This is a genomic window from Bacillus sp. (in: firmicutes), from assembly GCA_017656295.1.
Taxonomy (GTDB): domain Bacteria; phylum Bacillota; class Bacilli; order Bacillales; family JACDOC01; genus JACDOC01.
In genome coordinates, this window is the sequence record JACDOC010000021.1 from 1 (window position 1) to 50,838 (window position 50,838).

Here is a 50,838-nt window from a genome sequence, read left to right on the forward strand (position 1 = left end):
TAAAAGAATGACGGGGTTGCGTGTCTTTTTTTTTGACCAAAATTGTATGAAAACCCCAACATTTATTATAGAGCCATTATTCGAAACATCACAAAAAATATCGAACTACAACAAGAACTGGAGTACAAAAGCACTCATGATAGTTTAACGGGATTGTATAATCGACAATACTTCGATAAATTGATGGATACATATAATGAGAAGTTGGATCTTCCGATATCCTTAATAATTTGTGATTTAGATAACTTAAAACAAATGAATGATCAATTTGGCCATAAACGAGGAGACGATTTACTTTGCCAAGCAGCTCAATTACTCGGAAATTTTACTTCAGAACATACAACGTTGTTTCGAATTGGCGGAGACGAATTTGTATTCCTTGTAGCGATGCCAGACGAAAAAGAAGTCGAACATTTAGTCCAAAACATTGAACGTGAAATTGAGAAACATAATATGAATAATCCGCATTTACCAATTTACGTGTCCATAGGGTACGCCTATACAAACAGTTCGCGAGGTAAAATGGAACAACTGTATATCAAAGCAGATCACCATATGTATCAACAAAAATCGATGCGAAAATCACTTGTATAAAAATGAATACAATCAACGACAAGTTTTTCATTATTTCTCGGGAAATCGACATACCTTATCGGGAAATTTGTCTTATTCGTCCAACAGGCGCTCTTTCATCTCTGGTGTCATAAGCGAGCATTGGGGTGATGCCGAAAACCATTTGTGTCGGTTGTTTGCCACCCATCGATAAACAGCATCTCTTAATGGACGAGGAAAAAGAAATAACAAACCGCTTATTCTCCAACCCCCACCTAAATCAGTCAATAAACGAATCGCCCCGGACGAATGTGTGTAAGCATGCTCGTTTCGTATATATACGAACGTATCCATCTCATCGGTAGGAAGCCCATATGATTCTAAAAGTTGTACCCCCGTTGGTGATTGTAATGAAGCAAAATAAATGTCTTTTGTTCGATTGTGTCGAAAAACAAACTGTACAGTCCGATTACATAAGCCGCAATCTCCATCATACAGGACAATTTTTTTTACCAACAGGAACCTCTCCTTTTTCATTCATCATCGGGATTATTATAACATAGGTAGGAACATCCCTTTTAACAGAAACCCACCGTTCCTTTTGGATAAGAAACGGTGGGTTTGATTATTGAACAGCTACAGAAATATGTTGGAATGTCGTTACATCAAATAAGCCCATGTCGGTAATTTTTAATTCAGGAATCACAGGTAATGCTAAAAAGGACAGCGTTAATAATGGATTGAAATGAGTCGGTGCCCCAACAGCTTGAAGCGCTTGTTCCAATTGATAAAGCTCTTCAACGACTTGTTCTGCAGGATGTTTAGACATTAGTCCACCTATATGAAGTGGTAGCGTTCCGATGATTTTTCCGTTATCGGCGACCACGATGCCCCCTTGCATTCGTTCGATTTCTTGTATACACGTTAACATATCTTCATCGTTCGTTCCGACGGCAATTAAGTTATGGGAGTCGTGAGCAATCGTTGTGGCAATGGCCCCTCGTTGTAGCTTCATCCCTTTTACAATTCCAAGACCGATATTTCCTGTCCGGTGATGCCGTTCAATGACTGCTATTTTTAATTGATCTAGAGCAGTAGAAGGGACGAACAACCCATTTTTGACGGTGACGGATTCAATCCGCTTTTTCGTCATAATCGTATTCGGAATAATTTCCATGACATAAGCTTGATCGTTCACAGGAATTTGCAATTGTTCTTTTGTTATAGAAGGTAAATGAACAGATTGCGTAAGTTGCTCAGATAAAGTTCTGTCGTTCTGTTTCTCATGAAAACACGTTCCGTTTTGAGCGATGAGTTGTCCTTTGCGCCACACTTGGTAGATGGAAATGGTTTCTAAGTCATTAAGAAGTAAAAGGTCCGCTTCATAGCCTGGTGCAACGGCCCCTTTTGTATAAAGACCAAAGCATTCGGCGGCGTTTAACGTAGCCATTTGAATAGCTACTAAAGGATCGATTCCATGTTGGATGGCGAGTCTAATGCTATGGTCAATCGTCCCTTCTTCAATTAATTCGTCTAAATGTTTATCGTCAGTGCAAAATAGAAGACGGCGTGCCGTTTGTTCGTTGATGATAGAAATTAATGCAGGTAAATCTTTGGCTCCTGACCCTTGGCGAATCATAACGTAAAAACCCAAGCGTAACCGGTCTAATGCCTCCTCTGCAGTTACAGCCTCATGGTCATTTCGAATGCCTGCTGTGCGATATACATTCAGTGCTTCTATATTCAAACCTGCGGCATGTCCATCGATTTGATTCGTAACGTTTTGCGTCATCGTTAATTTGTCGAGCATCTGTTTCTCGCCTGTTAAAACCGCTGGATAATCCATGACTTCCGCTAATCCTAAAACGGAAGGGTGTGAGAAAAATGGGGCTAAATCGTCTGCTAATAGAGTGGCTCCTGCATGTTCAAACGACGTCGCCGGGACACAAGAAGGAAGCATAAACCGTAAATCAATCGGTGCTTCTTTGGCATCATCCAGCATAAATTGAATGCCTTCTTTTCCAGCCACATTTGCAATTTCGTGTGGGTCACAAATAGCCGTTGTGACGCCATGAGGTGCTAACATTCTAGCAAACTCTTGCGGTGTCACTAATGAAGATTCGATATGAATATGTCCATCAATAAAACCAGGGCAGATGTAGCGTCCTTCAGCATCGACCATCTTTTTCCCTTCGTAAGAACCAATGCCGACAATTTTTCCTTTATAAATGGCCACATCACCTGACATTATTTCACGAGTGAAAACATTCACAATCTTTCCGTTTTTAATCACGACGTCAGCTAATTTCCGTTTTGCACTAACATCGATCATTTCTTTAAGCAATTGTTGATTCATGAACATTCCTCCTCCTTATAAAAAAAGACCCTAGGACCTTCCTAGAGTTTGACAATAAGGAGTGGTATGCAAAAAAGGCACAATGTCCCTATATTACAAACCACCCCCGTAGTCAAACGATTTACGGTCGTTTGGTAGAGACTTTTGGGCCATATTCCCAAAATTATACGAGGGAAAAAGATATATTGTGTTTTAGTTTAATCAAAAGTACAAACTTTGACAAGAGAAAAATAAACGTAAAGTGCAAGCCAATTGGCCGAAAGTGCAAGCCAATTGGCCGAAAGTGCAAGCTCATCGGCGGAAAGTGCAAGCCCATCGGTGGAAAGTGCAAGCCCATCGGTGGAAAGTGCAAGCCCATCGGCGGAAAGTGCAAGCCCTCCGACTGAAACTGCAAGCCACCAGTCAAAACAGCAATCGAACCAGCCGAAACCGCCTACCACAGTCATTTCACAACATACCGTATAGCGAAAAACGTAACCTAAATACGAAATTATAAACCCTTATCCATTCAATCTGAATTCAGGCATACCACCTGTTCATCTATTTTCCCCATATGACGTCCGGGCAGAACATTTTAAGCATTCTTATTCCGATTTCGTTCGTAATGTGCCAACGTTAAGAGAGGCCATACGTAACGATAGCTATGATAATGAATATAAAAGCCTCCAGGGAGAGCAGCGCCTGTTGGATACTTCGTGCGCCAATCGTTAACGTGATTTAAATTGATTAATGCTTTTATCCCGTGTTGAATCGCACGGTCGTTTATATCGAGGCATGTTAATAAGGCATCAAGTGCCCAAGCGGTTTGAGATGGGGTGCTTACACCGAGAGGGCAGAACTGCTTTTTATGATCGCTTCGGCACGATTCGCCCCAGCCACCGTCTTCGTTTTGAATCGATAATAGCCACCGAACACCCCGTTGAATGGCAGTATGACTGCCGGGAACTCCAGCAGCCCGCAATCCTTTTAAAGCAGCCCACGTTCCGTAAATGTAACAAATACCCCAGCGCCCGTACCACGAGCCGTTCCGTTCTTGATGTTGCAGCAACCAACGCACAGCCGATTTCACCGAACGATGTTGAAGCGTCTTTTTCCGATATGTGCAAAGAAAACTAAGGACACGACCGGTTAAATCGGCCGTTGATGGATCTGAAAACCCATATTTGGCTCCATCATACGGAAGTAACGTTACCCATTCGGAGTCGGTATTTTTATTAAACGCACTAAATCCACCATCATCGTTTTGCATCGACTCTAACCAATGAGCACCTCGTAACCAGGCATCTCGATAATTCGCATCCGTTTGATATGGATACAACGCAGTTAAGGCAGCCACCGAATCATCGTTATCTGGATTGATGGTATTACTATCAGAAAATCCCCAACCACCAGGACGAACGTCTGGATTTCGATCCACCCAATCCCCATATTTTGTCTGTTGATGCAGTAAAAGATATCGGGCGGCACGTCGTAACGAATCGTGCCAAGGGGAGACACCGGCTTGTTGATAGGCTGTGCTCATTAAAGCTGTATCCCATACCGTTGAGGTCGAGTTTTGAACGTGGATTGTTTCGTCGGGGTTACATATAAATTCAATCAGTCCGTCAACAGCTTTTACAATCACCGGATTGTCTTTGGAATATCCAAGAGCAAGCAGGGCGTACACCATAAAAAACGTTGCACTGAAATAACTATACAGCGTTCCGTCGGGCTCAATACGTTGTAGCAAATATTGTTCCGCCGTTTTTAATGCTTTTTGGTGTAGTTCAGAAGGTAGGAGTAAAAGATGAGATACTGCTTGTTCGAAGAAATCTATTACTTCATCAAAGGACCGAAAAGTGGTAGAACCAAGAATGGGACGAATGTTAGGTGTTTCGTTTGTTGTTATCGAAAAATGTTGATTCGCGCAAACGAGAATGGGTGCTATATGAACACGGGCAGAACTGACTAAATCCTGAAATTGAAACGGAGACCAGTCTGGTAAAAGCAACACTTCTATCGGAACGGTCCACTCTTTGGACCAATCGTACTGTCCATTCATGGCAAGCATCACTTTTGTTAACGAGTGGGCTTGATTAATTCCTCCTTCTTTACGAATAAATTGCTCGGCTAAGCGAAGCTTCGGGTGAGAAGGAGATATCCCCGCATAGCGGAGCGCAAAATAAGCCTCAATTGTTGCGGACACATTTCCTTCTCCTTCATCGTCATACCACTTCCAAGTTCCATCTTCCGTTTGTTTTTTCCATAACCGGTCTACGAGCTGCTCAATCAGTCCATCATACGGGTATTCTAGCATCCGTAATAATATTATCGTATACGCGTCTGTTAAAATACCATTTTCAAAGCAGAAGCGAAACGAACCGTCGTCTGCCTGATAAGGTAATGTTTGTTGGATAATTCTCTGTATTTCTTCCGTACTCAAATTGAAGCCCTCCATCCTTTGAGGTAGTATCTGTTAACACCATATTCCAAAGGAAGGGGCATTATATCCAACTCTGGTACTTCCATAGAAGAAATTCGTTATTGAGAAAAGGGCATAAACTAAAAAGACCGTCATTGCTATTATTTGGAGCTATCGAGGAATGAAAAGGCAATTGAACATAGTTCGCTGGAAAAAAATGATATAATGAATAAAAGAATACTTCCAACAAAAGGAATTGAAACAAAATAGGGTTGTAATGGATACGATGCACATGTTTTTTATGGCGATACTGAGTAGTTTTATCGGTGAACACGTAATCAATCGTGTTATAGCCGCCATAAATCGTATGTACAAATTAATCTTTAACTTCAAAGGAAGCTGTTAACTACCATATACCAATACCTCTTCTTTGTTTACCCCAACAAAATTTTTATGAACCTCAATTGCGTTATTTATATGCATTAATCTGATTTATATTGGTAGAAAGGATGAAATTGATGAAAGTAGATGCGCTTGTTTTTGATCTGTACGGAACGCTTTTTGATGTATTTTCGGTAACGGAAACGTGTCGGTCTTTGTTTGGGGAGAAAGGTCCAAAAGTGAGTGAACGTTGGAGACAGAAGCAGCTTGAATATGCTTTTTTACGACAGGTAATGAAAAACTATGTGCCATTTGATGTCATTACAAAACAAGCGTTACGCTATGCGTGTCGGTTCGAGCAGGTGGAGTTAACACCAGAAGCAGAAAAGGAGCTCCTCAATCAATACGAACGATTAACACCGTTTCCAGAAGTCAAGGAAACGTTAACCGCCCTTTCCAACAAAACTCGGGCCATTTTTTCAAATGGACCTGCATCGATGCTAACTCCATTATTAGCTCATGCTGGGTTTGAAGTATATTTTGATGAAGTTATTAGCGTAGATGAAATTAAGCAGTACAAACCGTCACCAATGGTGTATCAGCATGTTGTCCATCGGTTAGGGGTTGGAAGAGAACACATCTTGTTTATGTCCGCAAATGCGTGGGATATTGCCGGAGCGAAAAACTTCGGCTTTCAAACGGTGTGGGTAAATCGCGCAGGACTGCCTTTTGATGAACTTGATGTGGAACCAGATTACGTGGTTGATGACCTTTCTAGCTTACCGACATTGTTAAGAAAGTGAGAGAAAGATCAATGTTACGAAGATTTCAATTGTTCTTTGTGGGAAGTATGCTTTTTTTTGTCGCAAGTTGTTCCGAACAGGATGTATCTTCTTTACAACTGAAGCCTTATACGTTTGAAGAGAATGAATTTCGAATTTTAAGTGTAACCCACTTAAATGCAACCGGCTATATCTTACAAGGAAACCTTCATTCCAATGTCGGAATTTTATACGAAATTGAAGAATATATCGACGGTGAACTCGTTGATACGATGAAATTTATGGACTATGGAGCAGAAGATAATTTGAAGTTCCTTCTGCTTTTTGGAGATCGAGACCTAGACAACGAGGATGCTCTTGAAATTTCTGTTGGGGGGATAGGTAGATCTTCTTCATATAAAGTCGAACTCATTCCGAATTATCTTGAAATGGGACGGGTAACTAGTACTCTAATTGGTGAAACTATCATTCTTGAAAGAGAGGTTCCCGTGTATCAAGTCCATTGTACTAACCGAAATGGGAAAGAGCTACGAGTTTGGGTTTACCAATGATAACATTGTCGAATTAATAAAGAAGAATAAATTCCCACAGGCGTTTCTTTATAAACTCACGTTAATGGATAAAGAAATACTACATGAAAGATTTTAAGTAGATGCAGACAATGAACATGGGATTTCGCACATATCTTTTTCCTTTGAATAAGGTAAAGGGAAGGAAAAAAGAAGAGAGGGAATGCCCATGTATCATCGTCAGTTTAATCCATTAGATTATTTTCTTGGTCAATTGGGACAGCCAAGTTATCCACCATATGATCAAACAGGATACGGTGGTTATCCGACGACTCCACCATCTGGAGCGGGGCAACAACCAGGATTTGGCCCACCACCTAGTTTAGTTCCTTTTCCTGGAGGGGGACAACAGCAAGGATTTGGAGGCCCACCAAGTTCACCACCGCCGTCGTTTACCCCTCAAGTGCAAGAAGGACCAAGTTTACAAGCCGTTGACCCAGGTGCCTTTTACGGATGTTTAAACAAATACACCTATGTCACCTTAACTAATTTAAGGTCGTTTTGGTTTTACCCAACGTATATCGGCCGAACCTCAGTGGCCGGTTGGAGATGGTATGGATCTTACTGGGGTTACTACGGAATGGATACGAGACGAATTCGGTCGTTTCAATGTTTTTAAAAATGTATTAACGGGACGAATAGAGGCTTCCGGTTGGTTGAGTAAGGAAGCTTCTATTTGTGCTAGTTCAGGTTAACTTTTTACGTTAGTGAATATTTTTATGAAACTTTTGACGTTCGTTTTCGTATACATAGATACATCCTTGTAGAGGGGAATGTAGGAGAGTGGTAGTAATTGGATTCGTATCAGCAAAAATTAATGCAGTTAGTTCAGAAGTTCTCCCAGGTAGGCGTTAAAATTTCCAAGACAAAATCAAGATTAGATGTCATTAAAAGTATCAAAACATGGACCACCTTACCATCATCCCTAAAGCACGATTTTTATAGTAAGGGACACTAGGTGCCAATCACCTAGTGTTTTTTCTTTTTACTTATGGCAGCGAATACACCTAAAAAAAAGGCAATACATATTGCTATCCATGAAGCAGTATTCAAAGTATTCAGCTCTTATTATCGATTAAAATCGATAAGTTTATCGTAATCGAGGCATTTTTGTAAAAAAATCACCAAACGTTTCATAAAAAAATAGAGAACTAGGGTAGTTGGTCTGTTCAACAAGGAGATATTTGCACCGAATCGACCACTTTTTTCACCTAAATTCCCCCCATGTGTGTAAAAAAAACACAAAAATAAATATCTAATTTAGCACTCACTAGGAACAGAATGATGAATCCGATTTCAATTCGTTTCATAAAATGGGAGCATCAAAGATATACATAAAATAGGGAGGGGATGCAATGAATCAGGCGATGTTTGATATGGAGACATTAAAAGATATTCGTCGAACAGCAGATGAAATTTCGTATACGTGTATGAATCGTCACTATTACACAGAAGTGGAAAATTTGAAAAAAGCCCTTGATCATGTATGTCGTGTGCTAGGTACGTTTGCCGACATTGAAATGCATCGGTTAAAAGGGCATTATGTGGCGTATGATCCTCAAGCGTATATAAAAGGGCGGTTACAGCTAGCCTATGACGCTATCAAGGTAGCACCTACAGATGACCAGTTTCCGGCTTAATGTGTGTAAACGTTATTCCTTGTCGAATAACGTTTTTTGTATGCACATTCGTACGGGACGAAGAGAAAGCTATTAACGAAACTTATTCGGATTTTCTATTCTAATCGAAACAACTTCTCCACAATTAAGGCAAAAAGTAAAAATTTTGTTCGAATACGTAGATATGGTTAATTTTTTATCTAACGGTTTGATTGGTATGAAGTCGGTACCCTCGGCAAATTCTGTACCATTACACTTAGGGCAATTCTCATTCATCAACGCCATCTCCCCTTTCTTTTTACTAATATTATTTACGTTGGTAACCAAAAGTTAGATTCAACAATTTTTCTTTATAGAAAGGCTCTGTTAAACGATACTGTTGATATGTATACATTTCGCTTGTGGCGGACGCTTTCCGCGGGCAAGCCGCAAGCCGCTTCCCTCGCTACGCTCAAGTATGGGTCTTGCTTGGCTTGCTGTTTTCGCTGAGAGTCGCCGCCTTTCGCTTCATGTAAATAACATGCTAAAAATCAACAACATATACATAGCCTATAAAAAAAGAGGGCGTAATCGAAACGCCCTCTATACGATTGACTTTTTTCGCTGAAGCCATTTGTAAATAAGGAAGACGGCAATAATCACCACTCCACCGACAACCGTGAGAAGCGTAAAGTTTTCCTCGATAAATGGCTTTGCTTTCGCACCAAGCGTTAAGATAATGATTGCTTCTAGGAAAAATCGTATGCCGCGTCCTATGACCGACCAGAAAACTAATGTACGAATTTTAATGTTCGAAATCCCTGAAAAAATCGTAAATACTTTATAAGGAATCGGGGTGAGTCCCGCAATTAAAATAGCCATCGAACCGTACTTTTGAAAATAGTCTTCTACTTTCACAATCCGCTCTTCGGAAATGATATACCGTAATACTGGTCGCCCTAGTTTTTTACCAATATACCAACCTAAGAGTGCCCCAAGGACAGAGGCAACCGTCGTGATAAACGCAAACCATAATGCTTTTTCCGGCTGGGCTAAGCTAATCGGAATGAGCAACACATCCGGAGGAATTGGAAAGAACGATGAATCCGCAAAAGAAACGAAAAATAGTCCGATGACACCAAACTCTAATAACCATTGTTCAATGTGATGAATCAACTCTGACATATGTTAAAAAATCTCCTTTTACTCTCGTTTTTGTTCATGAGAAGTATATCATCTTTTAATCAAAGCGTCACCTACAGTTCATATCGGAAAAAAGAGATGTAAAGGGCTTTACATCTCATTTGGTGCTTGAATGCGTAACAATCGAAGGCCTTCTGCTAAAACAATGGTGACGGCCTTCACAAGTGCCAGACGGGAAGGAAGCTCCTCATCGTTTGCAAGAATGCGAACTTTCCCATAATATTTGTTGAATGCCTGTGCCAGCTGGATCACGTATTTCGCGATTAAATGTGGAGCCAGTTGTTTGTACGCTTCTTCAATTACAACTGGGAAGGACTGAAGAAGTTTTACTATTTCCCAACTATCCTCATCAGATAATCCAGTATATTCATAGGAGGCCAACGAATGTTTCCGTAAAAGGGAATGGGCACGCGCATGTGTATATTGGACATACGGACCTGTTTCTCCTTCAAAATGAAGCATATCTTCTAATGAAAATTCGATGGAGTTCATTCGATCGCTTTTTAAATCGTGAAAGACGATCGCGCCAACTCCTACCGCTTTGGCCACTTTTTCTTTGTTCGGTAAATGCGGGTTTTTCCTTTCGATGTTTTCTTTCGCTAATTGGATGGCTTCGTGTAACACCTCTTCTAATAATATGACTCGTCCTTTTCGAGTAGACATCTTTTTCCCATCTTTTAAATACAAGCCGAACGGGACGTGAACCATGTTTTTCGCCCAGTCGAATCCGAGCTTTTTTAACACCGCAAAAATTTGTTAAAAATGTATGGATTGTTCATGACCGACGACATAAATGGCTTGGTCGAACTTATATTCACGTTGACGATAGAGTGCGGCAGCCAAGTCTCGGGTGGCATATAACGTAGCTCCATCTGACTTTTTAATTAAGCACGGTGGCAGCTGTTCATCCGCTAAATCAACGACCTCGGCTCCGTCCGATAACACAAGCAATTGATGCTGTTTTAGTAATTCGATGACTTCTTCCATTTTATCGTTATAAAAAGCTTCTCCGTGATACGAATCGAAGGAGACGTTTAACAGCTCATAGATTTGCTTAAATGCTTGTAACGACTCATCTCGAAACCATTTCCATAATAGTAGTGCCTCCTCATCTCCATCCTCTAATGCTTTAAACGTTTTTCGTGCTACATCTTCTAGGCTCTTATCTTTAGCTGCTTCATCGTGAAAACGTACATACAATTGAAACAGGGAGGCAATTGGCTTTTCCTTTACTTCCGCTTCATTTCCCCACAGGCGATACGCGGTAATGAGCTTTCCAAATTGTGTCCCCCAATCCCCAAGGTGATTAATTTTTACCGTACGGAATCCACATTTTTCAGCAAGGAGGGCAATGGATTGACCGATAACAGTTGAGCGTAGATGTCCCATGGAAAATGGTTTTGCAATATTAGGTGAAGACATATCAATGACGACGGTTTTGTTTTGGCCAAACGTATGCGAACCGTATCTATGTTGCTCTTGTAAAATCGTGTTCACGACTGAATTTCCAACCGACTTATCGAAAAAGACATTCACGTACGGACCGACGGCTTCTACTTTTTTAAAGAGAGGAGAGGTGAGCTTGCTAGCAATCATTTTGGCAATGTCGGCCGGTGATTGACGGAACTCTTTTGCTAACTGAAAACATGGAAAGGCGACATCGCCATGCGACAACTGCTTCGGTGTTTCAATCAACGATTCAATTTTATCTTTTGTCCAATGATCAGGTAAAACTTCGGCTAATTGTTCAGCGAATAAGACGTGTAAGTTCATAAACAAACGCTCCCTTTCTTTTCGTAAATAAAAAAGCTCGCCTCTTCAGAAAGAGACGAGCATACTCTCGCGGTGCCACTCTTTTTGCCATCTTGAGAAAAGATGACCACTTGACAAGTGATAACGGGTTGTACCGTCTGACCCTACTACTGGTTCGGACCAGCATCTCCGAAGTGCGCTTCATGAATAGGTTCATACTAGGCTTCCACCATCCCTAGCTCGCTCTTAATCCCCTATTCACTACTCTCTTCTTCACCGATGTTTCCCTATTGTTTCCATTTATTATACTCATTTGGTTGAAAAAAACAAGTGAATTATATACTTAACACCCGATTTTCTTCTGAAGCGAATAAGTACGAATGATGGTAATAGCGGATACTAAAAATAATGCCCATAGCTAGCATATTCCCCATCAATGAACTTCCGCCGTAACTAATAAAAGGGAGAGGGATTCCCGTAATTGGGAGTACTTGTATCGTCATGCCGATATTTTGAAAGACATGGAACGTTGTCATGCAAATAATACCGGCACAGACGTACGAATTAAAAGGATCGTTCGTATCAAGGGCGATCCTTGTCATATGATAAATGAGGAAAAAGTATAAACAAATGACGAGGCTTCCACCGATAAAACCATATTCTTCACCGATGACACTAAAAATAAAGTCGGTATGGTTTTCGGGAACATATACTTCGCGTTCTTTAAATCCTTTTCCAACAATCTCTCCGGAACCAATAGCTGTTAATGAGCGAACTAAATTAAACCCTTCTAATTGTTGATAATCGTATGGATTAAGCCAAGAATAAATCCGCGCGATTTGATAAGAATCAAGATACTTCTCCAATAAATGAGGAGCATAAAGAGCAATGAAAATGACACATCCAACGAAAAGAGAGGCCGTCATAAACAAAGGAAGTAGGATTTTCCATGTAATACCCGATACGAGCAGTAGCCCACTGGTAATCGCAACAATAACCATACTCGTTCCTAAATCCGGCTGCATCATAATAAATCCAAGCGGAATAAGTACGGTCACCCCAATTTTTACAAGTAAGATCATATCGGTTTGCCATGTTTTCTCCGGATAACGTTCATGGTGCTTCATAATTAATCGACTAACCGCTAAAATTAGAAACGTCTTCATAAACTCTGAAGGTTGAATCGATCCAATATGTTCGAACGTAAACCAACTTTTCGCCCCGTTTCGTGTTTCAGCGATACTGTCTGGAGCTACGTGGAGCAAGGCTAGGGACAACACACCGAAAATATAGAGAATCCATGAAAGACGTTTATATTGATCAGGATCGAAGAGCATGGCACTACAGATAATTCCAAAACCTACTACATACCAAACGACTTGGCGTAAAACGAAATTCGTATGATAAGGACTAGTAATTTGGGCGCTCGCAATGGCTAAACAACTAATGATGAAAAATAATAGCAGGATAAACGCCAACGTCCAGTCAAAACGGCTTGCTGATTGTTTTTGTTCCATAACCATAACCTCTTAATGGTAATATATTTCCTTTTTACTGTATCAAATTAAGTCTCAACTAACAATCATTTCCAATAAAAAAGAAGGAACGACGGATGTCATTCCTTCGAGCTATGAGTAGATTTCCGTTTTGGCAAGAGATAAGGGCGTTTGGGGCTCTTGCGTCATACTCTTTTTCTTTACTTCAATATATTTAATATGGTGCTCTTCCATTTTGATAATTTTGAAATCGTATTGATCGATTTCGATAATGTCTCCTTCTTTCGCATCGTAATTTCGGGTTAACACCCATCCGCCAATTGTATCTACATCTTCGTCTTCGATATGAATGTTTAACAATTCATTCACTTCGTTTACAAGCACTTTGGAGTCTAATATATAGTGACCTTCCTTTACTTTACGGATATGGGGTACTTCATCCATATCAAATTCGTCCCGAATCTCACCGACGATTTCTTCAATGATATCTTCAACGGTGACGAGTCCCGAGGTACCACCGTATTCGTCCATTAAGATGGCCATATGAATACGTTCCTTTTGCATTTTCAACAAGAGGTCATGGATGGGAATCGTATCAATGACCCGAATAATAGGGCGGATGTAATCTTCAATCGTCTTTGTCGAACGGTCTTTTACATTCAAAATATCGGTTAAAACTTCTTTCACGTTGACAAGGCCAATGACATGGTCTTTGTCTCCATCGATAATCGGATAGCGTGTAAATTTTTCTTCTGTAACGACTTGTAAGAAGGTTTCAAACGTATCGTCTTTCGATAAAGAAATAATTTCGGTACGTGGTACCATAATTTCTTTAGCGATACGATCATCGAATTCAAAAATTTTGTTCACGTATTTATATTCAGACTGATTGATTTCTCCGCTTTTGTAGCTTTCAGACAAAATAATTCGTAATTCTTCTTCTGAATGCGCTAATTCGTGTTCAGATGCTGGCTTCAAGCCAAACACTTTTGTCACGAGTCGAGCCGCACTGTTTAACGACCAAATAATGGGATACATGATTCGGTAAAACCAAATGAGTGGTCGTGCGACCAATAAACTAATGGATTCCGCTTTTTGAATCGCCATTGTTTTTGGCGCTAGTTCACCAACAACGACGTGAAGAAACGTAATGGTTGAAAAGGCGATGGCAAATGAAATGACATGAGCAAGAGAACTAGCAATCCCCCAACGTAAAAATAACGGCTCTAATAAATTAGCCACTGCTGGTTCACCAATCCAACCTAGTCCAAGCGCGGTAATGGTGATGCCGAGTTGACAAGCAGATAAATATTCGTCCAAATTGGTAATAACCTTCTTCGCAGCCACCGCATTTTTGTGACCTTCTTCGATTAGTTGATCAATACGAGAACTTCTCACTTTCACAATTGCAAACTCAGAAGCTACAAAAAAAGCAGTGAAAGCAATTAAAATGGCTACTAGCACCAAGTTATATATGTCGTCCAACCAATTTCCTTACCCGTTCGATAACGAGTAAGGAGTCACCTCCTAAATATACAAAGTTTTGATGATGAATGAAGAATAGGGGCATGTTCCCAACATATTATTCCTTCATTTAATCACCTCAAATTTCTTGATATTACTCATATTATAAGAAATGGAAAAACACATCGTCAATGAATGTTTATTTTACATAGAGAGGTCCTTTTTGCATTATATGATTAATCTTGTATATTTATGAGGGCATACTTACAATCTTTTCCCCTATTGCCGTATGGCTTCGACATACACAACATGATGTCCTTTCATTTCTTTTGCTTTAAAGGTATACGAGTCCACATCAATTGAATCTCCTTCTCTAAGATCGTATTTTTTCGTTAACAACCAACCGCCAATCGTATCCACTTCTTCGTCCGATAACTCTGTTCCTAACAAGTTATTCACTTCTTGAATTAAAACTTTGGCGTCAAAAATAAAATGATGTTCCTCGATTTGTTGAATCAGCGGTGGTTCGTCAGTATCAAATTCATCTCGGATTTCACCAACAATTTCTTCTAAAATATCTTCGACCGTGACTAATCCGGCAGTCCCACCGTATTCATCGAGAAGGATGGCCATATGCGAGCGTTCTTTTTGCATTTTTAATAACAAGTCATGGATGGGAATCGTTTCAATAACCCGAATAATAGGCTTGATATACGAATCCGACAGCGTGTGTTCCGAGCATCGCTTTAGGACATAGTCGGTTAACACTTCTTTAATATTAATAATACCGATGATATTGTCTTTATCTCCTTCAGTTATTGGATAGCGGGTGTAATTTTCTTTTTTGACGATTTTCATCATTTCACTTAACGAAATATTTTTTTCAAAGCTAACGATTTCGGTTCGGGGGACCATAATTTCTTTTGCCAAGCGGTTATCAAATTCAAATATTTTATTGACGTATTTATATTCGGATTGATTGATTTCTCCCTTTTGAAAGCTTTCCGACAATAATATACGGAGCTCTTCTTCTGAATGAGCAATCTCATGTTCTGAGGCAGGGGAGTAACCAAACAATTTTGTAATAAACCGTGCGGATCCATTGAGAGCCCAAATGAACGGATACATGATTTTGTGGAACCATATGAGCGGTTTAGCGACTAGTAAGGTAATTGGCTCCGCTTTTTGAATCGCTACTGTTTTAGGGGCCAACTCTCCTAATACCACGTGTAAAAACGTGATGATGGTAAATGCGAATGCAAATGAAATCGCGTGGGTTAACGAAGTAGGTAGTCCCAACGATTCAAAAAGAGGATGTAATAACGATTGAACGGTCGGTTCACCGAGCCAACCAAGACCGAGAGCCGTAATCGTGATTCCAAGTTGGCAAGCTGACAAATACCCATCCAAATTATTCAATACAATCTGAGCCGATTTCGCATGTGGGTGTTCTTCTTCCAAGAGTTGATAAATGCGAGAGGGGCGAACTTTAACAATGGCAAACTCCGAAACGACAAAAAAAGCAGTTAAGGCGATGAACAAGGTGACTAAAAAGAGTTGAAGAATCATGAAGGAAGAAGCTGACGCCAATTAAAGACGTCAGCCACACACCTCCTTTTCTGTAGTACTTGGCATTTTCGTATGATGATTAATGAAACCAGTAGTTTCTTTTACTTTAACCAGAAGCGACCAAGTCCATTCAAAAGAGGTGAGGAGAATTATAATAGGGCGTGTAAAAACCAGGAAGCAATCGTAAAGTACGTAATGAGTGAAAAAATATCATTAATTGTTGTAATTAATGGACCAGAAGCAACAGCTGGATCAATGTTAAAACGGTATAAAATTAACGGAATTATGGTTCCTGCTAACGTACCGATAATTAATGTAAGTAATAGCGAGCTACCTACGACAAAGCCTAATATGAGACTTCCTTGCCAAACATACGCAATGATAGAAATCAACATTCCGCAAGTTAGTCCAATAATTAAACCAACACCAAATTCACGCCAAATGAGCTTCATAATCGTTTTTGAATCAATGTCTTTAGAAGCTAGACCGCGCACGACGACAGCGAGAGATTGTGTTCCCGTATTCCCGGTCATCCCCGCAATCATGGGCATGAAAAAGGCAAGGGCAACGACTCTTTGGAGCGTATCTTCAAAAGAGGAAATAATGCTTCCCGATACGAGTCCGATAAACAATAGTAAAATGAGCCAAGGAAGTCGCCGATAAGCAGCTACAAAAGCTTTTGTATCAAAATCAATCGCTTTACCAGATGCGGACAATTTCTCGATATCTTCGTTTGCTTCTTGAATAACGACGTCGATAATGTCGTCAAACGTTACGATCCCCATTAAAACGCCTTCTTCATTTACAACGGGAATAGCAAGGAAGTCATATCGTTCAATGAGTCGAGCCACTTCTTCTTGGTCGGTATTTACGTCGACCGATATGACCCGCTCGTACATAATATTTTGGATTTTATCATTCATATCGGCCAATAGTAAGTCCCGATAAGAAACAACACCTACAAGTTTTCTGTTTTCATCCACGACGTATAAATAGTTAATCGTTTCTGCAAATTCAGCAAACGATTTTAATTTGTCAACCGCTTCGCGTACTGTGTAGTAGTTTCGAATCCAAACGAAACGGTTCGTCATTAAACGACCAGCCGTTTCCGGGTGATACGTCATCATATTTTGGACGATAGACGACTCTTCTTTTTTCATCCCGGATAAGAAGGATTCAATTTTTTCCGGAGACAAATCGTCAAGTAAAGAAGCTAAGTCGTCGTTGTCCATGTCGTCTAATACTTTCCCCGACTTTTCAGCACCTAATCGGTTCAGAACGTCTAATTGTAATTCACGATCCAGTTCTTGAATCATATCGGCAAGGACAGGAATGCTTAACTGCAACAAGAAACGGGTACGGTGCTTTTCTGGAAGATTGGAGTATACAGTTGCCATATCATATGGCTGCAATTCATCAAGTAAATGTTGCAGCTCTTTTCTTTTACCCTCTTTTAAATATTTGATAACAAATAAGGTAATTTGATCGTGTGTGAATTGTTTTACCATTTGCATTCCCTCCTCCCATTGTTTTATAAATGGTGGTAAAACGGACAAAACCACTTTCATTATTATAAAGGGAAATATAGCATAATGAAATAAATTCCGGTCAGGTTTGTTTATCCAATGGAAAAAATATTTGAGTCTTTATCAAGTTTTCCTATTTGGTCGGTCAGAAAAAGATGGCTTTAATTTTAGAGGACAGATAAAAAAGAGGACTATAGGTAAAATCCCCTTAGTCCTTTTCCTAATTAAAAAAGAAGTATATACTTTGAACACTAAGTGAAACAAGTAAAAAGCTTAAGAGAACAAAAAGTGCAAATGTAATATATTTCCATATATTTTTGTTTGATGAGGATAGATAAGTAAACAATCTCCATAGAATAAAACTAAATACAAATAAAAAAGCCAAAAAAGCCTGTATTTCAAATAAATATTCCAACATAACCATCCACTCCTTTTTAAACAGAGTATGCAAGTAAGCCAAAAGTGGATACGTTCACAGTACAATTATTTTTATTTTACTTATAATTGAGTAAAGGTCTTTTTTTTATGGGAGAATCGTGTACCGATAAAGTTTAATTAAGGTGTTTTTTATATTCAGAAGAAAATAAACAGTGGATGTTTGATAAATAGAATGGTTTTTCGGACACATGAGGCGTAAAATGGGATGGAATTTCGTTTTTTTTTGAACACATTTTTGAAAATTCCGGCCACATTCTTTCGGACGATAGGACTTCGCTCCGAAAATTTCTTTATATCCGATATAATAAAAATTAGATAGGCAGGCTACTTACAGAGAGGGATTGGGTATGAAACAGTTAGATACGAATGTAATTTATCTTCATGTGAACTATTCAGAACAATTTGTGTTATCGAATGGGATTTCTTTTGGTGAATTTGTTGCTTCCTTACCGAAGGACATTCATCAGGTACTATTATTAAAGCATCAGTTTGAAGACACGGAAGTACATATGCATACGTTATTGGACTATGTGAAAAAAGATCCTTTTTATCAGTTAGCACAAGAGGATGTTGCGAGTTATGGGGATTTTTGTTGGGTTGATTTCGAAGAGATAGAAGGAGCTGATGTGTTAGACGGACAAGAAATTGCCGAGCTGTTGTATTTAGGGCATATGAAGAAACATCTGCGACTTCCGTTTTTTCAAAAATTGAATAATCGTTACGTTTATCTGTCCCATGACGATGGGTATTGGACAAAAGTGTATTACCGATACTTTGAAGATTTTTATCACATACTTGGAGCAGTAATTGGTCGGCGCCTTTCGGGAACAAAGCTAGAACGGAGCTTTCTCCGTTTGAAAAAGAAACACTACCCACCGATTCCAAAAGAATTTCTTTATCCATTTATGGATTATTTGAAAGAAGGAATGGTCATTTCGTTTGATCACGTTCAGTTTTCACGGACAAAAATTGAGCTTCCTGTTTGGATTGCTGGCGATTTTCTGAACATGGACGAAATGTTAGAGCATTTTCAAAAAATAGCGAAACGTGAAGTCGATGGAAAAATTGTGTTTGACCGAAAAACAAGAGAGTGGCGCTCATACATCAACTAAGGAGTGAATAGGATGCAGCTGAAGTCACTCGTTGAAGATGCAGTCAAGCGTGTACTCGGAACCAGCATTGTAACAAATGTCCAAGAAGTAACTGGCGGAGATATTAACCGTGCGTTTCGGGTCGATACGAATGAGGGGCGACTATTTGTCAAAGGAAATCGAGTGTCTCCGACCTTTTTTCAACTGGAGGCACAAGGGTTAAACGAAATTCGCCAAACGAACACCATTGCTGTCCCAAACGTGATTGAGGTGACTGCCACTCCGGATGAATCGTGGTCGTTTCTATTATTAGAATGGATAGAAGGAAAAAAGTCGGCGCGAACAGAGGAATGGTTGGGACACCGGTTAGCCCAGATGCATCGCCAGCCGATGCCGTATCACGGTTATCACACCGACACGTATATCGGTAGTTTACTTCAGAAAAACGGTACGTACGAAAATTGGGTCGAGTATTATCGAGATGTCCGGTTAGCATCCCAAGTTCAGCAAGCGAAACAACGTGGTCGACTCCCCCTAGAGCGGGAAAAACGAATTCAACAACTACTGGAGCGAATCGAAGCGTGGCTACCTTCCGATGTACAGCCATCTTTATTACATGGAGATTTATGGGGTGGAAACTGGATGGTAGGTCCGAACGGAGAACCGTATGTAATTGACCCATCTGTTTTTTATGGTGATGCTGAGTTTGAACTTGCGTTTACAGAACTGTTTGGCGGTTTTTCTCCAACGTTTTATGCTGCTTATCAAGAAGTGAAGCCGCTATCTCCTTCATACGAAGAAGTCAAACCGTTATATCAGCTATACTATTTGCTCGTCCATTTAAATTTGTTTGGCGAAACATACGGTCCGTCTGTGGATCGGATAGTGAAGAAATATATAGGCTAACCCCTAATTTTATAACCAATATTTACAAATATTTTAATATTTTGGGCTCTATACTAAATGTGGTGGTCATGCTTATCATCTCAAGGGCTCAGATAATTCACAAAAAATGATTAAAAAATAACACCTTCTTCTCTCTCTTTGATAATCTAAAGTTGCCACACAATAGACACCAAAGGGAGAGAAGATAGGTGCTTACTCATTCTATCATAAACTTATTAGGGATTAAAGATAAGCATGTAGAGATTTTTGATTCAGGGGAAGAAGAAGGCGTATTTTGGTTTGAACTACATACATGTGTGAAAATGCAGAAATGTCCGAAGTGTAAAAGCCGTACAAAACGCATACATAGCTATCGAATGCGAAAAATACAGAGTTCATCAATGGCGGGAAAAAGAGTGTACTTACATGTGAAGAAGCGAAGATATCGTTGTACAACATGTGGTCATACTTTTTATGAAAAGCTTTCGTTTGTAGATCGATATCAACGTCACACGGTGGGCAAATGGGGTATCCGATTCGCGTACGAGCGTGTAGCTTAATTATTGAAAATGAACAAGTTTTACTAGTCAAGTTTCAGTCAGAAGAAGGGATTCATTATAACTTACCGGCTGGTGGTGTAGAAAAAGGAGAAAGTGTCATTGAAGCCGTCCGGCGAGAAGCAAAAGAAGAAGCAGGGATAGACGTCGAAGTAGGGGAACTGGCATTTGTGTTTGAATATGCCCCACATTTATTAAATGAACTGGTAACAAACATTCACGGCCTGCATTTAATTTTTGAATGTCATTTAAAAGAAGGGTCCATCCCCCACATGCCAGCACATCCGGATTCCGATCAAATCGGTGTGGAATGGGTCCCGTTGCATCGGTTAAATGACATCGTCTTATATCCCGCGATACAAAAACATATTGTTACGTTTGCTCACACGAAACGAACGATCCGTTTTTAGAAGAACGTCTGCTCATATCCACCTAATATTTTCGTTCCTTGAAAGGACAGCTTCGAACTCGATAAGTCCTGGTCTTTTATTAGCCAGGGCTTGTTTTTTTGCTCAAAAAATTTTTTTCATTGGTTTATAAGTTTGTATTTTTTTGAAAAATTGAATTTTATGTTTGTGACAAATTTGTTAAATAGGGGTGAATAGGGACGAAAAACGTAGAAAAGGCGAGAGAAAGGAGGAAGTTACCGTTTTCACTCCTTTTTCAATTGCATGTAACGGTATGATATGATGGTACATGTTTAATTTGACGATAGATTTATAAGAAAGAAGGTGAAAAGATGACTTATGGATGGAAGCAAGAATGGTTTGGTAACGTGAAAGGAGATATTTTATCTGGTATTGTTGTTGCGTTAGCTCTAATTCCGGAAGCGATTGCCTTTTCCATTATTGCCGGTGTTGATCCTATGGTCGGTTTGTATGCCTCCTTCTGTATTGCTGTAGTGATTGCATTTGTTGGTGGACGTCCGGGAATGGTTTCAGCAGCAACAGGAGCGATGGCCCTCTTAATGGTTAACTTAGTAGATGAACACGGATTGCAATATTTATTTGCTGCAACCATTTTAACGGGAATCATCCAAATTATTTTTGGTTATTTAAAATTGGCTCGGTTTATGAAATTTATTCCTCGTTCGGTGATGATTGGCTTTGTGAATGCGCTCGCGATTTTAATTTTTATGGCTCAGCTTGAACATTTTGTTGGGCAAGGCTGGGTGATGTATGCGTTAACGGCGGGGGCTTTAGCAATTATTTATTTATTCCCGCGCATCACAAAAGCTGTCCCATCTCCATTAGTCGCGATTATTATCATTACGGCAATTGCTGTAGTTACAAAAGTAGATGTGAAAACCATTGGCGACATGGGGGGAATTTCAAAAACGCTACCGATGTTTCTTATTCCTGATGTTCCTCTCAATTGGGAAACGTTAACGATAATTTTCCCTTATTCATTAGCCCTAGCGATTGTCGGTTTACTAGAATCGTTATTAACGGCTTCGATTGTCGATGATTTAACTGATACGGATAGTAATAAAAATCAAGAGTGCAAAGGACAGGGTTTAGCAAATATTGCGGCTGGATTTTTTGGCGGGATGGCTGGTTGTGCGATGATTGGGCAATCGGTCATTAACATTAAATCCGGTGGGCGTGGACGCCTTTCTACATTTGTTGCAGGTACGTTTTTATTATTTTTAATTATTGTTCTTGGGGACTTGGTCGTTCAAATTCCAATGGCGGCATTGGTTGGGGTTATGATTATGGTGTCCATCGGTACGTTTGATTGGAATTCATTAAAAATGATGCGTCAAGTGCCTGTAACGGACTCAATTGTAATGGTTGTAACAGTAGTTACGGTCGTCTTTACGCATGACTTATCAAAAGGGGTCTTTGCGGGTGTTATATTAAGCGCCCTTTTCTTTGCCGCGAAAATGTCAAAGGTGAAGGTAACGGCTCATTTGGATGAAGCATTAGATCGGAAAACATATACAGTATATGGACAATTGTTCTTTGCTTCGGTGACGGATTTACTTGAGCAAATTGAGTGGAAAGAGACCGCTAAACAAGTGGAAATCGATTTTTCACATGCCCACGTTTGGGACGATTCGGCAGTTGCAGCGATTGATAAAATTGTATTAAAATTACAAGAAAACGGCACAACCGTCCAATTGAAAGGACTCAATCAACCTAGCTTACGACTTGTTGAACGGTTAGCCGTGCATAAACAAGATCAGGTGAAGCTGTCTAGTCACTAAAACGGGGGATGACGATGAAATCGGTTTTATTAGCTGTTGGCGGTACGACGCACTCCATGAAAGCTGCCGAGACAGCCGTTTCTTTAGGAAACGATCACTTTTATCATATTGTTCATGTTGTTAGTCCATCGGAATCCAAACACGATGCTTGGTTAGGGTGGGATAAAGAAAAGCTACAATTAGAACGGAAACAAAAATTAAAACCAATAACCGATTTATTTGATGAAAAAGGTCTTCGATACGTCGTACATTTTTTAAAAGGAGAACCTGCAGAAAAAATTATTGAATTTGCAAATGCTCATCCGATTGATTTAATCGTGGTTGGTAGTCGAGGATTAAACAAATTCCAAGAATTTGTCCTCGGAAGTGTTAGCCAAGAAGTACTCCACCTTTCAAAAGTGCCTGTGTTAATCGTGAAGTAAAAAAACCGCTCTGCTATCAGAGCGGTTTTTTCTTTTGTTATGTTATATTTCATTGTTGATTTTTAGAAAGTTATTCACACGACGGCGACTCCAGCGGGAACAAGAAGCCACAAGACCCTTACTTGAGCGTAGCGAGGGAAGCGGATTGCGGCTTGCCCGCGGAAAGCGTCCGCCACAAGCGTAATGTATAAATATCAACAGTATCGTTTAACGATTTTCAAAAGAAAACACCAGCATTTCCACAAAAAATTCCCTCTTTGAATGTCTACTTCCACAAAAAATTCTCCCTTTGTGAAGTATAAACAAGTTCTCTCAATTTGACTTAAAAAACAACGCGATACTTTACAAATATGACGACGAAATTTTTATAAATATACAATTGATTTTATTTTTATACCTGGATATAATGATAAATAATTCCACGAACTGATGAAGGGGATTGAAGTATGAAAATAGGGATAATAGGAGCTTCTGGTTATGGGGGAGTAGAATTGTATCGGATTTTGTCCCGCCATCCGGAAGTGACGGAAATTAATGTTTATACATCAGGAGCCGAGGAGATTCCATATGAAAAGGTGTATCCACATTTATACGGGAAGACGACAGCCCGTTTACAACCATTAGCTCTGGAGTACATCCAAAACGAGAACGATTGTATTTTTTTAGCCACACCGTCGGGAATTTCCGCCAGACTAACACCGCAATTACACAACGAGGGCATAAAAATCATTGATTTATCTGGCGATTTACGATTAAAAAACCCGAACCAATATACAGAATGGTACAAAAAAGTTCCGGCGCCAGAAACAATTCTTTCTCAAGCGGTATACGGTTTATCGGAATTACAGGCAGAACAGATAAAAGAAGGAACGATTCTAGCCAATCCCGGGTGCTACCCGACGGCTACGTTACTCGGGTTAGCTCCGGTTGTAAAAGAAAATATAGTCAAACCAGGGTCCATCATTATTGATGCCAAGTCCGGCGTATCGGGGGCAGGGCGGAATCCGAATTTAGTGACCCACTTTGTCGAAGTACAAGACAACTTATCGATTTATAAAGTGCATGAACATCAGCACATTCCTGAAATCGAGCAGCAATTACACGATTGGGACAGTCAGATCGGCGCCATCACCTTTAGCACGCATCTTGTTCCGATGACGCGTGGCATTATGGCTACGATTTACGTCGAGTTAAAAGAAGATTGGGGGAATTATAGATTACAAGAATTGTATGAACAGTTTTACGCGGCATCCCCGTTCGTTCATATTCGTACCGATGGCACGTTCCCAAGTACGAAAGAAGTATACGGATCAAACGATTGTGTGATCAGCATAAAAAAAGATCCACGCACGAATCGACTCACGATCGTATCCGTCATCGATAATTTAATGAAAGGAGCAGCAGGGCAAGCGGTACAAAATTTTAACATGATGTACGGGTTTAAAGAAACAACGGCCCTCGACATGTTCCCGCTTTATCCATAACAAAAGAAAGGTGGCATCATCAAAATTGAAAGTAAAAGAACAGTTGATACAAAAGGTCGACAATGGCTCGATAACATCACCAAAAGGGTTTTTGGCTGGCGGAATCCATGCTGGGTTACGTTATTCAAAAAAAGATCTAGGACTTCTCGTCAGCACAAAGCCCGCTTCTTGTGCAGCGGTGTATACACAAAACCATTTTCAAGCCGCCCCGTTAAAAGTAACGCAAGATAGTATCGCCAAAGAGCAAAAGTTACAAGCCATCGTTGTGAATAGCGCGATCGCAAATGCCTGTACTGGGGAAAAAGGGATGCAAGATGCCTATACGATGCGAAAGCTTGTCGCGAAACGTTTACAGATTGACGAACACCTCATAGCCGTCGCTTCAACCGGTGTCATCGGGGAATTTTTAAAAATGGATAAAATTGAAAAAGGTATTGCTGAAGTACCATACTCGGCTACGTTGGAGGGGGCGCACGCTTTTGAAGAAGCGATTTTAACAACGGATACCGTTACGAAAAGTGCCTGTTACCAAATCGAAATCGATGGAGTGCCGGTTGTCATTGGGGGAGCGGCTAAAGGGTCAGGGATGATTCATCCGAACATGGCGACAATGCTTAGTTTTATTACGACAGATGCCAATGTCTCTTCGGAATCGTTACAACAAGCGTTAAAAGAAATTACGGACGTTACGTTTAATCAAATTACCGTTGATGGTGACACCTCAACGAACGACATGGTTATTGTCTTGGCAAACGGGGAAGCACATCATTCCATTTTAACGGAAGAACATCCCGATTGGGCAGTCTTTAAAGCAGGGTTACAAGCGGTGTGCGAAGATTTAGCGAAGCAAATTGCTCGTGACGGAGAAGGAGCGACCAAGCTTGTTGAAGTCGTTGTCGAAGGAGCGAAAACAACAACCGATGCTCAAGCAATTGCGAAACAAATTGTCGGATCCTCCCTTGTCAAAACGGCCGTTTATGGGGAGGATGCGAACTGGGGCCGCATTGTGGCGGCGATTGGTTATACCCAAACGGAAGTGAAACCAGACGAAGTAGCGATTTATATGGGGCCTTATTTATTGTTTAGAGATGGAACGCCACAACTCTTTTCCGAAGAAGCTGCGAGCACTTACTTACAAAATAAACATGTCACGATTACCGTCGTCTTAAACGGAGGAGAGGCGAAGGGGAAAGCGTGGGGGTGTGACTTAACGTATGAATACGTCAAAATCAATGCCAGCTACCGTACGTAATAAGCCAATAATGGTGATTAAGCTTGGGGGAAGTATGCTTCATAAGCTATCACCAGCATTTATGTATAGTTTAAAAGAATTGTTGAAGACAAATCATCTGGTGGTTGTTCATGGTGGCGGCCCGGCTATTAATGCCATGCTGGACCGGTTACAGATTTCAAGTGAATTTGTGAACGGTCAACGAAAAACAACTTCATCGGTACTTGAAGTCGTCGAAATGGTGTTAGCAGGAACAATGAATAAACAATTAGTAAAAACATTGCAGCAACACGAACTTCCGGCCGTAGGATTATCCGGTTGTGACGGCCAACTGTTAACGGCCTCGTACGTAAATCCAGAAACGTTAGGTCTAGTCGGAAAAGTCGAGTGTGTGAATACCCATTTACTCCACGCTTTACTTAAGGCGTCTTATTTTCCAGTTATCGCTCCGTTAGGAAAAACGAAAGAAGGACAGACGGTCAATATTAATGCCGATCTTTGTGCAGCTGCGGTGGCTGAACATATGCAAGCGGAAAAATTGTTATTTGTCACCGACGTCCCTGGAATATTTCATGGAGATACGTTAATCCAAACGGCTACTTCGTCGATGATTACGTCCTTACTCGATCAAGGAGTCATTTACGGAGGGATGGTTCCGAAAGTAACGGCTGCGATGTCGGTTTTGTCAACGAAATTAAAAGAGGTCATGATTGTAGGTGGACATCATGACATATTGAAAGATGGTCAAATGGTTGGGACGCGAATAACGAACTAACCTTTCGCGGAGCGGGAAACCCTCCATGGATGGAAATTTCACTATTTATAAAGAGGCGGTGGTTAAGATTGAGTTGCTTGTTTCCGACATACGCTCGGTGGGAGGTTCCAGTCGAACGGGCAAAAGGGACGTACATTTACGATACCTCTGGAAAAGCATATTTAGATTTTACATCAGGAATTGCTGTTTGCAACTTAGGGCATTGTCCTGATGAAGTAAAAAAGGCCATTCAACACCAGCTGGAAAAAGTGTGGCACGTGTCGAATTTGTTTCAGATACCTCTTCAGGAACAAGTTGCACAACTGTTAGTTCATCATTCGGTGGGGGATGCGGTATTTTTCGCCAATAGTGGGGCCGAAGCGAACGAAGCAGCGATTAAACTCGCTCGAAAATATACCGGAAACCATAAAATCATTACGTTTTATCAGTCGTTTCATGGTCGTACGTATGCTACGTTATCAGCAACAGGACAAAAGAAAGTGCAAGAAGGATTTGGCCCGTTAGCACCGACGTTTGTCCATTTACCGTATAACAATGTGAGCGCCATCGAATCGTTACAAGGTGATGACATTGCCGCCATTATGGTGGAGGTCGTCCAAGGTGAAGGTGGCGTTGTGCCTGGGGAACACGCCTTTTTGAACGCCATCGCCGATAAGTGCCGCGAATTAAATGCTTTACTTATTATCGATGAAGTTCAAACAGGGATAGGTCGGACAGGAAAAAAATTTGCGTATGAACATGTCGGCATCGAACCAGATATTATCACACTTGCCAAAGGACTCGGCAGCGGTTTTCCAGTCGGGGCGATGATCGGGAAAAAGCATTTAATTGAAACGTTTCATGCGGGAAGCCACGGCTCAACGTTTGGAGGTAACCCGTTAGCGATGGCCGCTGCGTTAGCAACGATAAAAGTCATTTTTGATGAGAGTTTTTTACAAGACGTTACCCAAAAAGGAGATTATTTTATTCGGCAACTAGCGGACTCATTACATGATGTTCCTTTTGTTCGTGAAATTCGTGGTGTTGGATTAATGATTGGGATTGAGTGTTCGGGAGAAGTTCAACCGCTTATCACTGCTTTACGTGAAAAGGGTCTTCTTGTGTTGTCCGCTGGTCCGAACGTGCTTCGGTTGTTGCCACCATTGACAGTGTCAGTTGAAGAAATAGACATGGCGTTAGACATTATTTCTACTACATTGATTGCAAGTTAGCTATTTTTATAGTTGTGATTGTATAATAATGGAAAAATCGATAAAAACACATCGGAAGAAGGTGTTTTACTTTGAAAGGATTCTTAATCTTATCTGATGGTTCGGTGTTTGAAGGTGAGTTAGATGAACAGGCACCACCCTTGTGTGAAGGGGAAGTGGTTTTTTATACAGGAATGACGGGTTATCAAGAAGTGTTGACCGACCCGTCCTATAAAGGTCAAATTGTGGTGTTTACGTACCCCTTAATTGGAAACTATGGAATCAATAAAGTTGATGGAGAAAGCAAACGTCCCCAAGTAAAGGGGGTTGTAGTCTATCAAGCAACTGAAACATATTCTCATTACTTAGCCAATGAGTCGTTCAAAAGTTATTTAGGCAAATGGAACATCCCATGCTTATATCATGTCGATACACGCGCAGTGGTGAAAAAAATTCGATCATTTGGCTCACAACAAGCCGTTATTACTACCGACCCTACTTGGACGGTAAAGAAAGGCCTTTCGCAGAATCAAGTAGAAAAAGTGGTAAGTCAAACGATGGAAACGATTGGAAATGGAAATGTGCACATTGCGCTCATCGATTTTGGCTATAAAAAATCGATAGCCACTTCTTTAGTAAAGCGAGGATGTCGTGTGTCCATCGTTCCGTTTCATGAGATGGATACGGTGTATGATTTGAACCCAGATGGAGTGGTGTTATCAAACGGTCCAGGCAATCCGAAATCATTAACACCTTTTTTACCGAACATTAAAAAACTCATTTCATCCTTTCCGACGCTCGGTATTTGTTTAGGGCATCAATTAATCGCCCTTGCATTAGGTGGAGATACAACAAAACTACGCTTCGGTCATCGTGGGGCGAATCATCCGGTAATGGACCATCAAACGGGAAGGGTTTTTATGACATCGCAAAACCATAGCTATGTTGTGAACCCAGATAGTCTGCAACATGTTCCCGTACACATCCGTTTTACAAATATCAATGATCAATCGATAGAAGGGCTTGTTCATCGTCATTTACCGATTCTTTCGGTTCAATTTCATCCAGAAGCCCATCCAGGACCGAAAGAAGCTAGCTGGGTGTTTGATGAATATATAGCCGTATTACTTGCGGTAGGGAGAGAAAAAATATATGCCTAAAGATCCAACGATTAAAAAAGTACTCGTCATCGGATCCGGACCGATTATTATCGGGCAAGCAGCAGAATTTGACTATTCCGGTACACAAGGTTGTTTAGCGTTAAAAGAGGAAGGGATAAAGGTTGTATTAGTCAATAACAATCCCGCGACAATAATGACCGATACGAAATTTGCTGATGTCGTTTATTTTGAACCGCTCACTGTTTCCAGCTTAGAGACGATTATTCAAAAAGAACAACCAGACGGCATTTTAGCGACATTGGGTGGGCAAACGGCATTAAACTTAGCCGTAGACCTTGAAAAAAGTGGAATTCTCAAAAAATATAACGTTCGTCTTTTAGGAACCTCAAGTGAATCGATTCAACAAGGAGAAGACCGCGAACGTTTCCGGGCGCTCATGAAGGAACTGAATGAGCCAATACCGGAAAGTGAAATTGTAGAAGATATCGCTTCTGCTGTACAGTTTGCACAAACAATCGGGTATCCGATTATCGTTCGTCCTGCGTATACGTTAGGTGGAAAAGGTGGGGGCATTGCGTACAATGAAACCGAGCTTGTTTCCATCGTTTCCAACGGATTGAACATGAGCCCGATTCACCAAGTGTTAGTGGAAAAAAGTATTGCTGGCTTTAAAGAGATTGAATATGAAGTCATGCGGGATGCGGCCAATACGTGTATCACGGTGTGTAATATGGAAAACATTGACCCCGTCGGAATTCACACAGGAGATTCCATCGTGGTAGCACCTTCACAAACGTTAACAGACGAAGAATATCAAATGTTACGAAGTGCAGCGTTAAAAATTATTTCGGCGTTAAAGGTTGTCGGTGGTTGCAACATTCAATTTGCCCTCGATCCGCATAGTAACCAATATTACGTCATCGAAGTCAATCCGCGTGTCAGTCGCTCATCCGCTCTTGCTTCCAAAGCGACCGGGTATCCAATTGCACGAATGGCGGCGAAGCTTTCCATTGGCTACACGTTACACGAATTGAAAAACCCGCTTACGGAGTCAACGTATGCAAGTTTTGAACCAGCTTTAGATTATGTCGTTGTTAAATTTCCGCGCTGGCCGTTTGATAAATTTACGAAAGCAAACCGCCGACTCGGAACAAAAATGAAAGCAACAGGTGAAGTGATGGCGATTGATCGAACGTTGGAGGGGGCGTTACAAAAAGCGGTTGAATCGCTTGAATTACCAATAGTCGGTCTGTTGTTGCCAAAATTACAGGCCGAAGAGACTGCCCATTTGATGCAACGTCTTCAAGAAGCGGACGATGAGCGATTTTTCGTTATAACCGAATTGTTACGGCGAGGAGTCACCGTTGATGTGTTGCATCAACAAACCGGTATCGATCATTATTTTTTATCCGTAGTTGCTCATCTCGTGGCTTTAGAGAAGAAATTGGCGAATGAAGAACTTCAACCTTCTTTACTAGAGGGGGCAAAACGGTACGGCTTTTCTGACCGAGCGATTGCTCATTGGACCGGACTCACGGAAGAAAACATCCGCTCGCTCCGTCAAAAGTGGGGAATTCATGCGGTTTATAAGATGGTCGATACGTGTGCGGCGGAATTTGATGCCCGAACGAATTATTTTTATTCAACGTACGGTGGAGAAAACGAAGCCATTCCGAAAAAAGGAAAGAAAAAAGCGCTGGTGATCGGCTCAGGTCCGATTCGAATCGGTCAAGGGGTCGAATTTGATTATAGTGCGGTACATTGTATTTTAACGTTGCAGCAATTAGGGTATGAAGCGATTATGATCAACAACAATCCAGAAACGGTTAGTACCGATTATGAAATCGCCGATCGCCTTTATTTTGAACCATTAACGGTCGAACATATATTAAACGTGATTGAGAATGAACAGGTGGATGTCACCCTTGTTCAATTTGGTGGACAAACAGCCATTAATTTAGTTAAAGGGTTGGAAAAAGCCGGCGTTCCGCTATTAGAAATGAGCACCGATTTACTCGATGAACTCGAGGACCGGGAGAAATTCTACGCGCTTCTTGACCGTGCACACATCCCACATGTTAAAGGGACGGCCGCCAAAACGAAAGAAGAGGCGCAAAAAGCTGTTACAAAGCTTCAGTTTCCTATTTTATTACGCCCTTCATATGTTATTGGCGGAAAAGGAATGGTCCGCGTCGACTCAATGGACACATTTGAAGACATTATCGTCCAAACAGATGATGCTCATTTTCCATTATTGTTAGATGAATTTGTCGAAGGAAAAGAAATTGAAATCGATCTAGTCGCAGATGGAGAGAATGTATGGATTCCAGGTGTCATCGAACATATTGAACCAGCAGGTATCCATTCGGGAGATAGTTATGCTTTGTTTCCGTCACAGCATGTGTCGTCTTTAGTGAAAAAGCTGGTGAGAGTGTATGCAGAAAAAATAGTTCAGGCGCTTCATTACAAAGGGATTATGAATATCCAATTTTTATTACGCGACAAAGACGTTTTCGTATTGGAAGTCAACCCACGCGCGAGCCGTACCGTTCCGATTGTTAGTAAAATCACAGGGATTTCGTTAGTGGAAAAAGCAACCGAAGTGTTGTGCGGATCATCGTTAACGGATTTAAAATTACCTGACAAAGCCTCCAGTGAACAGGTCGCTGTTAAGTTTCCGGTCTTTTCATCCCATGCCCTCACCGATGTCGACTTAAAACTCGGTCCGGAAATGAAATCAACCGGTGAAGGAATGTGTGTTGGACTTACGGCCGAAGAAGCGATGAAAAAAGTGTTTGCCCACTTACAACCAATTAATGAACAAAACATTTTTATCGATGACAATGGTAGAGCATCGGACGAATTCGACCAATGGCTAAAATGTGGAGGGGGAAAAGTGTATTACAATCCTCTATCGACTGATGCTGCTAGAAGAAACCGGATAAAAGCCATCGAACGTGGCCTCACCGTCTTTACCGAAAAAGAAACGTTTGAAGCTTTTATCCATGCATGTGGATTGTACCAAAAAGTCAACACATAAGTGTTGGCTTTTGGTTTTTTGATATGTTGGTTGAGCCAAGCCAGCAAGTAAAGTTCTGGATAGACACGTAAATTAAGATGAAGGCAAGTAATTAAGTAAAAGTGGCAAGTAAACTTCAAGATCGGCAAGTAAATTTCCGACACTGTCCAGTAAAATCCCAACATTAAGAGTAAACACGGCTAGGAATCTCTCGTCTTAGATATGAAACGTCGTCAATACAACAAAATTGGCCTATATCTAATTGAGTTACTCACAAAAAACAAAAGAGACAGCCATAAAGCTGTCTCTATCACTTCATCCTTTGTTGACCGTGGAAAAAATGTACTACTTTCAAATGGCAGTTCGAAAAAACTTACCCTACTTTTTTAACCCCCGTTTGTTCTAATTGGTCGGCACGTACAAAACGATCAGTAATGGCTGTTAGGGCACCGTCGCCAGTTACGTTACATGCTGTTCCGAAGCTATCTTGTGCTAAGTAAAGGGCAATCATTAAAGAAAGCATTGTGGAATCAAATCCGAGCATCGATTCAAGAAGCCCTAAAGCGGCCATGACAGCACCACCCGGAACACCAGGAGCGGCAATCATCGTAATCCCAAGCATTAATATAAATGGGAATAACGTACCGAACGCTGGGACTTCTCCTTGCAATAACATAACCGCCATCGCACAGCTTGTTAGTGTAATCGTACTACCAGATAAATGAATGGTCGCTAATAACGGAACGGAAAAATCGGCCACTCGTTCTTTAACTCCTAATGTTTTTGTATGTTTCAATGTGACCGGAATCGTTGAAGCGGAGGACTGGGTACCAAGCGCTGTAAAATAGGCTGGTAACATCTTTTTCAACATACCAAATGGATTTTTTTGACGTAAGGAGCCAGCAACAGAATATTGAATCAATATATATACAAAATGAAGAACGATAATCATGACAAACACTTTGGCGAAAACGCTCATAATGGCTCCTACTTGTCCTCCATTGGTCATATTGGCGAAAATACCAAAAATATGAAGCGGTAATAATGGAATAATCACGCGATCAATTAATTTTTCGATGATGTCTCTGAAATCATTAAGTACTCGTTGTAACGTATCCCCTTTAATAGCCGCTAATCCAAGACCAAGCGTAAACGCAATAAGAAGTGCCGTCATAACCCCCATAATTGGCGGCATGTCCACCGTAAAATATGGTTCGAGCAATACTTTTTCTGGATTCTCGAACTCTCCATGGGTCGTTTGATTGGCTAAAAGAGTTGGGTATAACGTTTTAGCTGCAAAAAAAGCTAACAATCCTGCCCCAACCGTTGATCCATATGCAATACTTGTTGTCAATCCAAGTAGTTTACCAGCTTCTTTTCCCATTGTGCCAATACCCGGTGCAATGAACCCGATGATAATTAACGGGATGGCAAATCCTAAGAAACTACCAAATAAACTATTAAATGTGGCAAACAGTCGAATTCCCCATTCGGGAATGACTAATCCTGCTCCGATCCCTAGAGCAATTGCTAAAATGATTCTAGGGAGTAGTCCAATACGTTTCATGGTACTGTCCTCCTTAAAAGAACAACTGTATTTTATAGGTGGATTATACAAGGTTTATCCATGAGTGTTAAGAGGAAAAAATATATACGGAATAGCAAATAAATTAGAAAAATTCAGTTAAATAAACGTTTGTTTAAATTCAAAGTAGCAAAACAACCTAAAGACGGCATACTAATAAAGAAAGCTGCCTAGAAATAATTTTTTAAGAGTAAGAGAAAGAGTCTCCTACTTGGCATGGAAAGTGTTAAAATAGAGTCATCTCAAGAAATATTGGAGGTTCCTTATGAAAACGAAACTCTGTTTATTATATGGTGGAAAATCTGCTGAACATAAAGTATCTTTACAAACAGCAAAAGCGGTCATCCAAGCGTTGGATCCGGACAAATATGAAATTCATCCTGTTTATATTGATACAGAAGGGGCTTGGATTAAAGGTCCTCAACTGAGCGGACCAGTGGAGGATGTAAAAGCCCTCGTATTCTCCAAAGGAAACGAAATTGTCCCAACGGAGTTATCCGTCACTGTTGGTTCTTCTCTGTCCGATGAAAAAGGCTATGATGTCATCTTCCCTCTTTTACACGGACCAAATGGGGAAGACGGAACCGTACAAGGAATGCTTGAACTATTAAATTTACCGTACGTTGGTAATGGAGTGTTAGCTTCCGCGGCAGGCATGGATAAAGTGATTATGAAGAATTTATTCGACCAAGCTGGTTTACCGCAAGTAGACTATGTTTGGTTTATAAAAAGCACGTGGAAAGCCAATCGCGAACTAGCGTATGAACAAGTAGAGCGCCGTCTTGGCTATCCGTGCTTTGTCAAACCAGCCAATCTCGGTTCAAGCGTCGGAATTAGTAAATGTAACAACCGCGAAGAATTAGACAAAGCGTTTGAAGAAGCGTTCCAATTTGACCGAAAAATTATTGTTGAACAAGGCGTTCAAGCACGGGAATTAGAGGTCGGATTATTAGGAAATGACCATCCAGAATGTTCGGTGGTCGGAGAAATTGTTCCGAAAAAAGAATTTTACGATTACAAAGCGAAATATGAAGATGGAGATACCGCATTAATTATTCCGGCAGAGATTCCGGAAGAAGTGGCCAAGGAAATGAAAGAAATGGCCATTCGTGCATTTAAAGCCCTTGACTGTTCGGGTTTAGTTCGGGCAGACTTCTTCTTGACAAAAGATGGAAAACTTTTAATAAACGAAGTAAATACGATGCCGGGATTTACGCCGTTTAGTATGTTCCCTTTACTTTGGAAGCATACAGGAGTAGAATATCCTCAACTCATTGAAAAGCTTATTCAGCTTGCCATCGAGCGGTACGAAGAAAAACAAGAGATTAAACACACAATGGATGAATAAGGGGTGAACTCGGCAGTGGCCGAGTTTTCTTTTTCACCCCTTAAACTTGGAAAGGAGAAGGAAAATGATACGACGAACAATTGGTCAAATTGCCCATATGATTCCCGTACAAAATGATGTGTCAGCGTATTCAATGATCGAAATTCATGGAGTGTCAATCGACTCAAGAAAAATTGAAAAAGGAAATTTGTTCATTCCATTCCAAGGGGAAAAAGTTGATGGACATCAATTTGTTGAAGATGCCTTTAGAAAAGGAGCAGCCGCATCGCTGTGGAAAAAAGACGTACCGAATCCGCCAAAAGATGTACCGATTTTGATGGTGGACGACCCGTTACACGCGTTGCAGGAACTTGCTCGTGCTTATCGAAATGAACTCCAAACAAAGGTTGTCGGTATAACAGGTAGTAATGGAAAAACGACGACGAAAGATATGACAGCGTCTCTACTTTCACGCAAATACCGGGTCCAAAAAACAGAAGGGAACTTTAACAATCATATCGGATTGCCTTTAACCATCTTATCCTTAAGGGAAGATACAGAAGTTGCGGTCATTGAAATGGGAATGAGTGCAAAAGGGGAGATCTCTTTCTTAACGAAATTAGCTCGACCAGAAGTGGCCATTATTACGAATATTGGGGAATCGCATTTACAAGATCTAGGCTCAAGAGAAGCGATTGCTGATGCGAAATTAGAAATCGTAGAAGGACTACCGAAAGACGGTCTTCTCCTTTACTTCGGTGATGAGCCTCTCCTTCGTGAACGCGTACAGAACATGAAACAGGTTCGTACAAAAACGTTTGGTAAAATGTCAACGAATGACGTGTATCCGACGTTTAATGAGCAAAAAGGGCTTGGAACGGTTTTTTCTATCAACCGCCAACCAAACGAGCAATTTTTCCTTCCTGTTCTTGGGGCTCATAATTTAATGAACGCTTTAGCCGCGATGATGGTGGCCGAAGAGTGGAACATTTCATTTACGGAGATGAAAAAAGGTCTAGAAAACCTTCAGTTAACAAAAATGCGCATGGAATTATTAGAAGGAAAAAATGGTGCGAAATGGATTAACGATGCATACAATGCGAGTCCTACTTCCATGAAAGCAGCGATTCAATTACTGGAATCTCTCCAAGGATTTGAGCGAAAAATTGTTGTACTTGGGGATATGCTAGAACTAGGGCCACAAGAAAAAGAATTTCATTTCCAAGTTGGAAAAAGTATCGATCCTAATCGCATAGACTATGTGTTTACGTACGGAGAATTAGCTGCATTCATTTCAAATGGCGCGAAAGAACAGTTTCCTTCCGATCGTGTGCTTTCGTTCAACGATAAAACAGAGTTAATCAATCACTTAAAACATGTGGTAAAGGCCAATGATGTCATTCTCGTGAAAGCATCGCGAGGAATGCGTTTAGAAGAAGTTGTACAAACGTTTGTTTAAAAAAACAACAGCTTGGCAAAACCGAGTTGCTGAGGCTGTTCTTTTCTAAGGAGGCTGGCATTTTGATTGGTTGTTTATGTCTTCATGGATTTACCGGAGCTCCTTATGAAGTTCAACCATTAGCCGAATACTTAAAGGAACATACCGATTGGAAAATCGTTGTACCAACGCTTCCAGGACATGGAGAGGAGTTACAATTAAAAGGGGTGACCTATCACGATTGGCTACAACATGCGGATGAAGAACTAACTCGTTTAAAAGAGGAATGTGATCACGTGTACTTAATAGGCTTTTCCATGGGAGGGTTAATTGCCGCCTATTTAGCTACGAAATACGATGTTCAAAAACTTGTCTTATTAAGCGCCGCTGCCTATTATATAAACCCCTCACAATTAAAAGAAGACGTCCTCATGATGGTGAAAGACTCGGTTCGAGGAAAACTTCATGAAAATGAATTGTTTCATCGATACAAAAAGAAAATCGTTGCGACTCCTTTATCAGCGACGATAGAATTTCGAAAATTAGTGAAGTTTGTACGACCGAAATTACGCCACGTAACCATTCCGACACTGATTGCTCAAGGGGAATGTGACGGCATCGTTCCGGTAAAAAGCGCCCAGTATTTGTATGAACGTATCGGTTCTCCAAAAAAAATATTATTTTACTCCAAAAAGGCAAATCATCATATTTGCCATAGTGAAGATTGCGAAGAATTATTTCAAGCGGTGTTAAATTTCCTTCGTGAAAGCATGTAAGAAGTCTGACATGAAAACGTTACATTGAAATCATATGGAATAAATGGTAACATAACGATAACATCTTATGTATTTTTTGAGATACAAGTGGTTTCACTTGTATTTTCATCAATCGCTCTTCTTCGGAAGAGTATCTTTTTTTGATTTGAAAACGTTCTAGTATTCGCTTGTATTGAAGGCTCGGTCCAACCCGAGTTTTCTTTTTAGTAAATCGAGAGCATCATAAGATGATTGACGAATGATTAAAGGAGATTGAGTAACATTGACGAAGTTTTCAGCATTAAATATTAGCCCGACTGTATTAAAATCCATTCGCCGAATAGGCTTTGAAGAGGCCACCCCAATCCAAACAGGAACGATCCCTCTTGGGCTTGAAGGGAAAGATATTATTGGCCAAGCACAAACAGGGACAGGAAAAACCGCGGCGTTTGGTATTCCGTTAGTGGAAAAAATTAATGTCAAAGAACCAGTTGTGCAAGGAATTGTCATCGCACCAACGAGAGAACTAGCCATTCAAGTATCGGAAGAACTTTATAAAATTGGATCCGATAAAAAAGTCCGTGTATTAGCAGTTTTTGGCGGACAAGATATTCAACGGCAAATTCGAGCGATGAAAAAACGTCCGCATATCATTGTTGGGACACCTGGCCGGTTGCTTGACCATATCCGCAGGCATACGTTAAAGTTGGACCGAGTTCATACGGTGGTTTTAGATGAAGCGGACGAAATGTTAAATATGGGATTTATTCATGATATTGAAGCGATTTTTTCCCATTGCCCTGACGACCGACAAACCTTATTATTCTCAGCAACGATGCCTGAACCGATTAAAAACATGGCGAAAAAATTTATGAAAGACCCGGAAATGGTTCGTGTACAAGCGAAGGAAGCGACCGTTCCTCAAATTGCGCAATACTATATTCGCGTGCAAGAAAAAGAAAAATTTGATGTTTTATCACGCTTATTAGATGTTCAATCCCCAGAATTGGCCATCGTTTTTGGGCGTACGAAGCGTCGTGTAGATGAGTTAGCGAAGGCGTTGAATATTCGTGGTTATTTAGCGGAAGGAATTCATGGTGACTTGAGCCAAACGAAACGGTTATCTGTGTTAAAAAAATTTAAAGAAGGCCGAATCGACGTGTTAGTAGCAACGGACGTCGCTGCGCGTGGGTTAGATATTTCGGGAGTCACTCACGTTTATAACTTTGACATTCCGCAAGATCCGGAAAGCTACGTGCATCGTATTGGGCGGACGGGTCGAGCGGGGAAAGAAGGGGTGGCAATGACGTTTGTCACTTCCCGTGAAATGGGCTACTTAAAAACTGTGGAGCAAACGATTAAGAAACGAATGATGCCGCTACGTCCGCCAACATGGGATGAGGCGCTTGAAGGGCAGCAACGTTTGGCGAAAGACCGTTTAATCAAAACAATAAACGAAGGTACCATTCAAGAATACGAAGCGGTCGCGAAAGAGCTGTTAAATGAGAATGATGCCCTTTCTATCGTTGCCGCTGCGTTAAAACTGTTAACGAAAGAACCAGACAACACACCAATTCAATTAACAGAAGAATCACCACTACCGAAGAAGAAAGAGCAAAAATACGAATTCCAAAGAAAGCCCCAAACAAGAAAAGGCGGAAAAAAAGAATTTGTCGGAAGCCGCCGAAGATAATCCATTTAAACTTGGCTGACCTTAAACTTGAAGGTCAGCTTTTTTCGTATTATCAATTGAACCGAAAATAAGAGCGTTCAAATTTACAAAAAGATCACCGAATCTCTTTAGCTATTTATCCGTAAATAATTACGGATGAAGAGTGTAAAATGTTGTAAAATAGAAGAAGCGTCAAAGTTAGTGAAGGAAAGTGAGGAGTATGGATGTGAGAGGAGAACCAACCAATCGAATTTCGACGAAAGCATTGAACGTTTGGCGAATTTCCAATGCTTTTTCCGCATTGATTCCATGGGTAGTATTTGGCGGGCTTCTTGCCATGTATTATATTTTCCAATGGCCGCTATGGATTAGTGGAATTGCGCTTATCATCGCCTTTCTTTATACCATTCTTGCTGTTTTTTTATTTCCAAAATTACGGTGGAAGCGATGGCGTTATGAAGTAAGAGACCATGAAATTGAAATTCAACGTGGTGTCTTTATCATTAGTCGCACAATAGTCCCCATGGTTCGCGTCCAACATGTTGATACTGTTCAAGGCCCGATTTTACGAAAATACGACTTAGCAACGGTGTTAATATCAACTGCAGCAACGGTTCATGAAATTCCCGCACTCGATATTAAAGAAGCGGATGAACTTCGACATACGATTTCTATGCTGGCAAGGGTGGCGAAAGAAGATGTCTAGCACGAAACGTTTACATCCGATTTCAGCTGTTTATGAATTATTAAAAATGTTAAAAGAGCTTATTATTCCTATTTTGTTTTTTCTTTTTGTCGGAGAAGATGGAACAACATGGGATAAAATTTCGTTTTGGGCGTCCATGGCCATTATTGTATTTGTGTTTGCAAGCGGCATTTTAAAATGGCTTCGGTTTACATATCGAGTAGAAGAGGGAGAAATCCGAATTGAATCAGGGGCGATTATTCGAACTAAAAGGTACATTCCGTTAGAACGGATTCAAAGTTTAAGTTATACGGAAGGGATTTTACATCGACCGTTTGGATTAGTAAAAGTAAAAATCGAAACCGCTAGTGCTGGAGCTGAAGCGGAAGCAGAGCTAACAGCCATTACAAAAGCAGATGCGGAGGAATTACAACGTATCATTGCTTCTCAAAAAGAGCATGCTCAATCGGAAACGAAAACAGGAGAAGAAACTAAAAAACTTGAAAACGATTCAACGATCGTGTATCAAATGACACCAAAAGAGCTTTTAATTATGGCTAGTACATCAAGTGCAATTGGGGTGATTCTTTCCGCTTTTTTTGCTTTATACACCCAGGTGGAACAATTTCTTCCATTAGATTGGTTGTACGATGAGTTAGAGCAGTTGGTTCGTAGCGGGCTTGTAATACTCGCGATTATTTCTATTTTAGGATTGGTCAGTGCATGGGCGTTTGGAATTGTCTTAACCTTTCTTAAATATGGGAATTTTACCGTTAAAAAAGAACGAAATGACGTCATTATCTCTAGAGGGTTATTAGAAAAAGTTTCAATTACCATCCCGATTGAGCGGGTACAAGGAGTAGTTTTTGTTGAAGGAATTCTCCGACAGCCTTTCGGATTTACTTCAGTGAAGCTCGAAAGCGCTGGTGGGGAAGGAAATGAAAAAGATCAAACTGAAAAGGTGATGATTTTACCGTTTATTCATAAAAAACGAGTCGTACCGATTTTACAACAATTATTGCCGGATTACGAGTTTGACGTTCCGTTACAGGCAGTATCCGTGAAAGCAAAAAGACGGTATATGATCCGCGAAGCGTTCAAAACCGTGCCTTTTGTAATTGCATTATCAACTATTTTTTGGCCTTATGGTCTATTTTCTCTGCTACTTCTTGTTCTAGCAGGGGGCTTTGGGTATATAAAGTATAAAGATGCTGGATGGCACGTAACGGCAACCCAACTAACCACTCGCTCAAGGGTGCTCGCTCGCCAAACTTTTTTCATGAAAAAAAATCGTATTCAGTCGATGGAACTGAAACAAGGATGGCTACAACGACGGAAAGAGCTTGTCAGTGTAACGTCAACCATCCGTTCTGGAGTTTTAGCGGAAGTTGGAAAAGTCGTCGATATGGAGATGGAGGACGGTTTTTATGTTTATGAATGGTACCGTCCGAGAAAAGAACACCAGGAGTACAAGCTTGAAGAGCCCCACTTTAAGATAGGCGATGAACAAAAAAGCTGACTCTTCAATACGAGAGAAGAGTCAGCTTTATTAATAACTTACTTTTTATTCCAAAACCAGCCGATACCGAAGCCAGCGAGTAATCCAGACATATGGGCCGTGATATTGACTCCTGATTGGAAAAACGTCATGATGCTACCAATAATCACAATGGGAATTACGACTTGGGATACTTCCCGAGCAAACCAACTTTTTTGGAGTAAGACAACGGATATGTAATAACCAAATAATCCAAAGATGGCTCCGCTTGATCCGACGTGAATATACGTTAACGGTTGGAGAAAAAATGTAGCAATATTGGCTAATACACCACTAATCAAATAAAGAAATAAAAATTTCCCTTTACCTAATAACCGTTCTAAGGCAGGACCAAAAAGAATTAATGAAAAACTATTAAATAAAACATGTGCAAAACCACTATGTAAAAATATAGGGGTGACTAAACGCCACACTTCCCCATCAGCAATATAAACGTTTACACCTGACAAAAGAGCGAATAGTTCTTGAGTTGGGAAAAAGGGTGTATTTGTGATGATATAAAGAAGCAGATGAACTGCAACCAAAATCGTAATCACGGGGTAGAGCTTAATAAATTCCGAAAAACTTTCGGTTCGAACAAACATCTTTTCAACCTCCGAATCAACTACAATTGGCCTACTAAGTATTGAATATAACCATATTGTACAATATGAATAGATACTAAAAAAACGTATAAAGAAGGTGAACCGAATGATCAAAGGAATTGGGATTGACATTATCGAGTTTTCTCGAATTCAATCCGTCTTTAAAAGACAGCCAAAATTTATTGAGCGAGTGTTAACACCGGCTGAACAAGAACAATTCCATCAACTTTCTGAACGACGTCAGTTAGAGTTTTTAGCCGGACGTTTTGCAGCGAAAGAAGCGTTTGCTAAAGCGTTGGGCACGGGAATTGGAACCGAACTCTCATTTCAAGATATTGAAATTATAAAAGATGAAAAAGGAAAACCTTATATTACATATAATGAATACATTGTCCACGTATCCATCTCCCATAGTATAGAATATGCCGTGGCTCAAGTGGTCATTGAAGAAATATAACTTATCCACCATTTTACGAGACGTTCACGAAATTTAGACATACTCCCTTTGGTTGTCTCATATATTCTTAATGCAATAGGAGAGACAAAGTACAAGGAGATTAGGCATTAAAGGAAACTGGGTGATCACCAGTAGTAAAGAGTATGTTCGTTGTTAGGAAAGATTTTTAACCACACCATATAGTTCTCCACCAATAGGTTCAGTTCCTTTTCCAAAAATGATTTCTCCTTGTCATCTCTTCGTGACGTTTAAATGAGACATTAAAAGGGGTTGAATGTATGAGAAAATCGGTCTGGCTGTTCGTTGTTTCGGTATTAACAGTGCTGGCACTTTCGGCATGTGGTTCAAAATCTCAGGAAGAAGTCGTGGAGCATTTAACGAAGAAAGTTGAAAAGTATACGAGCTATAAAGCAAAAGCAAAAATGACGTTAAAAATGGGAATGGACCCCCAAACGTATGACATCGAAGTGTGGCACAATAAACCCGAATATTATCGGGTAAATTTAAAACATGAAGGTAAAAGCGAGAGTCAAATGATCTTAAAAAATGACAGCGGTGTCTATGTATTAACACCAGCGCTAAACAAAAGCTATAAGTTCCAAAGCGATTGGCCAGAAAATACAAGTCAAGCGTACTTATACGAGTCGTTAGTGAAAGATATATTAGAAGATCCGAATGCGAAATTTAAAGAAACAAAAGAAAACTATGTATTTGAAACGAAGACGCGCTACCAAGATACGAAAATGTTACCTTATCAAGAAATTACGTTTAATAAAAAGGATTTGTCTCCGAAAAGTGTAAAAGTAATGGATCCAGACCGAAACACGCTAGTTACTGTTAAATTTTCTGAAGTATCGTTCGACGTAAAGTTTGATAAAGACGCCTTTGATACGAAGAAAAATATGACTGGTGCGCAATTAGAAATTCCGGTATCAACGAATGAAAACGACAATCAATTTACGGTGAAATATCCGATGGCTGAACTTCCAGGAGTTACTCTCGTCGATGAGAAGGAGGTCGTAACAGAAAACGGTAAACGAGTCGTTCTCACGTACGGTGGAGAAAAATCTTTCACTATAGTTCAGCAAAAGGTAGAGGTTATGCCTGCAGCGACTGTATCTACTGTAGTGAACGGAAAAATGGTCGATCTTGGGTTTACCATTGGTGCTATGAACGACCACTCCATTACGTGGATGCACGATGGGGTCGAATATATGTTAGCCTCAACCGACTTATCACCAGAAGAGATGGTGATGTTAGCGAAATCCGTACAAGGTGATATGGTCAAATAAACACATTCTAAAAAGCAGGCTCGAAAAGGGGCCTGTTTTTTCTTTGAGAATGTTCAGCCGAATTCGGGAGGTATGAGTCCGAAATAGTATAAAGTGTTTACAAGATCACCTAAAGTGTTCTCAAAGGTGTTTAACGCGTCTGTAATCACTCGTTATTCGAAACCTAGATAAATATTGTTTTTTAAAGAAGGCTCTACCCTAAAATAACTGTGGATAACTTTTGCTGTTATTTTATTCATCGATGTGTCAATGGCAATTGGCATGAATGTCTGTTAAACGATACTGTTGATATTTTTACATTACGCTTGTGGCGGACGCTTTCCGTGGGCAAGGTGCAAGCCGCTTCCCTCGCTACGATTAAGTATGAGTCTTGCGGCTTCTTGTTCCCGCTGGAGTCGCCGCCGTGTGAATAACTTGCTAAAAATCAACAATGACATATAACAGAGCCTTAAAGAAAACGAGTAAAAAAGGAGGGAAGTGACAATGATAACTTGAAGAAGATTGTCAATGAATGAGTTTCTCCATAAAATAATATTAAAAATTCTACCACTAAACGATAGATATGTACCTACAAAATGAACAATTTCTTTTTATACTATGCATCAATTAGAAGGAAGTGAAAATTGTTGAAACAACCATTTTACAGAGATACGTGGGCTGAAATACAGTTAGATTCGTTGTATGAAAATGTACAAAATATGATAAACTACCTTCCTTCTAACGTACAGGTAATGGCTGTCGTAAAAGCAAATGCATATGGACATGGTGATGTCCAAGTAGCCAAAACAGCGCTGGAGGCTGGAGCTACTCAGCTAGCAGTAGCCATTTTAGATGAAGCTCTTGCGTTAAGATGGAAAGGTATTACGGCTCCCATCCTTGTTCTTGGAGCGAGTCGCCCAGAAGATGTGGAAATAGCTGCAAAAAACGATATATCTTTAACGGTTTTTTCCTTGCAATGGTTACAACAAGCGAAAGCGCACTTAAAAAAAGGGGATCGAGTTCGTATCCATATTAAGTGTGATACTGGAATGGGTAGAATTGGCGTCCGTAATGAAAAAGAACTAAATGCGTTAGTTGAGTACGTAGAAAAAAACGACGAATTTATTTGGGAAGGCATCTTCTCTCATTTTGCGACAGCCGATGAGACGAACCAAGAATATGTCCAACAACAAATGCTTCGCTTTGAACAAATGTTAACCGCGCTCAAGCAACGACCACCTTTTGTTCATATGGCGAATAGTGCAGCTGCTATGCGTTATCAAACCCACTACTGGAATATGATCCGCCTGGGGATAGCAATGTATGGCTTGACCCCTTCATTAGCAATGGTCAATAAGTTGCCGTTTCCGTTAACAGAAGTTTTTTCACTTCATACCCGTCTCGTGCAAGTAAAAAAAATTAAAAAAGGCGAATCGATAAGTTATGGAGCTACGTATACGGCTCAAGAAGACGAATGGATTGGCACGCTCCCGATTGGTTACGCTGACGGCTGGATCCGCAAGTTACAAGGTCAAGAAGTGTTAGTGGAAGGAAAACGAGCTCCGATTGTAGGAAGAATTTGTATGGATCAATGCATGATCAAACTCCCGTATGAAATGCCTATCGGTACAAAGGTGACCTTAATAGGGAAACAAGGGAACGAAAAAATTACCGTGGACGAAATTGCTCAAAAACTTGACACCATTAACTACGAAGTCCCTTGTATGATTTCAGCAAGAGTCCCGCGAGTATTCGTCCGACAAGGGCAGTATGAGGAAATCAAAAATTATCTTTTTTCATTGGGGAATTTAAGAAATCTTCATGAAAAGTAGAATTCATGGAAAGATGATGCATAAAATTGTAAAGTGTTTGACGATAATAGTGAAGAATTGCTGAATTCTCTTTGCATCGGTTATGATTGATGATATTATTAGAGTTGGTAGTGTATATACGGTGTGTAGTGATGGTGGAGGTGTATTCTGTGTCTGAATCCAGTACAACAACAGAAATTTTAATTCGTTTGCCTAAACAGCTACTATCAGAGCTGGATGGCTATGCAGAACAGGAAAACGTGAATCGGAGCGAGTTTATTTATCGTGCCACAAAAATGTACTTACGCGAACGTAAAAAGAGACAAATTCGTGAAACGATGAGACGCGGGTATATGGAAATGGCCAAAATCAATTTAGCCATTGCTTCCGAAGCGATTCAAGCTGAATATGAGGCAGAACACACAGTAGAACGATTAGTAAGCGGAGGATAATCCTTTGATTGTCAAGCGTGGTGACGTGTACTTCGCAGACCTATCCCCGGTGGTTGGTTCAGAGCAAGGCGGTGTCCGTCCTGTGCTAGTAATACAAAATGACATCGGTAACCGATTTAGTCCGACGGTCATAGTCGCTGCCATTACAGCGCAAATCCAAAAAGCGAAGCTGCCTACTCATGTGGAAATCGATGCAGAGCGTTACGGCTTTGAGCGAGATTCCGTTATCCTGCTAGAGCAAATCCGGACAATTGATAAACAACGTTTAACCGATAAGATTACCCATCTAGACGATGAAATGATGGAAAAAGTGGACGAAGCGTTACAAATAAGTCTTGGTCTTATCGAATTTTAATAATAGGATAAAAAAGCTATTGGACTCAATTCCAATAGCTTTTTTATTTTTATTCTTTAATTTTAGGATGTTTTACAATCATACATAATTGTTTTTCTAAGTTTCGTTTTATGTTAACAAGTGTATAGAAATAAAGGATGAATATATCTAATAACCAAATAAAAAATTCTTGCAGGAAAATGACGATTTTTCTGGAAATCCAAATTTGAAGGTACAAAATCTCACGACACTTCATCTTTTTACAATAAAAGATCAACAAGGTATATTTGCAGTCCGGCAAAAAGACTATGTTAAAATGGGGTGAAAGCAAAAATGAACGACCAAATCATACAATATCTTCAATCAGAAAAAGAGAATATCGTTCAAGAATGGAGAGAACTCCTAAAGCAACAAGCCAAAGATCGGATTGTGCCAGTTTTATCTGATCAAGTATTTATGAGTACAAGTCATGAATTTATTGACTTAATATTATCTAATTACCAAAATTCTGGGGAAAAGTATGCTGAAAAGGTGGAGAGGAATGCCAAAACCATCTCAACCTAAACAACCAACAAAAGAGGAGATTAATAGTTGGATTATTAAGTACCAACAGTATGGTGATGAAGAAGCACAAAATCGAGTTGTTATGCATTATAAAACGATGGTGGAAGCCATTGCGAGAAAGTATTCTAACGGTAAATCGTATCAAGAAGATATTGCCCAAGTAGGAATGGTTGGACTACTGGGAGCGATTCAACGTTTTGACCCTTCTGTTGGGAAGAGCTTTGAGGCGTTCGCCATTCCGACTATCATCGGCGAAATTAAACGGTATTTACGTGATAAAACGTGGAGTGTTCACGTCCCTCGTAAAATAAAAGAATTAGGCCCGAAAATTAAATCAATGGTTGAACGGTTAACAATTGAGCTACAACGTTCGCCGAAAATTAAAGAAATTGCTGAAGAATTACAAGTTAGTGAAGAAGAAGTACTCGAAGTGATGGAAATGGGAAAAAGCTATCAAGCGTTATCTGTCGATCATTTCATTGGACCTGATTCAGACGGTAATGCGGTCACGTTGTTAGATGTGGTAGGAAAACAAGATGAAGGGTATGAAAAAGTCACTCAACGTATCGTTTTAGAACAAGTGTTGCCGATTTTAGACGAGCGTGAGCGACTTATTATACATTATACGTTTATTGAAAATTTAAGTCAGAAAGAAACGGGAGAACGATTAGGAATCTCCCAAATGCATGTATCACGACTTCACCGAAAGGTTATTAAAAAATTACAAAATGCTATTTATTGTGATCAACTAACAAAGGAAAGGGCATCAATGAAATAAGAATTTAGCAAGCGGGAATAGAAGCTTGCAATGAGCAAGCTTTTTTTCTTTTTTAGCAGTTTGGGAATCATGTGATAAAATGGAAAAGAATACGAAGTGTTGGAGGAACGAATGTGGAAGTAACAGTAGATGTAAAAAGTGAGTTATTGAAACAAGTAGCGAAAGAGTTAAAGCTATCTAAAAAAAGCGTTCAAAGTGTTATTACTCTTTTAGAAGAAGGGAATACCATACCATTTATTGCTCGTTACCGAAAAGAAATGACCGGGGCGCTAGACGAAGTACAAATTAAATCAATCGCCGATCGCTTTCACTACTTGCTCCATTTAGAAGAGCGTAAAAATGAAGTTCTTCGTCTTATTGAAGAACAAGGAAAGCTCACTGATGAACTTCGTAAGCAAATTGAACGTGCTGGAAAGCTACAGGAAGTTGAAGATTTATACCGACCGTTTAAGCAAAAACGGCGGACAAAAGCAACAATCGCGAAAGAAAAAGGATTGGAACCATTTGCTCAATGGATGATGACGTTTTCGACCAATGAAGATATTCACGAAAAAGCAATGCTCTTTTTGAATGAAGAAAAAGAATTGGTTTCCATCGAGGATGCCATTCAAGGGGCGCAAGATATTATTGCGGAATGGATTTCCGATGATGCATCCGTTCGGCAATGGATTCGGGATCATACGTATCGCCATGGTACCATTCATTCTACGGTGAAAAATGAAGAAATCGATGAGAAAAAAGTGTACGAAATGTATTACGACTATGAAGAACCAGTGGCAAAAATTGTGCCACATCGGATTTTGGCATTAAATCGTGGTGAAAAAGAAGACGTGTTAAAAGTTTCGATTCATCCTAATACCGAGGCTATTATCCATGAATTACAACAGCGCTTTGTTAAAAATAATCAATCATCAGCTACACCTTATGTGCAAGAAGCGATTGTTGATGGATATAAACGGTTAATTCAGCCATCCATCGACCGCGACATCCGTAATGAGTTAACCGAGAAAGCGGAAGATCAAGCCATCCACATTTTCGCGGAGAACTTGAAAAAATTATTACTTCAACCACCGATTAAAGGAAATATTGTATTAGGAATTGACCCAGCTTATCGAACAGGGTGTAAATTAGCCGTTGTGGATGAAACAGGAAAATTGTTACATATTGATGTTATTTATCCGCATCCACCAAAAGCAAAAGTCGAAGAAGCGGTCGAAAAATTACAACACGTGATTAAATCTTATCAAGTGAAAGTAGTCTCTATCGGAAACGGAACCGCTTCTCGAGAAACCGAGCAATTTGTTGCAGATGTATTAAAGCAAATCGGGGATGATATTTATTATTTAATTGTCAACGAAGCAGGGGCCAGTGTGTACTCAGCTTCTGAATTAGCCCGGGAAGAATTCCCGACTTTACAGGTAGAAGAAAGAAGTGCGGTGTCAATTGCTCGCCGTCTACAAGATCCGCTAGCGGAATTAGTAAAAATTGATCCAAAATCGGTTGGGGTAGGTCAATATCAGCATGATGTCTCACAAAAAAAATTATCTGAATCCCTAACGTTCGTTGTCGAGACTGTCGTTAACCAAGTAGGAGTCAATGTTAATACCGCCTCTCCATCTCTATTACAATACGTCGCAGGTTTATCCAAATCAGTAGCTAACAATATTGTGAAGCATCGAGAAGAAAACGGGAAATTTACGAATCGTAATCAACTGAAAACAATCCCACGGTTAGGGGCAAAAACATTTGAACAATGTATTGGCTTTTTACGCATCATTGATGGTGAGGAGCCGTTGGACCGAACACCGATTCACCCTGAAAATTATGAAGTGGTAAGAAAATTGTTAACGAAGCTAGATTGCACAACAGCTGACCTCGGTTCAGAAAAATTACAACATGCTCTTTCTTCCTATTCATTAGAGCAACTAGCCGATGAACTTGAACTCGGAATTCATACGGTAAAAGATATTGTAGAAGCGTTACTAAAACCAGAACGTGACCCACGGGATGAACTGCCAAAACCGCTCTTAAAGAAAGATGTATTAACATTAGATGATTTAACAGTTGGTATGGAATTACAAGGAACAGTTCGCAATGTGGTCGATTTCGGAGCATTCGTAGACGTCGGATTGAAAAATGATGGGTTAGTGCACATATCCAAATTGAAAAAAGGATTTGTAAAGCATCCGCTTGATGTAGTTTCCGTTGGGGATGTTGTCACCGTTTGGGTGTTAGATGTAGATAAACAAAAAGAGCGTGTAGCCTTAACAATGTTGCCACCAAACGAACAATAAGAAGAAAACGCTGCTTTTTATGAGCAGTGTTTTCTTCTATAATAATACCAGCATTGATTTAATAACTTAATTTGGTATCGATTTTTTTCAAAAAATGCGCGCCGAATTTGATTTTGAAACCAAGTAGGCATCTGTTATACCTCCTCGTTTATCTGCCCAGTTAATTATTAATTTATGTCTTGAAAGCTTGTTCCGTTCAAACTTTTGGGAAAGGGATATGTATATGACGAACGAAGAGTTACAACAATTAGTTGAAACGATTTCCAAAACTTACTTCGGAAAAACTTTTAATCATCAAGCAACATTTAATCCCCGATTACGCACAACAGGTGGACGGTACTTATTAGCTACTCATAATATTGAAATTAACCGAACATATTATGAGGAGTATGGACTAGATGAACTAATTGGTATTATTAAACATGAGCTTTGTCATTATCATTTACATTTAGAAGGGAAAGGGTATCGGCACCGAGATCGTGATTTTAAAGAATTGCTTCACCAAGTTGGTGCACCTCGATATTGTACTCCGCTTCAATCGGCCAAAATTTCTGTAAAAAAAATTCAAGTTTATCAATGCACAGAATGTGACACATTGTTTCATAGGAAAAGAAGAGTGAATACAAACCGCTTTGTTTGTGGAAAGTGTAGAGGAAAGATTATGAAAATAGATCGTTGACATACATATTATTGTGTGATAAATTTCTATACCGATATAAATAAACAACCTGACGAGAAAAAGTAAAAAAAGTAGTTGACAGGCTTAGGTTGTGTAAATATAATTTAAAGAGTCAATAGCATTAATAACCTCGTTCCGCAGTAGCTCAGTGGTAGAGCATTCGGCTGTTAACCGAACGGTCGCAGGTTCGAATCCTGCCTGCGGAGCCATCTTTGGGGAAGTACTCAAGTGGCTGAAGAGGACGGTTTGCTAAACCGTTAGGTCGGATTGTTCCGGCGCGCGGGTTCAAATCCCGCCTTCTCCGCCATGTGAGGAACCAAAGCTAAAATTTTGGCCCGTTGGTCAAGTGGTTAAGACACCGCCCTTTCACGGCGGTAACACGGGTTCGAATCCCGTACGGGTCATTCATATTTTTATACAGAAGGAGAAATCCTTCTTTCTTTTATGGTCCCGTGGTGTAGCGGTTAACATGCCTGCCTGTCACGCAGGAGATCGCGGGTTCGATTCCCGTCGGGACCGCCAT

Annotated in this window: 46 protein-coding genes, 4 tRNA genes, 1 pseudogene, 1 riboswitch and 1 other annotated feature; of the genes and pseudogenes, 38 read left to right on the top strand and 13 right to left on the bottom strand. The window is 40.3% G+C overall.

Features of this window, described 5'->3' with window-relative positions; all coding sequences use genetic code 11:
* The first annotated feature begins 153 nt into the window (after positions 1 to 153).
* Positions 154 to 594, top strand: coding sequence for a GGDEF domain-containing protein (locus H0Z31_13350; protein ID MBO8178427.1), 441 nt, complete (start codon positions 154 to 156; stop codon positions 592 to 594).
* A 72-nt stretch (positions 595 to 666) separates the two neighbouring features.
* On the opposite strand, the gene H0Z31_13355 is transcribed toward H0Z31_13350, so the two are convergent.
* Together H0Z31_13355 and ade are read right to left on the bottom strand one after the other, a co-directional pair.
* Positions 667 to 1,089, bottom strand: a complete 423-nt coding sequence (locus H0Z31_13355) for a thiol-disulfide oxidoreductase DCC family protein (GenBank protein MBO8178428.1) — start codon at positions 1,087 to 1,089, stop codon at positions 667 to 669.
* Between the two features lie 88 nt (positions 1,090 to 1,177).
* Positions 1,178 to 2,914 (bottom strand): adenine deaminase, encoded by a 1,737-nt coding sequence (ade, locus tag H0Z31_13360; GenBank protein MBO8178429.1) that lies wholly within the window; start codon positions 2,912 to 2,914, stop codon positions 1,178 to 1,180.
* A gap of 83 nt (positions 2,915 to 2,997) precedes the next feature.
* Positions 2,998 to 3,099: riboswitch (purine riboswitch) on the bottom strand.
* A gap of 50 nt (positions 3,100 to 3,149) precedes the next feature.
* Between ade and H0Z31_13365 the strand changes: the two genes are divergently transcribed.
* Positions 3,150 to 3,404 carry a hypothetical protein gene (locus tag H0Z31_13365; GenBank protein ID MBO8178430.1) on the top strand — a complete coding sequence of 85 codons (255 nt, stop codon included), beginning with the start codon at positions 3,150 to 3,152 and terminating at the stop codon, positions 3,402 to 3,404.
* 78 nt (positions 3,405 to 3,482) lie between these two features.
* Here the strand turns inward: H0Z31_13365 and shc are convergent, their stop codons facing one another.
* Positions 3,483 to 5,345 carry a squalene--hopene cyclase gene (gene shc, locus H0Z31_13370; protein ID MBO8178431.1) on the bottom strand — a complete coding sequence of 621 codons (1,863 nt, stop codon included), beginning with the start codon at positions 5,343 to 5,345 and terminating at the stop codon, positions 3,483 to 3,485.
* Positions 5,346 to 5,818: 473 nt separating this feature from the next.
* Between shc and H0Z31_13375 the strand changes: the two genes are divergently transcribed.
* The 4 genes from H0Z31_13375 to H0Z31_13390 all read left to right on the top strand — a co-directional run bounded on the left by H0Z31_13375 (position 5,819) and on the right by H0Z31_13390 (position 8,681).
* Positions 5,819 to 6,493, top strand: coding sequence for a haloacid dehalogenase type II (locus H0Z31_13375; GenBank protein MBO8178432.1), 675 nt, complete (start codon positions 5,819 to 5,821; stop codon positions 6,491 to 6,493).
* 11 nt (positions 6,494 to 6,504) lie between these two features.
* A complete protein-coding gene (locus H0Z31_13380; GenBank protein ID MBO8178433.1) occupies positions 6,505 to 7,023 on the top strand; it encodes a hypothetical protein in 519 nt (172 codons plus the stop codon).
* A gap of 181 nt (positions 7,024 to 7,204) precedes the next feature.
* Positions 7,205 to 7,660: a transporter gene (locus tag H0Z31_13385; GenBank protein ID MBO8178434.1), complete on the top strand. Its 456-nt coding sequence runs from the start codon at positions 7,205 to 7,207 to the stop codon at positions 7,658 to 7,660.
* Between the two features lie 748 nt (positions 7,661 to 8,408).
* Positions 8,409 to 8,681 (top strand): hypothetical protein, encoded by a 273-nt coding sequence (locus tag H0Z31_13390; protein ID MBO8178435.1) that lies wholly within the window; start codon positions 8,409 to 8,411, stop codon positions 8,679 to 8,681.
* A 561-nt stretch (positions 8,682 to 9,242) separates the two neighbouring features.
* Here H0Z31_13390 and H0Z31_13395 read toward each other — a convergent pair.
* The 6 genes and pseudogenes from H0Z31_13395 to mgtE all read right to left on the bottom strand — a co-directional run bounded on the left by H0Z31_13395 (position 9,243) and on the right by mgtE (position 17,631).
* Positions 9,243 to 9,824, bottom strand: a complete 582-nt coding sequence (locus H0Z31_13395) for a DedA family protein (GenBank protein ID MBO8178436.1) — start codon at positions 9,822 to 9,824, stop codon at positions 9,243 to 9,245.
* A gap of 108 nt (positions 9,825 to 9,932) precedes the next feature.
* Positions 9,933 to 11,615: pseudogene (locus tag H0Z31_13400) on the bottom strand (arginine--tRNA ligase).
* Positions 11,616 to 11,663: 48 nt separating this feature from the next.
* Positions 11,664 to 11,880, bottom strand: a binding site (T-box leader).
* A gap of 49 nt (positions 11,881 to 11,929) precedes the next feature.
* A complete protein-coding gene (locus tag H0Z31_13405) occupies positions 11,930 to 13,111 on the bottom strand; it encodes a rod shape-determining protein RodA (GenBank protein MBO8178437.1) in 1,182 nt (393 codons plus the stop codon).
* A 111-nt stretch (positions 13,112 to 13,222) separates the two neighbouring features.
* Positions 13,223 to 14,557, bottom strand: a complete 1,335-nt coding sequence (locus H0Z31_13410) for an HlyC/CorC family transporter (GenBank protein ID MBO8178438.1) — start codon at positions 14,555 to 14,557, stop codon at positions 13,223 to 13,225.
* Between the two features lie 276 nt (positions 14,558 to 14,833).
* Complete coding sequence (locus H0Z31_13415; protein ID MBO8178439.1) at positions 14,834 to 16,123, bottom strand: HlyC/CorC family transporter; 1,290 nt, start codon at positions 16,121 to 16,123, stop codon at positions 14,834 to 14,836.
* 149 nt (positions 16,124 to 16,272) lie between these two features.
* Entirely contained in the window at positions 16,273 to 17,631 is a 1,359-nt protein-coding gene (mgtE, locus tag H0Z31_13420) for a magnesium transporter (GenBank protein ID MBO8178440.1), read from the bottom strand.
* Positions 17,632 to 18,434: 803 nt separating this feature from the next.
* Between mgtE and H0Z31_13425 the strand changes: the two genes are divergently transcribed.
* The 13 genes from H0Z31_13425 (at position 18,435) to H0Z31_13485 (ending at position 32,092) form a co-directional block, all read left to right on the top strand.
* Positions 18,435 to 19,199, top strand: a complete 765-nt coding sequence (locus tag H0Z31_13425; protein ID MBO8178441.1) for a hypothetical protein — start codon at positions 18,435 to 18,437, stop codon at positions 19,197 to 19,199.
* Between the two features lie 12 nt (positions 19,200 to 19,211).
* Positions 19,212 to 20,084: a fructosamine kinase family protein gene (locus H0Z31_13430; GenBank protein MBO8178442.1), complete on the top strand. Its 873-nt coding sequence runs from the start codon at positions 19,212 to 19,214 to the stop codon at positions 20,082 to 20,084.
* Positions 20,085 to 20,272: 188 nt separating this feature from the next.
* Entirely contained in the window at positions 20,273 to 20,623 is a 351-nt protein-coding gene (locus H0Z31_13435; GenBank protein MBO8178443.1) for a transposase, read from the top strand.
* Positions 20,587 to 21,030, top strand: coding sequence for an NUDIX domain-containing protein (locus H0Z31_13440; GenBank protein ID MBO8178444.1), 444 nt, complete (start codon positions 20,587 to 20,589; stop codon positions 21,028 to 21,030). The genes H0Z31_13435 and H0Z31_13440 overlap by 37 nt, the downstream gene beginning before the upstream one ends.
* A gap of 329 nt (positions 21,031 to 21,359) precedes the next feature.
* Entirely contained in the window at positions 21,360 to 22,829 is a 1,470-nt protein-coding gene (locus tag H0Z31_13445; protein MBO8178445.1) for a SulP family inorganic anion transporter, read from the top strand.
* Positions 22,830 to 22,843: 14 nt separating this feature from the next.
* Positions 22,844 to 23,251 carry a universal stress protein gene (locus H0Z31_13450; protein ID MBO8178446.1) on the top strand — a complete coding sequence of 136 codons (408 nt, stop codon included), beginning with the start codon at positions 22,844 to 22,846 and terminating at the stop codon, positions 23,249 to 23,251.
* Positions 23,252 to 23,285: 34 nt separating this feature from the next.
* Positions 23,286 to 23,435: a hypothetical protein gene (locus H0Z31_13455; protein ID MBO8178447.1), complete on the top strand. Its 150-nt coding sequence runs from the start codon at positions 23,286 to 23,288 to the stop codon at positions 23,433 to 23,435.
* A gap of 262 nt (positions 23,436 to 23,697) precedes the next feature.
* Entirely contained in the window at positions 23,698 to 24,735 is a 1,038-nt protein-coding gene (locus tag H0Z31_13460) for an N-acetyl-gamma-glutamyl-phosphate reductase (GenBank protein ID MBO8178448.1), read from the top strand.
* A gap of 25 nt (positions 24,736 to 24,760) precedes the next feature.
* Positions 24,761 to 25,987: a bifunctional ornithine acetyltransferase/N-acetylglutamate synthase gene (gene argJ, locus H0Z31_13465; protein MBO8178449.1), complete on the top strand. Its 1,227-nt coding sequence runs from the start codon at positions 24,761 to 24,763 to the stop codon at positions 25,985 to 25,987.
* Positions 25,968 to 26,741, top strand: a complete 774-nt coding sequence (gene argB, locus H0Z31_13470; protein ID MBO8178450.1) for an acetylglutamate kinase — start codon at positions 25,968 to 25,970, stop codon at positions 26,739 to 26,741. Before argJ ends, argB begins: the two co-directional genes overlap by 20 nt.
* A 29-nt stretch (positions 26,742 to 26,770) precedes the next feature.
* Positions 26,771 to 27,952 carry an acetylornithine transaminase gene (locus H0Z31_13475; protein ID MBO8178451.1) on the top strand — a complete coding sequence of 394 codons (1,182 nt, stop codon included), beginning with the start codon at positions 26,771 to 26,773 and terminating at the stop codon, positions 27,950 to 27,952.
* 71 nt (positions 27,953 to 28,023) lie between these two features.
* Complete coding sequence (locus H0Z31_13480) at positions 28,024 to 29,091, top strand: carbamoyl phosphate synthase small subunit (GenBank protein ID MBO8178452.1); 1,068 nt, start codon at positions 28,024 to 28,026, stop codon at positions 29,089 to 29,091.
* Positions 29,084 to 32,092 carry a carbamoyl phosphate synthase large subunit gene (locus H0Z31_13485; GenBank protein MBO8178453.1) on the top strand — a complete coding sequence of 1,003 codons (3,009 nt, stop codon included), beginning with the start codon at positions 29,084 to 29,086 and terminating at the stop codon, positions 32,090 to 32,092. The genes H0Z31_13480 and H0Z31_13485 overlap by 8 nt, the downstream gene beginning before the upstream one ends.
* A gap of 352 nt (positions 32,093 to 32,444) precedes the next feature.
* Here the strand turns inward: H0Z31_13485 and H0Z31_13490 are convergent, their stop codons facing one another.
* A complete protein-coding gene (locus tag H0Z31_13490; GenBank protein ID MBO8178454.1) occupies positions 32,445 to 33,638 on the bottom strand; it encodes a dicarboxylate/amino acid:cation symporter in 1,194 nt (397 codons plus the stop codon).
* A gap of 283 nt (positions 33,639 to 33,921) precedes the next feature.
* Here H0Z31_13490 and H0Z31_13495 point away from each other — a divergent pair, with 283 nt between their 5' ends.
* The 6 genes from H0Z31_13495 (at position 33,922) to H0Z31_13520 (ending at position 41,052) form a co-directional block, all read left to right on the top strand.
* The gene (locus H0Z31_13495) at positions 33,922 to 35,004 is read left to right on the top strand and encodes a D-alanine--D-alanine ligase (protein MBO8178455.1); all 1,083 of its coding nucleotides are present in this window, start codon (positions 33,922 to 33,924) and stop codon (positions 35,002 to 35,004) included.
* A gap of 64 nt (positions 35,005 to 35,068) precedes the next feature.
* Positions 35,069 to 36,442 (top strand): UDP-N-acetylmuramoyl-tripeptide--D-alanyl-D-alanine ligase, encoded by a 1,374-nt coding sequence (locus H0Z31_13500; protein ID MBO8178456.1) that lies wholly within the window; start codon positions 35,069 to 35,071, stop codon positions 36,440 to 36,442.
* A gap of 62 nt (positions 36,443 to 36,504) precedes the next feature.
* Positions 36,505 to 37,197 (top strand): alpha/beta fold hydrolase, encoded by a 693-nt coding sequence (locus H0Z31_13505; protein MBO8178457.1) that lies wholly within the window; start codon positions 36,505 to 36,507, stop codon positions 37,195 to 37,197.
* Between the two features lie 262 nt (positions 37,198 to 37,459).
* On the top strand, positions 37,460 to 38,869 hold the full coding sequence (locus H0Z31_13510) for a DEAD/DEAH box helicase (GenBank protein ID MBO8178458.1): 1,410 nt from the start codon (positions 37,460 to 37,462) through the stop codon (positions 38,867 to 38,869).
* 205 nt (positions 38,870 to 39,074) lie between these two features.
* Positions 39,075 to 39,554 carry a PH domain-containing protein gene (locus tag H0Z31_13515; protein MBO8178459.1) on the top strand — a complete coding sequence of 160 codons (480 nt, stop codon included), beginning with the start codon at positions 39,075 to 39,077 and terminating at the stop codon, positions 39,552 to 39,554.
* Positions 39,547 to 41,052, top strand: a complete 1,506-nt coding sequence (locus tag H0Z31_13520) for a PH domain-containing protein (protein ID MBO8178460.1) — start codon at positions 39,547 to 39,549, stop codon at positions 41,050 to 41,052. The genes H0Z31_13515 and H0Z31_13520 overlap by 8 nt, the downstream gene beginning before the upstream one ends.
* 38 nt (positions 41,053 to 41,090) lie before the next feature.
* Here H0Z31_13520 and H0Z31_13525 read toward each other — a convergent pair whose 3' ends face one another.
* Complete coding sequence (locus H0Z31_13525) at positions 41,091 to 41,675, bottom strand: rhomboid family intramembrane serine protease (protein ID MBO8178461.1); 585 nt, start codon at positions 41,673 to 41,675, stop codon at positions 41,091 to 41,093.
* A gap of 106 nt (positions 41,676 to 41,781) precedes the next feature.
* Between H0Z31_13525 and H0Z31_13530 the strand changes: the two genes are divergently transcribed.
* Together H0Z31_13530 and H0Z31_13535 are read left to right on the top strand one after the other, a co-directional pair.
* Positions 41,782 to 42,132, top strand: coding sequence for a holo-ACP synthase (locus H0Z31_13530; protein ID MBO8178462.1), 351 nt, complete (start codon positions 41,782 to 41,784; stop codon positions 42,130 to 42,132).
* 278 nt (positions 42,133 to 42,410) lie between these two features.
* The gene (locus H0Z31_13535) at positions 42,411 to 43,424 is read left to right on the top strand and encodes an outer membrane lipoprotein carrier protein LolA (GenBank protein MBO8178463.1); all 1,014 of its coding nucleotides are present in this window, start codon (positions 42,411 to 42,413) and stop codon (positions 43,422 to 43,424) included.
* Between the two features lie 299 nt (positions 43,425 to 43,723).
* On the opposite strand, the gene H0Z31_13540 is transcribed toward H0Z31_13535, so the two are convergent.
* Positions 43,724 to 43,861, bottom strand: a complete 138-nt coding sequence (locus tag H0Z31_13540; GenBank protein MBO8178464.1) for a hypothetical protein — start codon at positions 43,859 to 43,861, stop codon at positions 43,724 to 43,726.
* A 189-nt stretch (positions 43,862 to 44,050) separates the two neighbouring features.
* Here H0Z31_13540 and H0Z31_13545 point away from each other — a divergent pair, with 189 nt between their 5' ends.
* The 6 genes from H0Z31_13545 to H0Z31_13570 all read left to right on the top strand — a co-directional run bounded on the left by H0Z31_13545 (position 44,051) and on the right by H0Z31_13570 (position 49,636).
* A complete protein-coding gene (locus H0Z31_13545; GenBank protein ID MBO8178465.1) occupies positions 44,051 to 45,235 on the top strand; it encodes an alanine racemase in 1,185 nt (394 codons plus the stop codon).
* A 149-nt stretch (positions 45,236 to 45,384) separates the two neighbouring features.
* On the top strand, positions 45,385 to 45,666 hold the full coding sequence (locus H0Z31_13550) for an antitoxin endoai (protein ID MBO8178466.1): 282 nt from the start codon (positions 45,385 to 45,387) through the stop codon (positions 45,664 to 45,666).
* 4 nt (positions 45,667 to 45,670) lie between these two features.
* Complete coding sequence (gene ndoA, locus H0Z31_13555) at positions 45,671 to 46,021, top strand: type II toxin-antitoxin system endoribonuclease NdoA (protein MBO8178467.1); 351 nt, start codon at positions 45,671 to 45,673, stop codon at positions 46,019 to 46,021.
* A gap of 312 nt (positions 46,022 to 46,333) precedes the next feature.
* Positions 46,334 to 46,564 (top strand): hypothetical protein, encoded by a 231-nt coding sequence (locus H0Z31_13560; protein MBO8178468.1) that lies wholly within the window; start codon positions 46,334 to 46,336, stop codon positions 46,562 to 46,564.
* Positions 46,542 to 47,342 carry an RNA polymerase sigma factor SigB gene (gene sigB / locus H0Z31_13565; GenBank protein MBO8178469.1) on the top strand — a complete coding sequence of 267 codons (801 nt, stop codon included), beginning with the start codon at positions 46,542 to 46,544 and terminating at the stop codon, positions 47,340 to 47,342. Before H0Z31_13560 ends, sigB begins: the two co-directional genes overlap by 23 nt.
* A gap of 113 nt (positions 47,343 to 47,455) precedes the next feature.
* Complete coding sequence (locus H0Z31_13570) at positions 47,456 to 49,636, top strand: RNA-binding transcriptional accessory protein (GenBank protein ID MBO8178470.1); 2,181 nt, start codon at positions 47,456 to 47,458, stop codon at positions 49,634 to 49,636.
* A gap of 17 nt (positions 49,637 to 49,653) precedes the next feature.
* Here H0Z31_13570 and cmpA read toward each other — a convergent pair whose 3' ends face one another.
* Positions 49,654 to 49,767 (bottom strand): cortex morphogenetic protein CmpA, encoded by a 114-nt coding sequence (cmpA, locus tag H0Z31_13575; protein MBO8178471.1) that lies wholly within the window; start codon positions 49,765 to 49,767, stop codon positions 49,654 to 49,656.
* 92 nt (positions 49,768 to 49,859) lie between these two features.
* Between cmpA and H0Z31_13580 the strand changes: the two genes are divergently transcribed.
* The 5 genes from H0Z31_13580 (at position 49,860) to H0Z31_13600 (ending at position 50,837) form a co-directional block, all read left to right on the top strand.
* The gene (locus H0Z31_13580) at positions 49,860 to 50,315 is read left to right on the top strand and encodes a SprT family protein (GenBank protein ID MBO8178472.1); all 456 of its coding nucleotides are present in this window, start codon (positions 49,860 to 49,862) and stop codon (positions 50,313 to 50,315) included.
* Positions 50,316 to 50,449: 134 nt separating this feature from the next.
* Positions 50,450 to 50,524 (top strand) — tRNA-Asn (locus H0Z31_13585).
* A 5-nt stretch (positions 50,525 to 50,529) separates the two neighbouring features.
* Positions 50,530 to 50,622, top strand: a tRNA-Ser gene (locus tag H0Z31_13590).
* A gap of 25 nt (positions 50,623 to 50,647) precedes the next feature.
* Positions 50,648 to 50,719: transfer RNA gene (locus H0Z31_13595), tRNA-Glu, on the top strand.
* Positions 50,720 to 50,761: 42 nt separating this feature from the next.
* Positions 50,762 to 50,837, top strand: a tRNA-Asp gene (locus H0Z31_13600).
* Position 50,838: the final 1 nt, after the last annotated feature.

Excerpts from the sequence above, each read along its gene's own strand:
- H0Z31_13355 (MBO8178428.1), bottom strand. The coding sequence starts at position 1,089 with ATGAAAAAGGAGAGGTTCCTGTTGGTAAAAAAAATTGTCCTGTATGAT.
- ade (MBO8178429.1), bottom strand. The coding sequence starts at position 2,914 with ATGTTCATGAATCAACAATTGCTTAAAGAAATGATCGATGTTAGTGCA.
- shc (MBO8178431.1), bottom strand. The coding sequence starts at position 5,345 with ATGGAGGGCTTCAATTTGAGTACGGAAGAAATACAGAGAATTATCCAA.
- H0Z31_13375 (MBO8178432.1), top strand. The coding sequence starts at position 5,819 with ATGAAATTGATGAAAGTAGATGCGCTTGTTTTTGATCTGTACGGAACG.
- H0Z31_13380 (MBO8178433.1), top strand. The coding sequence starts at position 6,505 with ATGTTACGAAGATTTCAATTGTTCTTTGTGGGAAGTATGCTTTTTTTT.
- H0Z31_13385 (MBO8178434.1), top strand. The coding sequence starts at position 7,205 with ATGCCCATGTATCATCGTCAGTTTAATCCATTAGATTATTTTCTTGGT.
- H0Z31_13390 (MBO8178435.1), top strand. The coding sequence starts at position 8,409 with ATGTTTGATATGGAGACATTAAAAGATATTCGTCGAACAGCAGATGAA.
- H0Z31_13395 (MBO8178436.1), bottom strand. The coding sequence starts at position 9,824 with ATGTCAGAGTTGATTCATCACATTGAACAATGGTTATTAGAGTTTGGT.
- H0Z31_13405 (MBO8178437.1), bottom strand. The coding sequence starts at position 13,111 with ATGGAACAAAAACAATCAGCAAGCCGTTTTGACTGGACGTTGGCGTTT.
- H0Z31_13415 (MBO8178439.1), bottom strand. The coding sequence starts at position 16,123 with ATGATTCTTCAACTCTTTTTAGTCACCTTGTTCATCGCCTTAACTGCT.
- mgtE (MBO8178440.1), bottom strand. The coding sequence starts at position 17,631 with ATGGTAAAACAATTCACACACGATCAAATTACCTTATTTGTTATCAAA.
- H0Z31_13425 (MBO8178441.1), top strand. The coding sequence starts at position 18,435 with ATGAAACAGTTAGATACGAATGTAATTTATCTTCATGTGAACTATTCA.
- H0Z31_13430 (MBO8178442.1), top strand. The coding sequence starts at position 19,212 with ATGCAGCTGAAGTCACTCGTTGAAGATGCAGTCAAGCGTGTACTCGGA.
- H0Z31_13440 (MBO8178444.1), top strand. The coding sequence starts at position 20,587 with ATGGGGTATCCGATTCGCGTACGAGCGTGTAGCTTAATTATTGAAAAT.
- H0Z31_13445 (MBO8178445.1), top strand. The coding sequence starts at position 21,360 with ATGACTTATGGATGGAAGCAAGAATGGTTTGGTAACGTGAAAGGAGAT.
- H0Z31_13450 (MBO8178446.1), top strand. The coding sequence starts at position 22,844 with ATGAAATCGGTTTTATTAGCTGTTGGCGGTACGACGCACTCCATGAAA.
- H0Z31_13460 (MBO8178448.1), top strand. The coding sequence starts at position 23,698 with ATGAAAATAGGGATAATAGGAGCTTCTGGTTATGGGGGAGTAGAATTG.
- argB (MBO8178450.1), top strand. The coding sequence starts at position 25,968 with ATGCCAGCTACCGTACGTAATAAGCCAATAATGGTGATTAAGCTTGGG.
- H0Z31_13475 (MBO8178451.1), top strand. The coding sequence starts at position 26,771 with ATGGAAATTTCACTATTTATAAAGAGGCGGTGGTTAAGATTGAGTTGC.
- H0Z31_13485 (MBO8178453.1), top strand. The coding sequence starts at position 29,084 with ATGCCTAAAGATCCAACGATTAAAAAAGTACTCGTCATCGGATCCGGA.
- H0Z31_13490 (MBO8178454.1), bottom strand. The coding sequence starts at position 33,638 with ATGAAACGTATTGGACTACTCCCTAGAATCATTTTAGCAATTGCTCTA.
- H0Z31_13495 (MBO8178455.1), top strand. The coding sequence starts at position 33,922 with ATGAAAACGAAACTCTGTTTATTATATGGTGGAAAATCTGCTGAACAT.
- H0Z31_13500 (MBO8178456.1), top strand. The coding sequence starts at position 35,069 with ATGATACGACGAACAATTGGTCAAATTGCCCATATGATTCCCGTACAA.
- H0Z31_13520 (MBO8178460.1), top strand. The coding sequence starts at position 39,547 with ATGTCTAGCACGAAACGTTTACATCCGATTTCAGCTGTTTATGAATTA.
- H0Z31_13525 (MBO8178461.1), bottom strand. The coding sequence starts at position 41,675 with ATGTTTGTTCGAACCGAAAGTTTTTCGGAATTTATTAAGCTCTACCCC.
- H0Z31_13530 (MBO8178462.1), top strand. The coding sequence starts at position 41,782 with ATGATCAAAGGAATTGGGATTGACATTATCGAGTTTTCTCGAATTCAA.
- H0Z31_13535 (MBO8178463.1), top strand. The coding sequence starts at position 42,411 with ATGAGAAAATCGGTCTGGCTGTTCGTTGTTTCGGTATTAACAGTGCTG.
- H0Z31_13540 (MBO8178464.1), bottom strand. The coding sequence starts at position 43,861 with ATGTCATTGTTGATTTTTAGCAAGTTATTCACACGGCGGCGACTCCAG.
- H0Z31_13560 (MBO8178468.1), top strand. The coding sequence starts at position 46,334 with ATGAACGACCAAATCATACAATATCTTCAATCAGAAAAAGAGAATATC.
- sigB (MBO8178469.1), top strand. The coding sequence starts at position 46,542 with ATGCCAAAACCATCTCAACCTAAACAACCAACAAAAGAGGAGATTAAT.
- cmpA (MBO8178471.1), bottom strand. The coding sequence starts at position 49,767 with ATGCCTACTTGGTTTCAAAATCAAATTCGGCGCGCATTTTTTGAAAAA.
- H0Z31_13580 (MBO8178472.1), top strand. The coding sequence starts at position 49,860 with ATGACGAACGAAGAGTTACAACAATTAGTTGAAACGATTTCCAAAACT.